Raw genomic sequence first — 57671 nt, 5'->3', positions numbered from 1 at the left:
GTGAAAATCCTATAATCGGGCTAGGATATTCCAAACATTGAGCAGTTACGGTCACTTATGATGAATCAGAAAATTCTTCTCGCTGAAGACGACAACGATATGCGCCGCTTTCTCGTGAAAGCGCTGGAAAAAGCCGGTTACAAGGTTTCTTCCTTCGACAATGGCGCCAGCGCCTATGACCGGCTTCGCGAAGAGCCTTTTTCGCTGCTGCTGACCGATATCGTCATGCCTGAAATGGACGGCATCGAGCTTGCGCGGCGCGCCACCGAACTCGACCCGGACCTGAAGGTGATGTTCATCACCGGCTTCGCAGCCGTTGCGCTCAACGCCGATTCGAAGGCTCCAAAGGATGCCAAGGTGCTTTCCAAGCCGTTCCATCTGCGCGATCTCGTGGATGAAGTGAACAAACTCCTTGTGGCATAAGGCCTCTCAAAAAACCTTCACAAAACCGAAAAAAAGCAGTTGACGCATGAACCGGTTTTGTGGTCTATCCGCCGCCACGGAGGGCGTGTAGCTCAGCGGGAGAGCACTACGTTGACATCGTAGGGGTCACAGGTTCAATCCCTGTCACGCCCACCATCCGAATTCAAGAAAAGGGTTTCTGAGCAATCGGAAACCCTTTCTTCGTTTCTGGTTCAGCCATAACCCAGACTTCATATCCCCTGAGCTATTCAGTCACCGATTGCGCATATCGTCATTTCCGTCGGCCAGTGTCTGTGGCGGGTAGCTGGTTGCGTTCCGTATCGTTCTGCAATAAATTTCATAAATCAAAATAAAATTCAAAGCTGTTGACGCGGTCGGTTTTTCAGGCTACCTCAAGCGACATGCAATAAATTGCAAACGTCAAAATTTATTGCGATTAAGTCTTTATCCTTGGGAGGGGATTATGTTGGCTTTTCTGAAATCGACTGCTGCTGCGGGAGTTCTGGCCGTGGCGATGAGCGCTGCTGCAACAGCGCCGGCCACCGCTGCAGGTAAATTCGCCTGCGAGCCGGGTGAAACCTATGTGATGAATGTCATGGTTTCCAGCCACCCCTATTGGGTGCCGGTCTTCGAGGGGTTCAAGCAGGCCGCCAAGGCGCTGGGCTGCGAGGCCGTCTTCACCGGTACGCCGGAATATGACATCACCAAGCAGATCGCGTCCTTCGAGCAGGAACTGGTGAAGAAACCGAAAGGCATTCTGCTGCACCCGATGCAGGCCGATCCCTTCATCGAGCCCATCAACAAGGCCATTGCATCAGGTGTTTCCGTGACGACTTTCGCGGCGGATTCTCCAAAGTCGAAGCGCACCGCCTATATCACTTCTGATAATGTTGCCGAGGCGAAATTTGCGGCCGATGAAATCGTCAAAAAGCTCGGCGAAAAGGGTGAATATGCCGTTCTGGAAAATCCGGGCCAGAGCAATCACGATCTGCGCGTCACCGCCCTCGTCGATTATATGGGGCGCACCTATCCTCAAATGAAGCTGGTCGGCCGGCAGGCGACGAACCAGGACGCCAATGTCGCCTATCAGGCGGTCGGCGCTCTCCTGCAGGCAAACCCTAATCTGGGCGCGCTCTGGATTCCCGAGGCCGGCTCCGCCGAAGGTGCGACGACTGCGGTTCTGGAAGCGAAAAAGAAGGTCCTGATCCTGCACGCGGATATTACGCCGGCAACGCTGGAACATATCAAGCAGGGCAATATCTATATGTCCATCAATCCCAATCAGGGGGTTCAGGGCTTCATGGGTTTCATGAACACGTTTCTGGGCGCCCATTCGGACCTGATCGATCCGTTCAACGACTATAAGGTCTCCGGCTTCAACCCGATGCAGGTACCGTCGATGGATAATGGTTTCGCCGTCATCACCAAGGCCAACGCCGCTTCCTTCGATCTCAATGAGTATATGAAAGGACGCTGAGGCGTCGCTCTTAAAAAACCGGCGAGGTTTTGGCCTCGCCGGTCACGAGGGAAGCAGGTTCGGGAGGGCGTTATGGGTGAGGTCATTCTCAGCATGACGAATATTCACAAGGCGTTCGGGCCTGTGCGGGCATTGCGGAGTGCCGCACTTGAACTGCAGCGCGGCGAAATCCACGCGCTCGCCGGTGAAAACGGTGCGGGCAAGTCGACGCTGATGCACATTATCGACGGCATTCTGCAGCCGGATGGCGGTGAAATCCTGCTGGATGGCAAACCGGTTCGCATATCTTCGCCGAATGCGGCGAACAGGCTGGGCATCGGTTTCGTGCATCAGGAGATCGCGCTCTGCCCGGAGATTTCGGTCGCTGAAAACATGTACATGTCGGAGACCGGCCAGAGCCGCTCCTGGTTCATGAATTATCGCGATCTGGAAAAACGGGCGGCAACGGTGCTGCGGGAGATCGGCGATATCGATCCCACCCACCGCGCCGGCGACCTGTCGATTTCGCAGCAGCAGATCGTCGAGATCGCCAAGGCGCTGACGCTCGATTGCCGTATCCTGATCCTCGATGAGCCGACGGCGGCGCTGACCGAGACCGAGGCCCAGACACTTTTCAAGATCATGCGTCGGCTGGCGGCGCGCGGCATCGCCATCATCTATATCTCCCACCGTATGGCGGAGATTTTCGAACATTGCGACCGCATCACAGTCATGCGCGACGGTTGCCATATCAGGACGGAAAATATTGCCGACATTTCCCCGGAAGAGGTCGTCAACAGCATGGTGGGCCGGGTGCTCGACAAGCTCTATCCACCGAAACTGGCGGATGACGAAAAATCCAATGAGGTCATTCTTTCGGTTCGGGGACTGAACGAAGGAAAGCGTGTTTTCGACGTGGATTTCGATCTGCGTCGCGGCGAAATCCTAGGGTTTGCCGGGCTGATCGGCGCGGGCCGCAGCGAGATTGCGCGGGCCGTCTGCCGGCTGGAAGGAAAACCGAAAGGCGAGGTTGTGCTGCGCGGCCGGTCGCTGAAGCTCAGGGATTATCGCGACAGCATCCGCGAGGGGATCGTTTATCTCTCCGAGGACCGCAAGGGCGACGGATTGTTCCTCAACATGTCCATCGCCACCAATGTCTCGGCGCTCGATATTGGCAGGATATCGAACGGCATGGGTTTCATCCAGCGGCGCAAGGAAATGAAGCGTGCCGATGAGTTGGGACGCCGGCTGAAACTGCGGGCGAACAGCGTCGGTGACGCGGTATCGACCTTGAGCGGCGGCAACCAGCAGAAGGTGGCGCTGGCCAAGATGCTGTCGGTGGAACCCGAGGTCATCTTTCTGGATGAGCCAACCCGCGGGGTGGATGTGGGCGCCAAGGCGGAAATCCACCGTCAGATCCGGGAGCTGGCGCGTCAAGGGGTTGGCGTGGTTGTCATCTCCTCGGAGCTGCCGGAACTCATCGGTGTCAGCGATCGTGTGCTTGTCGTGCGCGAGGGGCGCATCACCGGCGAGGTCGAGGGGGACGACATGACGGAGGAAAAGATCATGCAGCTCGCATCGATCACTATCATGCAGAATGCGGCGGAAGCCTGAGGGAGCGGGAAAATGGCAACATCGGAAACACCTTCAAGCCTTGCCGAGACGGCAGTTCGCCGCACGGCCTGGTGGGAGCCGGCGATCAAGGCGCGCGAAACCGGGCTGATCGTCATCATTCTCGCCCTTTTTACAGTGATGTCTTTCATATCGCCCTACTTCCTAACGGTGGACAATCTGCGGGCCATGGCCATGGTCTTCGCCATCGAAAGTATCGTCGTGGTGGGCATGACGATCCTGTTGATCTCGGGTGGTATCGATCTTTCCGTGGGGTCCGTTACAGCACTTGCGATGGTGGCGGCCGGCTGGCTGTTCCTCAACGGTGTCGATCCCTGGGTCGCGGCAGGTCTTGCAATCTGCCTCACGACATTGGTCGGCATGGCAATGGGATTTTTGACCACCGTCGTCGGCCTGCATCATTTCATCGTTTCACTTGGCGTCATGGTGATTGCGCGCGGTGTTTGCCTTCTGGCAACCGGCGGGCGGCCGCTGGGGCTCTATTCCCTGCCACCGGAATTCAAGTTCATCGGCCAGGGTGCGTTGGGCGGCATTCCGCTGGTGCTCATCATCTTCTTGGTTGTGGTCGTTGTCTTCGACCTGCTGCTGCGGCGCACGACCGCCTTCCGCAAGGTGTTCTATACCGGCAGCAATCCCAAGGCAGCGGCCTATTCCGGCATTCGCGTTGGCCGGGTGGTGTTTGCCACGACCACGCTTTGCTCGATGTTGTGCGGCGTTGCCGGCGTCATCTACATGGCCCGCTTCGGGTCCGCCCAGCCAAGCTTCGGCGTCGGTATGGAGCTGAATGTCATTGCAGCGGCGGTCATCGGCGGCGCGAGCCTTTCCGGCGGCTCGGGCACCATTCTGGGTGCCATCCTCGGCGCGATCCTTTTGTCCGTCGTTTCCAGCTCGCTTGCCTTGCTCAACGTGTCTGTCTACTGGCAGGACATCATCAGGGGAAGCATATTGCTGGCTGCGGTTCTGTTCGACCACTATCTGGTCAGGCGCCGCCGTTGAGCGCCCTTCGTGCACCCGAGGGTAACTGGAGAAAGACGATCATGCTGGATATCAAGGACGATTTCGACCAACAGCGGCAGATGTATTCCGTCCTGGTGCTGCATTTCATCGAGGGGGTGAAGCAGTCGGAGATCGCCGAGCGGATGAATCTTTCCCATACCAAGGTGAACCGCATGATCGCGGCGGGCCGCAAGGCGGGCATGGTGAAGATCACCATCGCCAGTCCCTATCAGCGGCTGGTGGACCTCGAAAACGAGATCAGCCGCCGTTTTGGCCTCACGCAGTCGGTGGTGACGCCAACGGTGTCCGACAATCCGGAAACCGTCTTGCAGATGGTTGGCCGGGTGGCGGCGAACCATTTACTGGAGACAATCCGGGATGGCGATGTGATCGCGATTACCGGCGGCAAGGCGGTCAGCGCTGTCGTTGATAATCTGGAGGCGGAGCGGCGCTTCGACGTGCGGGTGGTGCCGCTGACCGGCGGCGTGCAGGGCAAGCATTATACCGATGTCAATCATCTCGCCACGCAGCTTGCGGAAAAGCTCGGCGGCAGTGCCTCGCTCCTGCATGCGCCGCTCTTTGCAGAGGATGAGGAACAGCGCGATCTGCTGATGAATGTCGCGTCGATCCGCGAAGTGTTCGACTTAGCGCGGCAGGCGCAGGTGGCGCTGGTCGGCATTGGCTCGGTGGAGGCGCCGGGCTCCGGTTATTACGATCTTCTGCCGGATGCGGCCCGTGGCGGGCAGGCGCTGATGGATGTGGGCATTGCCGGTGAATTCCTCGCCCATCTCACCATGGCGGACGGGCAACTGGCGCGGATCGATCTCAACTCACGCGTGGTCGCGCTGGACCCCCGGCAGCTTGCCCGGTGCCCGAACATTATCGGCGTGGCGGCTGGCGCCATCAAGGCCGGACCGGTGGCGGCCACGCTGGCCGGCCGTTATCTGACCTCGCTCGTCGTGGATGAGGCGATTGCCAGTTATTTATTGAATCAAGGGGAAGGGGAAACGTCGTGACGGAGAACGCAATATTGACCCGGACGATCGGCGGCAGCGGCATCAGCGCATCCGCCGTGGGGTTGGGCACCTGGGCCATTGGCGGCTGGATGTGGGGCGGCACCGATGAGCGGCAATCCATCGCCGCCATCCAGGCCTCCATTGATGCCGGCATTTCCCTGATCGATACCGCCCCGGCCTATGGCATGGGGCTTGCGGAAACCATCGTCGGCAAGGCGATTGCCGGCCGGCGCGACAAGGTGGTGCTGGTCACTAAATGTGGTCTCGTCTGGCATGTGAACGAGGGCGCCTATTTCTTCCATCAGGATGGCAAGCCCGTTTACCGTTATCTCGGCGCTGCGTCGATCCGTTACGAGGTCGAAGAAAGCCTGAAGCGGCTCGGCACCGACTATATCGACCACTACGTCACCCATTGGCAGGACGCCACGACGCCCGTTGCCGAGACGGTCGAGGCTTTGGCGCGGCTGAAGGAAGAGGGGAAAATCCGCTCCGTCGGCGCAAGCAATGTCTCGCCTGATGATCTGGAGGCCTATATTGCCACCGGCGCGCTGGATGCCATTCAGGAAGAATATTCTATGGTGAAGCGCGATATCGGGAAGACGCTTCTCCCGCTTTGCCAGAAGAATTCTGTCTCCGTTCTTAGCTATTCGTCGCTGGCGCTCGGCCTCCTGTCGGGCAAGGTCGGGCCGGAACGGGTGTTTGCAGAGGATGATCAGCGCCATGGCAATCCCCGTTTCAGCCAGGTGAACCGTCAGAAGATCGCGCGGTTGATGGCGGTGCTGGAACCGCTGGCGGCGGCGCATGGAGCGTCGGTCGCGCAGGTGGTGATTGCCTGGACAATTGCCCAGCCGGGCATAACATTTTCGCTGTGCGGCGCGCGCGATCCGGCGCAGGCGGTGGAAAACGCCGCCGCCGCCCGCCTGCGGCTTACGGAAAGTGAACTGGCCCTCATCAGTGCTGGCGTCGCCGAGCATCTTGTCGGGCTCGATAGCTGAAACATCCCGGTAAGGCGGGGCTCCTGGCGAACATCACATAATTTTCGCCTCCCGTCTTTCCCGTCGCATTAAACGATCAACACCATTGGGACGCTGGTCATTAGCCGGCGAACGGTATTCCTATGCCCAGTTTTCGCGAGGACGCTCTTAGCCGTATTCGGCACGACGGTGATTTCGACGCCGTCGTCATCGGTGGCGGTATCAACGGCATCGCCGCCTATCGCGATCTCGCCCTGCAGGGGTTGCGGGTGCTGCTGGTCGAGCGCAATGATTTTTCCTCCGGCTGTAGCGCAGCGCCCTCGCGCATGATCCATGGAGGCCTGCGTTATCTCGAAAATGGTGAATTCGGCCTCGTGGCGGAATCCCTGCGCGAGCGCGATGCGCTTTTGACGCTTGCGCCGCATATGGTGCAGCCGCTGCCGACGACGATCCCGATTTTTTCGATGTTCAGCGGCCTGTTCAACGCGGCGGCGACGTTTTTCGGCTCCGGCGGCAAACCCGCTAGCCGGGGAGCGCTCGCCATCAAGGCGGGCCTTACCCTCTATGACTTCGTTACCCGGAAGAACCGCCTCCTGCCCCGCCACGAGTTTCGCGGCGCCGGCAAGACATTGAAGCGCTGGCCGGGCCTGACGCCTGACATCAGATATTCGGCCACCTATTACGATGCGTGGATAAGCCAGCCGGAGCGGCTTGCACTGGAATTGCTGATCGATACCTCGGCCGACGCGCCGCAAAGCATCGCGCTCAACTATGCGGAGCTTGTCCGCAACGGCGACGAATATCATATCCGGGCAGAGGAAACGGACGAAACACTGCCCATCCGGCCGCGCATCATCGTGAATGCCACGGGCGCATGGATCGACGAAACGATCGGCACGCTTTCCGCCGGCCCGGCCGCGGAAAAGCAGAAACCAACGGTCTCCGGCACCAAGGGGTCACATCTCATCATTGCCAATGATGGGCTCCTCAAAGCGCTGAACGGTCACATGATTTTCTTTGAGAACGCGGATAACCGCGTTTGTATTCTCTTTCCTTATCTCGGCCGTGTGCTCGCGGGGTCGACCGACATCAAGGTGGATCGCCCCGAGCGGGTGCGATGCGAGCCCGATGAGCGGGATTACATTCTGGACGCGATCAGACAGGTCTTTCCGGACATCACCGTCGATCATTCAGACATTGTCTTTAGTTTCAGCGGCATACGCCCGCTGCCGCGCAGTGATGCCGCTTTTACCGGGAGAATTTCCCGCAGCCATTTTATCCACCGTGTCGCCGGCGATCCGCCGCAGCTTTGCATGATCGGCGGCAAGTGGACGACCTTCAGGGCCTTCGGCGAACAGGTGAGCGATGAGGTTCTGGCCTTTCTTGGGCGCAAGCGATTGACCGGCACGATGAACCGTCCGATCGGCGGCGGCAGGAATTTTCCCACTGGTGCAGGACGCCTGCCCGCTTTGCTGTCGGAACAGTTTTCAATCGACCGGCGCCGGGCGCAGCATCTGGCCCTGGCTTATGGCTCCCGTGCCTTCGAATTGATGGGCTTTTGCCGGGGACGACCGGATGACGCGCCGCTTTCGCAAAAGTCGCCGATAACGGCCGCTGAAATCCTTTGGCTGATCCGCTGCGAACATGTGCGGCACCTGACGGACCTCATTCTGCGGCGCACGACACTCGCCATCGCCGGTCTCATCGATGCCGATCTTATAGACGCCATCCTCGGCGTCGCCGCGCGCGAATTGGGCTGGACACCCACCCGGGCCGCCGTGGAACGGCAGCAGCTCACCCAGGAGCTGGAAACTTTTTACGGGGTCACCCCGGCAATGCTTCAAAACAGATGCAAGGAGAATGCATGATGATGCGGATTTCGAAAAAGGCACGCATGAACCGGCTATTCCGCAATGGCGGCTGCCTTGATGTGGCGATCGATCACGGAGTTTGCAACGAGCCGAGCTTCCTTGTCGGGCTGGAGGATATGGCGCAGACGGTCGAGAAGCTGGTGAAGGCTGGTCCCGATGCGATCCAGATGACCTACGGGCAGGCAGATCTGCTGCAGCAGAAATCGGAGCGCGACAAGCCGGCTCTCGTCATGCGCATTGACATGGGAAATCCCTATAATTCCACCCGTCACAGAACCATGTGGTCGCAGCTCCAGAATTATCATGATCCGATCATCGGCGCGCTGGAAATGGATGCGGCCTGCGTCGTCGTTAATCTGTTCATGCTGCCCGACGAGCCGGAACTGTTTCGCCAATGCGTCGAAAATATCAGCCGGGTGCGGGCCGACTGCCATCGTTTCGGCATGCCGCTGATGATCGAACCGCTGGTGATGCTGCCCAACGATGTGCGCGGTGGTTACCAGGTGGATGGCGACGCAGAGAAGATCGTCACGCTGGTACGCCTTGCCTCGGAAATGGGAGCCGATATCATCAAGGCGGACCCGACCAGCAACCCGCAGGATTTCCACAGGGTGATCGAGGCGGCGCGCTGCCCGGTGCTGGTGCGGGGCGGGGGACGTGAGGACTTGCGCAATGTGCTGGCAAAATCGGCGGCCTTGATGGCGGAGGGCGCGAACGGGATGGTCTATGGCCGCAACATCTACCAGCATGACAATCCCAAGGCCGTGGTGGCGGCCTTGATGGCCATCATCCATCAGGGTGCGAGCGGCGAAGAGGCATGGGATATCTATAATCGTGGCTGAGAAAAATCTTATATTGGGTCTCGATGTCGGCAACACGGTCATCAAGGCCGTGTTGTTCGACACGGCGGGACGGCAGATCGCCCAGCACGCCATAGACGGGCATTCGACATACCCACAGCCCGGCTATGTGGAGCGCGATCTCGAGGAATTGTGGCGCAACGGCTGTGAGGCGATCCGCCAGCTTCTGGTCAAATCGGCGGTCGATCCTAACAGCATTGCGGGTGTGGGCTGTGCCGGCCATGGCAATGGTCTCTATCTTCTGGATAAAGAACAGCAGCCGCTGCTCGGCATCCAGTCGCTCGATAGCCGCGCCGCCGATATGGCGGCCGAGCTTGACCGGAAAAGCGGAGACCTGCTGCAGGCGCGTTGCCTGCAGCGCCCTTGGCCCGCGCAGACGCCCACGCTTCTCGCCTGGGTGAAACGGCACGCGCTCGATCTCTATGCGCAGACCAGCACCGTGCTGTTCTGCAAGGACTTCATCAATTTCCGCCTGACGGGCTGCCTTGCCAACGATATTTCCGACCTCAGCGGCGCGGGGCTGCTTGCCCTGCCAGAAGTGCTGCTCGACCGCGAGCTTCTGTCACTCTATGGCCTTGAGGATGCCTTCGCGTTCTTCCCCCGTTGCGTGGAATCGGCTGACATTGTCGGCCAGGTGACGCGGGAGGCTGCCGGCCTGACCGGGCTTTCGGAAGGCACGCCGGTCATTGGCGGCTTCTTCGATGTCGTTTCGAGTGCCATGGGTTCGGGAGTCATCAATCCGGGTGAAGCCTCCGTCATTGCCGGTACCTGGAGCATCAATCAGGTGTTTGCGGACAAACCGGTCGTCAGCCCCGATGTCTTCATGGTCACGACCTTCGGCCGCGACCGCTATGTCAATATCGAGTCCAGCGCCACCTCCGCCGCCAATCTGGAATGGTACGTGCATCGTGTCCGCGCCGACCATGGCGACCATGCCTTTGAGCGCTGCAACGAACTGGTCGGTTCCGTGACGCCGCGCGCAGACGATCCATTTTTTCACCCGTTCATCTTTGGCTCACGGCTCGGAGCGGAGTTTCGTGGCGGGTTTTATGGTCTCGCCGGCTGGCATGGTGAAGGCCACATGGTGCGCGCCCTGTTCGAGGGCGTGTGTTTCGAGCACCGCCGCCACATCGGCGTCCTGAGAGAGGCGGGGCTGCCGGTCGAAAGCGCGGTCATGTCCGGCGGCGGTTCCCGCAGTCAGCACTGGCCGCAGATCATGGCGGATGTTCTGGAGATTCCCCTTCGCGTCGCCGAGGCCCGAGAAACGGGCGCGCTCGGTGCGGCGCTCGGTGCAGCCGTGGCGACGGGGCTCTACCCGAACTACGAGGAGGCCGTTGCTGCGATGACGCGGGTTCAGAATTCCTATCAGCCGGATACGGCGCGGGTCTCGCACTACAGGCGGCGTTACGGACTCTATCAGGAATTGACCGGACAGTTGCGGAGCTTCTGGAGCGCGTTGCGGTTACCGCAATAACGAGATTCGGCATCATCGGGATGATCGGCGTGATAGCCTTCCAGAGGAATTTGCTGGCGCTCAATGCTAGGGTAGAAACGGCGCGGGCCGGCGAGGCGGGCAGCGGTTTTGCCGCCGTGGCGCAGGGGGCGTGATTGCGGATACATATCACCGCTTAAGGGAGAAATATCGCAAGAGTGCCTGATATGCTGTATGCCGCCCGGCCGCCTCCGAGCCAATGACTGGTCCATTCGGGCGGCTATCACCTCTGGAGGGTCATTCGGGGCGTGGCCGGATAAAGCGCTGTTCCAGAACCTCGCTTCCCCATTGGCTGCCCGGATATTCCTCGGTGCATGTGAAACCATGGGTTTCGTAAAGATGCCGTGCGGCCAAAAGGCCGTTGAATGTCCAGAGATGGGTTTCGGCAAAGCCCGCCTGGTCGGCGAAGGCGAGGGCGGTTGCGAGTAGCCTGCGTCCGACACCGCCGCCACGGATGCCGTCATCGACGATGAACCAGCGCAGATGGGCAATATCCGCTCCAAGATCTTCACCGTCGATGGCGACAGAACCGATGATTTCCTGTCCGCGCATGGCGACCCAGATCGCATTTCTCGGGTTTTCAAGCCGGTTGCAGAAAGCTGCGAGGCCTTCGGCCACGACGGATTCAAAACGCTGGCCGAAGCCGGATGTTCGCGCATAATAAAGCGCGTGCATCTGCGTGATACGGGCAATAATGCCAGGCCTGTATCCCTGTTTGATGTCGACGGTGGAAGCAGGCGTGCCGGTCCTCGCTCCCAGCGCACCGGCATAAAGGCGAAGCCCTTCGAGAATGGTGTGAGCATCCGTCGCCGTCAGTTGCGCCAGAGCGCCCGATACTTGACGGTTCGCAAAGCCATTGATGCCACTGACCTTCTCCCGGCCCTGTCCCGTGAGACGCAGCCGCTTGATGCGGCTATCCACATCGTCCGTTTGTTCGACAATATCGCCGGACAGGATGAGCTTGCGCAACATGCGGCTGACGCTCGATTTCTCAAGCCGCAACAGCTTTCCAAGATCCTTTGCCGTGATGCCGGGGCATGCCTCGATCTCGATCAGCGCATGCACCGACGAGGGCGGCAAATCGGTGCCGGCAAAATCACCCCCCATGAAACCAAGCTCGCGGACAAGCTGGCGTGAGTTGGAGCGAATGTCGTTTATGGGGGGAAATTGTTCGGTCAAGTTCGATCCATTGTGGTTGCATCTTGCAACTATAACCATATTGCATCTGGCTTGCCAAGATTGCGTCCGGCGTAAAAAGCTGGCCTTCTGCGCAAAAGCGGGCAATCTGCTGGCCGGGACACTGACAATGGCGGTGAAACCGCTCTTTTCAGTAAGGTGGATATTCTCCAAGGTCGCACCGTGGAGCTCTCCCGCGGTATTCGCGAGCGTTTATTATCCGGCTATGGAGAAGACATGCCCGATACGCCTCGATTTTTCCGCTACGCGGTTTTGGCCGCCATGTTTCCCATCGCGGTTCTGGGCTTGGTGGGAACACCGAATGAATATCGGGCGATGGGTATCGATGCCGTCGATTGCGACGGGCCGATATCCGTCCTGATTGCCGCCGCGCCGGCATTTGTCGCCTATGCGATCATCGGCTGGATGTTCATTTCCGGGGCCAAGCATCACCGCTCACGTGTCGCAGCCGTTTTCTGCGGACTTGTCTGCCTGGCACTCGCCTGGAATATCGGCATGGCGCTTCGGGAGAATCAAAGGAACGCGGCGGAGACGGTGTGCGGTTCCAGCAGTCGATTATGACCGAACGCCGCCCTTGCCGTTCGGTGTACTTAGTGGAAGCGCAGATTTCGCCGCGTGAGCTGATCGACTGTGGTGCAGCCCATGAGTTTCATCCCGCGCTCGATTTCGATCCGCATTGTTTCCAGCGCACGTTCCACACCCGGCTGCCCGGCGGCTGCAAGCGGAAAAAGGTAATAACGGCCAAGGCCCACGGCTTTTGCGCCGAGGGATAGCGCCTTCAGAACGTGGGTGCCACGCTGCACGCCGCCGTCCATCATCACGTCGATGCGGTCGCCGACCGCATCGACAATTTCGGCCAACTGGTCGAAGGCGCTGCGGGAGCCATCGAGCTGACGGCCACCGTGATTGGAAAGCACGATACCGCTGCAGCCAATCTCGACCGCGCGGCGGGCGTCGTCCACGGACATGATCCCCTTCAGGCAGAAAGGCCCACCCCATTCGCGCACCATCAGCGCCACATCGTCCCAATTCATCGAAGGGTCGAGCATCTCGGTGAAATAACGGCTGATGGAAAGGGCGCCGCCGTCCATTTTAATATGGTCGTCGAGTTGCGGCAGGCTGAAGCGCTCATGCGTGAGGTAATTGATACCCCAGGCGGGCTTCATGGCAAATTGCGCGATACCGGAAAGATTGAGCTTGAAGGGAATGGCAAAGCCGGTGCGCTTGTCACGTTCACGGTTCCCGCCGGTGATGCTATCCACCGTCAGCATCATGGTCTCGACGCCGGCGCTTTTCGCCCGGGCCATCATATCGCGGTTGAGGCCGCGATCTTTGTGGAAATAGAATTGGTAGACCTGTGGGCCACCGCTGATCCGGCGTGCTTCCTCGAGGCTGGTGGTGCCGAGTGAGGAGACGCCGAACATGGTGCCGAATTTCCCCGCGGCGGCCGCGACCGCCTTCTCACCCTGATGGTGAAAGAGGCGTTGTAGCGCTGTTGGGGAACAATAGACCGGCATCGCGAGCTTTTGCCCCATAACCGTGACCGACATATCCACATCGGCCACACCCTGCAGCACGTCGGGAACGAGATCGCAGTTTTCGAAGGCGGCCGTGTTTCGACGATAGGTCACCTCGTCATCGGCCGCCCCGTCTATGTAATTGAAGATCGGTCCGGGAAGGCGCTGTTTGGCCATGCGGCGGAAATCGTGGAAATTATAGCAGTCTTTGAGTTGCATCTGTCGCTCGGCCGGTCCGCTTTGAAAGCTCGAAAAAGATGGATTGAAACCTATACCGGGGATTGCGGCCGGGCAATTCTATCACCGGCGATTTTCTCCGTTCTCAGCTACGAAACTGCACCGGCAAGCTGCTCCGTGGAGACGGCGTGCAGGGCTTTGCCGGTATCGACAAAACTCTCGATATTGCCGATCGTCGTGTCCGCAATGTTCTTCAGCGCTTCCTGCGTGAAGAAACCCTGATGGCCGGTGACAAGAACATTGGGGAAAGTCAGCAGTCGCGCGAAGACATCGTCGCGCAGCACGTCATTGGAAAGATCTTCAAAAAAGAGATCGGCTTCCTCTTCATAGACATCGATGCCGAGAGAGCCGATCGTGCCGTCCTTCAGACCCGTGATCGCGGCCGGAGTGTCGATGATGGCGCCGCGGCTGGTATTGATGAGCATCACGCCCTTTTTCAAAAGCGGCAACGTCTCCCTGCGAATGAGGTGCCGGGTCTCGCGCGTGAGCGGACACATCAGTGCGACAATATCCGATGTACGGAACAGCTCTTCCCGCGTCCCATAGGTCATGCCCAGCGCCTCGCAATCGGGATTGGGATGAAGATCGTGACCGATGAGACGGCAGCCGAAGCCGGCCGCAATGCGTGCGAAAATCGCGCCGATCTTGCCCGTACCGACGATGCCCATCGTCTTGCCATGCAGATCGAAGCCGAGCAGGCCATCAAGGGCGAAGTTTCCTTCGCGGACGCGGTTATAGGCCCGGTGAATCTTGCGGTTGAGCGACAGGATGAGCGCCATTGTGTGTTCGGCGACCGCATAGGGTGAATAGGCCGGCACGCGGGCAATGGTGAGACCAAGCTTTTCGGCAGCAGCGAGATCGACCTGATTGAACCCGGCGCAGCGGAGAGCAACGAGCCGCACGCCCATCCCCGCCAGTTTCTCGAGTACCGGCCGCGACAGATCGTCATTAACGAAGGCGCAGATCGCCACCGCTCCATCCGCCAAAGCGACCGTTTCAGGTGACAGGCGGGCTTCGCAATATTGCAGGTCCGTGCCCGGCCTGGCGGCCTCGTCAAGAAACTGCCTGTCATAGGGTTTGGCGCTATAGACCACGATCCGCATCTGTCTCTCCAGTTTCGAAACGAAAGCTGCCGTTACAGGGCGATGTGTCCTGCATGCACCTTAGCTGCGAAGGCCCGGTGCTTCCTGTCCGGTGCTTTCGACATATTCGGTATATCCGCCACCAAACTGATGGATACCATCAGGCGTCAGTTCGAGCACTCGGTTCGAGAGCGCGGCCAGGAAATGGCGATCGTGCGAAACGAACAGCATCGTGCCTTCATAATCGGACAGGGCCTTGATCAGCATTTCCTTGGTGTCGAGATCAAGATGGTTCGTCGGTTCGTCCAGCACCAGGAAATTCGGCGGATCGAACAGCATGGCCGCCATGACGAGGCGGGCTTTTTCACCACCGGAAAGAACACGGCAGCGTTTTTCCACGTCATCGCCCGAGAAACCGAAACAGCCGGAAAGGGCGCGCAGCGGTGCCTGCCCCGCCTTCGGAAAACGCTCCTCCAGCCATTCCAGAATGGTGCTGTCACCGTCAAGAACATCCATGGCGTGCTGGGCGAAATAACCAAGCTTGACGCTGGCGCCGAGGGTGACATTTCCGGAATCCGGCGCGGTCGTGCCGGTCACCAGTTTCAGCAAGGTCGATTTTCCGGCGCCGTTGACGCCCATGATGCACCAGCGTTCCTTGCGGCGTACCATGAAGTCCAGTTCGCCATAAATCGTGCGGCTGCCATAGGCCTTGTTGACTTTCTTCAGCGCGACGACGTCTTCCCCCGATCGGGGTGCCGGGGCGAACTCGAAAGCCACCGTCTGGCGCCGTTTCGGCGGCTCGACACGGTCGATCTTTTCAAGTTTCTTGACGCGGCTCTGCACCTGCGAGGCATGCGAGGCGCGCGCCTTGAAACGTTCGATGAACTTGATTTCCTTGGCGAGCATGGCCTGCTGGCGCTCGAATTGCGCCTGCTGCTGCTTTTCGTTCTGTGCCCGCTGCTGTTCGTAAAAACCGTAGTCGCCGGAATAGGTGGTGAGGCTGCCGGCATCGATCTCGATGATCTTGGTAACGATGCGGTTCATGAATTCGCGGTCATGCGAGGTCATGAGCAATGCGCCGTCATAATTCTTCAGGAAGTCTTCGAGCCAGATCAGGCTTTCGAGATCGAGATGGTTCGACGGTTCGTCGAGCAGCATCACATCCGGGCGCATCAACAGGATGCGGGCGAGCGCCACGCGCATCTTCCAGCCGCCGGACAGTTTCGAAACATCGCCGTCCATCATTTCCTGGCTGAAGCTCAGCCCGTCCAGCACCTCACGGGCGCGGCCTTCCAGCGCGTAACCGTCCAGCTCTTCGTATCGCGCCTGCACTTCGCCGTAACGTTCGATGATGGCGTCCATCTCGTCCATCCGGTCGGGATCGGACATGGCGGCTTCCAACTCGCGAAGTTCCGCTGCCACTTCGCTGACCGGGCCTGCACCCTCCATGACTTCGGCCACGGCGGAGTGGCCGGACATTTCACCGACATCCTGATCGAAATAACCGACCGTCATGCCCTTTTCGACGACGACCTGTCCTTCATCGGGCTGGTCTTCCCCAGTTATCATCCGGAACAGCGTGGTCTTGCCGGCGCCGTTCGGGCCGACAAGGCCAATCTTTTCCCCACGATTGAGCGCGGCGGAGGCCTCGATATAGAGAATGCGGTGACTGTTCGACTTGCTGATATTTTCGATGCGGATCATGACAGGGCCTGTGAATGGAGCGGCCCTCCTATGCCACGGGCCGCTGCCGCTGTCACCTGCCGTGCTTGTCCTGCCAGCCATGCAGGGAGGACAAGCTTCGCTCCGAAGCCAGACAATCAGGGGAAAGGACGGTTCAGGCCTTTGCCGTCAGTTGGTGAGCGTGGCTATGCTGCCGGCGGCCTTGCGCGCGATTTCACCAAAGGCGGTGACGATCTGCTCCATATTCTCGGGCGCGTAATAATTATCGGCGCTGGAAGCGCAATATTGCAGCAGTGACTTGCCCTTGTCCGGGGCCATGAAGGCGACGCTGAAAATCTTGATGCCGTCTTTCTTGGCAGTCTCGCAGGTGGTGCGCACCGACTGGTCGATGCTGGAATTCCACGCGGCGCTATTTCCCGTCATTTCACCGTCGGTCATGAGGACGATATAGCGTTCGAAGGATTCACTCCCCTTCTCTTTGTGGTATCTCGCTTCGTCAGGATTGGCTTTTTTAAGGGCGTTGTAAGCGGCATTAAGGCTGCTGCGGGCATCGGTGCCACCGGAGGGAAATTCCGGGATCTGTTTGTCGACATAGCTGGTAACGCCGCTCGTACCCCAGCCGATTGACTGAGCCACATAGGTCTCGTGCGTATAGACCGAGGCGCCCGTGCGAACGAGTTCTGAACCGCCGTTTACGGTATAGGTCGGATCAGCCTTGTTCAACGTTGCGACGAGGAACCCGACGGCGGTCTTGAGCGATGCGGCCTTGTTGACATAGCAGGGCGATGTCTTGGCCAGGTTGGGATACTTGCTCCAATTATCCGACGTATAGTTCTGGCACGAGGTCTTGGTCGTATCGACCGTATCCGTCTTGAAGGACATCGAACCCGAGCGGTCGAGGGCGAGATACATGGAGATAGGTGCGCCCTTGTTGATGGTGCTTTTTGCGGTGCCGGTTACCGAAAGGTCGAGTGTTTTTGCCCCGATAAAACCGAGCATCGGATTCAGCTGTATCTGGTGTTTGATCGTGGTTTCAACGGCGTAGGTCTTGCCGCGTGCATTTTCCGTGGTCGTGACACGGGTTGGAGAATTCTTCTCCAGTTCGATTTTTTCTTCCGCGGTCAGATTCTTTTCCATCTGGGCCGCGATGAAGTTCTTGGCAATTTCCTTGATCTGTTCGTCGCTGAGCTTGCCCTCTCTCAGACGCGCTTCGGTGGCGGCCGCGAGTGCTGCAGAATCCGCAGTATTCTGCATATCCGCTTTTACCTGCATGACATTCGCAAGTTCCATGCCGGCACCGGCGACACCCAGCAACACCGGCAGCAATATGGCCGTCATCATGCCGAAATTACCGCTGGTATCGGCAAGGAAACGGCGCTTGGATTTGTGAGGTGCGGGCACGGTCATTGGAGGCTCACCGATTAGAATATTCTACTGAGCGCAGGAAACCCGCAAACGATGTAAAATCCGCTAACGCGATCGGTTCAATTTTACACAGCGTTCAAATTGACGCAGTTTTCGAAGTATTTTCAAGAATTGTTTGGCGCGGGGGTCGCAATAATACACATCGTGTCATTATTGGACGGGAATGACGTCGACGGCCTGTTTTATCTGCTGGTTGCCGTAACTCTTCAAGACGCCGATAACAGGCGCGACATCGGAATAGTCCCGCCCGTAACCAACGACGATGTGGTCGCTTCCGGCGACGATATCGTTTGTTGGGTCGAGTTCCAGATAACCGGTTGCCTCGCCGCACCAGATACGGACCCAGGCATGCATGGCATCGGCCCCTTCCAGCCGCTCCTTGCCTGGCGGGGGAATGGTGCGCAGGAAGCCGCTGACGTAACCGGCGGGAATGCCGAGGCTGCGCAGCGCCATGATCATGATATGTGAAAAATCCTGGCACACGCCGCTCTTCAGCTTGAAAGCTTCCGAGGGTGTCGTATCCACTGTCGTCGCCTCGCCATCATAGGTGAAATCCCCATGGATGCGTTTGCACGTCGCCAATGCGATTTCGCGAATGGTCATTCCCGGCTTCAGCAACTCCCGGGCATAGGCCGATATCGCCGCGTCCGAGCCTATTCTGGGACTGGTACCGACGAAATGGTGCGGCGACTGGAAATCGAGCGACCAGACCTCGGCAAGCTCGCGTGGCAGGCGGGAAAGCTCGGGCGAAAAATCGGCCGTCAGCGCCGGTGCCTCCACCATCACGCGTGCCTGCATGCGGATGTCGAGTTTCTCATGCGGCGCGCGCAGATGCACCGAGGTGGCCGACTGGTGAAAGAAATCCTCGAAACCGACCCGTTCTTCGGGCGTGGGTGAAACGTCGATGGAACCGGCAACAAGCCGCTGCCGGCCGGGAATGGAGAGCGGCAGAACGCGGATGATGTGGCGCGCGCCGTGGGCCGGCGTGTCGTAGGTGTAACCCATATGCAGGGAAAGATCGTAAAGCATAGGATTATCCAAGATAGGTGCGGGCCAGAACATCGGAAAGATGTTCCATGTCGGTTTCCAGCTGGCGATAGATTGCGCCGTTCATGTTTTCCGGCGTCATCACGGCGAGCCCGGAATGCAGACGCATCGCCTCGCGATAGAAGGGCGACATCTGGCCGTTGACGAAGGCATTCGGAAGCTGCTCCACTTCGGTGCGGATTTCGTTCAGCTGAAACAGGATCGAGCGGGGATTGAGCGGATCGAGTGCCAGGAGATCGGTTACGGTCAGACCCGCTGTATTGACGTTGTAGCGGCGGCGATGGGTCATGACGCTGTCGCCGATTTCAAGCAGCATGTCATAGGAACCATCGGGCGCATCCGGCCCGGTCATATGGCCGAGAAGCCGCGTCATATGCAGGCCGCGTTCGAGATAACGGCCGATCGACAGGAAACGCCAACCGGTGAAGCGATACATGTTTTCGTGCACAAGACCGGCAAAACCGGCAAGCTTGCGCAACAGGATCGTCATGGCATGGGTGGCGTCATCACCCGGCGCCACCTTGGCATGGAAACGGCGGGCGGTCTTGGCAAGATCGTTCAGCGCCAGCCATCCGTCCGGCGAAAAGCGGTCGCGAATGTTGCTGGCGGAATAGAGCGCGCTGTTGATGTTGTTGAGCAGGCTTTCCGGCACGGCATCGTTCATCTCCACATCGAGCGCTTCGAGATAACCCGTCACATGGGCGAGCAGCGGCTGGCGCGGATCGGCGGATTCCGCATAACGTCCGTGCCAGGCACGCAGGATGCGCAGCGCGCCTTCCGAACGTTCGATATAACGCCCGAGCCAGAAGAGATTGTCTGCAGCCCTGCTGGGCAGGCTGCCCGGCATGTTGCGGATAAAGCTTTCTTCCGCCGGCAGAAGCGTGGTGCGTTCCACGGGTTTGTCGCTGACGATCCAGACATCCGCCGCGCTGCCGCCAGATTGCATGGCGATGGCGGACACATCGTCACCGCTGCCGATGCGGGCAAAACCGCCCGGCATGATCTGCCAGCCATCCTGGGTACGGGCGGCAAATACACGAAGGCTCATCGGCCGTGGCACGAGCTTGTTGTCGATATAGGCCGGGGTGGTTGAAAGCTTCACCACTTCCTGGCCCACCAGCCTGTGGCCGTCGGAGGCAAGCCAGTCGCTGATCGATTCCTTTGCCGTTTCGCGCAACGAGGAGCCGAGCACGGATTGGCCGTTATCATCAAAGAAAGGCAGCCGCGAATAGGCCGGGCCGATGACCATGCCTTCAATATTGCCGGCAACGTGGCGGCGTTCGGATTCCTGTCCGCACCACCAGGTGGCGATGGAGGGCAGTTTCAGTTCCTCGCCCAAAATGTGGCGGCAGACGCGTGGCATGAAGGCGAGCAGCGCCCGCGTTTCGAGAATGCCGCTGCCAAGCGCGTTGACGACGGTGAGCGCCTCATTGCGCAGCGCCTGCACCATGCCGGGCGTGCCGATATGGGAGTGCTGGTTGAGTTCCAGCGGATCGGAATAGGAGGCGTCGAGACGTCGCCACAACACGCCGATCGGTTTCAGTCCGGCCACGGTTCTGACCATGACGCGACCGTTGACGACGGTCAGGTCCTCGCCTTCCAGCAACATGAAACCGAGATAACGGGCGATATAGGCGTGTTCGAAATAGGTCTCGTTGGCGGGTCCGGGCGTCAGAACGGCGATCCGTTCGTCGGGATGTTTCCTGTGCGCCTGCAGTGCATCGCGGAAAGCGCCGAAAAACGAGGCGAGACGATGGACATGGGTTTCCGCGTAGATATCGGACAGCGCACGGGTGGTGGCTACCCGGTTTTCAAGCGCAAAACCCGCGCCGGAAGGTGCCTGTGTGCGGTCGGCCAGCACCCACCAGTTGCCGTCGGGCCCGCGGCCGATTTCAAACGAACAGAAATGCAGATAATGCCCACTTGCCGGCTTCACGCCGACCATTGGTCGCAGATATTCCGGATTGGAGGCGATCAGCGCTGGCGGCACGTAACCTTCCTTCACCAGTCGGTTCTCGCCGTAAAAATCGGCAACCATGGCTTCGAGAAGATTGGCGCGCTGTTTCAGCCCTTCGGAAAGAACCGTCCATTCCCGGTCGTCGATCAGGACAGGAATATGTGAGATCGGCCAGTTTCTTTCGCTGCTGCCCTTGCCGTAGTCGCGGTAGAACACGCCGGCATCGCGCAGATAACGGTCGGTGCGGGCAAAACGCTCGTGCAGTTCCCGCTCCGACATGCGTGACAGGGCGGCTAGCAGGGTCTTCCAGACCGGCCTCACCTCACCGTTGGTATCGAGCATTTCGTCGGCAACGCCAGGCAAGGTAGAGTAATCCAGCCCGCGCGGTCGCGCGGTCGTTTCCGTCTTGCGTTCCGTTGCCGGGGCTTTGGACAATTTACACTCCGTATGGCCGGCGCAGATCGAGCGTCAGCGGAAATTCTGGCGACACGGTTTCCGCCATCAGCGGATATTGCCCGGCCGTATGTCCCCATGGTTCGAAACGGGCAAGGCGGCGAGCCTCGGCCTCGTTGCCGTTGACAGGAAACGTCTCGTAATTGCGCCCGCCCGGATGAGCAACATGATAGATGCATCCGCCGATCGATCGCCTCGACCATGTATCATAAATGTCAAAGGTCAAGGGTGAATTGACGGGCAGGACGGGATGCAGACCGGAAGAGGGCTGCCACGCCTTGAAGCGCACGCCGGCGACCGCGACACTGCGGTTTTCCGTTGGTGTCAGCGGCACGGCACGGCCGTTGCAGGCGACGGTGTAACGAGAAGGATTGGAGGTTTCCAGCCGCACCTGCAGGCGCTCCACGGAGGAATCGACAAAACGCACGGTGCCGCCGATTGCGCCCTGTTCGCCCATCACATGCCAAGGTTCCAGCGCCTGACGCAGCTCAAGCTTCGCACCCTCATATTCCACTTCGCCGAAGAAGGGGAAACGGAATTCCTGCTGGGCTGTGAACCATTCCGGTTTCACGTCGAAGCCGTTTTCCCTGAGGTCGGCGAGCACATCCTGGAAATCCGTCCAGATATAATGCGGCAGCATGAAACGGTCCGCGAGCGCGGTGCCCCAGCGCACGAATTTGCCGGCGGCCGGATTTTTCCAGAAGCGGGCGATCAGCGCGCGCACCAGCAATTGCTGGGCGAGCGACATGCGCGCATTCGGCGGCATTTCGAAACCACGGAACTCAACCAGGCCGAGACGACCGGTCGGCCCATCAGGCGAAAACAGCTTGTCGATGCAGATCTCGGCGCGGTGCGTATTGCCCGTCACATCCGTCAGCAGATTGCGGAACAGCCGGTCGACCAGCCATGGCAAAGGCGGAACGCCGTCGCCGGGGGCGGGCACCTGCGCCAGCGCAATCTCCAGCTCGTAGAGACTGTCGTGGCGGGCTTCGTCGATGCGCGGCGCCTGGCTTGTCGGGCCGATGAACAGACCGGAGAAGAGGTAGGAGAGCGACGGATGCCGCTGCCAGTGCAGCACGAGGCTTTTCAGAAGATCGGGCCGGCGCAGGAAGGGGCTGTCATTCGGGTTCGCGCCGCCCACCACCACATGGTTACCGCCGCCGGTGCCGGTGTGGCGGCCGTCGATCATGAATTTGTCGGCGCCGAGACGCGTCTGGCGCGCCTCCTCATAAACTGCCGTGGTGATATCGACGCAATCCTTCCAGCTTGCGGCGGGGTGGATGTTGACCTCGATCACACCGGGATCGGGCGCGACGCGGATAACATTGATACGTTCGTCATGCGGCGGCGCATAACCCTCGATATGGACTGGCAGTCCAAGTTGGGTGGCAGCCGCTTCCGCTGCCGCGATCAGTTCGAGATAATCCTCGATGCGCTCCACCGGCGGCATGAAAACGCAAAGCCTTCCGTCACGCGGTTCCACCGACAGGGCGGTGCGCACTGCGCCACCGATTTCACCGAGCGTCTGCTCGATGCGTTCCTGCCCGGTTCCTTCGTTCGCATGGAACGAGGCTTCGGGCATGGCGCGGCCGGAGGGCGTTAAGACATCGGGAAGCGGCCCTCTCGGGATCGAAGGGTCGGCCTCATGGATATAGGGGTAGGCCGATGGCGGCACATAGGGCAGGGTGCCGAGCGGCAGGCGGTAACCGACCGGGCTGTCGCCCGGAACGAGGAAAATCTTGCCGCGCCGCGTATTCCATTTTTCGCTGATCCAGCGTTCGCCGGCGGCGCGTGTATTCCACGCCTGCACTGGCAGGATGTAGCCGGTAGGCGTCGTCAAGCCGCGCTCGAAGACGCGGGCGATGCGGTTGCGCTCTTCCGGGTCTTTCAGTCTGGAATTGGACGGGTCGACATTATCGGGCAGGCTGCCTTCCTTGATGATCCATTCTGCCGGATCCTCATAGGCTGGCAGGACCAGATCAGGCTCAATGCCAAGCTGTGTGGCGATACCGCCCAACAACTTCTGCGCATCCTCGGTCTTGACGCCGGTATCTGCGCCTTCCTCGGCTATCAGCGCCGGGTTCTGCCAGATCGGCAGGCCGTCCTTTCGCCAATAGAGCGAAAAGGTCCAGCGCGGCAGGGTTTCACCTGGATACCATTTGCCCTGACCGTAATGCAGAAAGCCGCCGGGGGCGAAACGCTCGCGTAGACGGCGGATCAATTTGTCCGCCTTCTCTCGTTTCGTCGGCCCGACCGCGCCGGTGTTCCATTCATCGGCTTCGAAATCGTCGATGGAAACGAAAGTCGGCTCGCCGCCCATGGTCAGGCGGACGTCCTGCGCGTTCAGAACTCCGTCGACCTTTTCACCGAGTGCGTTGAGGTTCTCCCAGCTTTCATCCGAAAAGGGCTTGGTGATACGCGGTGTCTCGGCAACACGCCGGACCTGCATGTCGAAGGCGAATTCCGTATTGGCATGGCCGAAATAACCGCCCGAAATCGGTGCGGCATTGCGGTAATGCGGTGTCGCCGCCAGCGGAATATGGCTTTCACCCGTCAGAAGCCCGGAGGTCGGGTCAAGACCGATCCAGCCGGCGCCGGGCATGTAAAACTCGGCCCAGGCGTGCAGATCGGTAAAATCCACCTCGGTACCCGAGGGGCCGTCGAGCGCCTTGAGGTCGGGTGTCAGCTGGATGAGGTATCCCGACACGAAACGGGCAGCAAGGCCGAGATGCCGCAGCACTTGCACCAGCAGCCAGCTGGTGTCGCGGCACGATCCCTTGCCGGAAGCGAGTGTCTCCTCTGGCGTCTGGACGCCCGGCTCCATGCGGATGACGTAACCGATTTCCTGCTGCAGGCGGGCATTGAGACCAACGACCATGTCCACCGTCGGCTGCTCCGGGGTCCGGTCGACGGTGGCCATGAAGGCGGCGAGCAGAGGGCCGGTCGGCTCCGGCTTCGTGTAGATGGAGAGATCGTCGCGCAATTCCTGCGGATAATCGAAGGGCCATTTTGTCGCCTCTTCCTCCACGAAGAAGTCGAATGGATTGTAAACGGTCATATCGGCGACAAGATCAACCTCGATCTTGAACTCCGTTGCCGGCTCGGGAAAAACGAAGCGGGCGAGGTAATTGCCGTAGGGATCCTGCTGAAGGTTCACGAAGTGATTGGAGGGTGAAACCTTGAGCGAGTGGCTGATGACGTGGGTTCTGGAGTGCGAGGCGGGCTTTAATCTGATGATTTGTGGTCCAAGGCGGACCGGATTGTCATATTTATAATGCGTCAGATGATAGATGCTCGCTTTGATCGCCATTAATCTGCCTTGCCCGGTTTTCCGGTTTATGCGGTTGTCCGCCCCTCTGAAATTACCGGGATTTTGTGCAATGCAGGAAAAGAAAGCAAGGATCATTTCCGGGGGTAGAACATTGTTGGTTGAGGCCGCGCTGTCTGCCTCAGGAAGAATGGTCCGGGCTTATCAATCATCGCCGCTGAGATTTCGCCGCGATTGTGGACAAGGTCGAACAGCGTGTTATTGCTTGGCATCGCAAGGCGCAGAATCGCGACCCGCTTTCTTTGCCGATTGACGTTTCGGAATGGAATGAATGGCAACAACGGTGACCGACGACCAGCGCAAGAGCGCGGCGAACCTTTCGGGTTTCGATCTCGATTTTCCGGCGCAGCTGCGGATGATGGGGAGTGCCTTCTGGACATCGCCGGTGCGCAACCGGCTGATCTTGCTGTCGATTGCGCTGCTGACGGTGATATTGCTCACCGCCTACGGGCAGATCAGGCTCAATGAATGGAATGCGCCGTTTTACAACGCGCTCGAGCGGCGCGATCTCGATGCCTTCATTCATCAGCTCGAAGTTTTCGCGATCATCGCCGGGCTGCTGCTTCTCCTCAACGTCATCCAGACATGGCTCAACCAGATGACGGCGCTGAACATGCGCGAGGGTCTGGCCAAGGATATGGTCGATCAATGGCTGAAACCGGGTCGCGCCGCGCGTCTGGCCGGTTTCGGCACGATTTCGATCAATCCGGATCAGCGCCTGCATGACGATGTCCGCAATCTCGCGGAAAGCAGCACGGCGCTTTCGATCGGTCTCGTGAATGCGACTATTATTCTCGTCAGCTTTATCGGCGTCCTCTGGTCGCTCTCGGCCGGTTTTGCCATCACCATCAGCGGCAACACCTATGCGATCCCAGGCTATATGGTCTGGGCGGCGATCTTCTACGCCGGGTCCGCCTCGCTGCTCAGCAACCTCGTTGGCTACCGGCTGGTGGGGCTGAATGCCGAGCGTTATTCCAAAGAGGCGGAACTGCGCTTTTCGCTGATGCGGGCCAGCGAAAATCTTGCCGCCATTGCGCTTGCCCGCGGCGAAAAGAATGAACGGCGGCGGATCGGCATCGATATCGATGCGGTGCTCGGCGTCATTCGCGGGCTTGCCATGGCGCTGACGCATCTCACATGGGTATCGGCGGGTTACGGTTGGCTAGCGGTGGTGGCGCCGATCCTGATTGCCGCGCCCGTCTATTTTTCCGGCAACCTCACCTTCGGCGGGCTTATGATGGCCGTTGGCGCTTTCAACCAGGTCAATACGGCGCTGCGCTGGTATATTGACAATTTCGGCCCTATCGCCAGCTGGAAGGCGACCTTGCAGCGCGTTTCGGTGTTTCGCAATGCGCTTATCCAGATGGACAGCGTGGAGCAGCACGGCCTAGCGATCGACCTGCAGCGCAGCGTGGAGAATGAAAAAATCCGCCTGCAATCGGTGATCATCTGCCGTGATGCGGGCGGGCAGGATGTGGAACGCGGCTTCCGGCTGCGGGAGAACGAGGTCGGGATCGGGCCTGGCGAACGGCTGATGATCAACGGCGAACAGGGTGTGAACCGGCGGCTGCTGTTTGCCGCCATGGCGGGCCTGTGGCCCTGGGGGCAGGGCAGGATCGAGATGCCCGAACAATCCGACACGCTGTTCATTGCCCAGCACGGTTATCTGCCGGCGGGTTCGCTGCGCGAAATCCTGGCCTATCCGCGTGCGCCCCAGCGTTTCACCGATGCGGATTACCTCGCGGCACTGATCGCGTGCGGGCTCGGGGAAATGACTTCCCGTCTCGACGAAAACATCCGCTGGGACAAGAAACTCGATTCGGATGAGCAGGCCAGCATCCGCATTGCCAATGCCCTGCTTTTGAAGCCGAAATTCGTCGTGATCGACGATTTGCTGGAAGGTCTGGAAAAACAGACGCAGGATACGTTGGCGCAGGTTCTGAACGGGATGGAAGGCGCGGCGATCATCTATATCGGCCGGTCGGAGACTTTTCTTTCAGTCCTTGCTCCGGCTGTGGCCCATCTTGACCACGCCTCCCAGAAGGAAACCAGCCCGAAACCAGACGGCACGTCGCAATAAGTCGCGAGGCCACGGGTCTTGGCTTGGCACATGGCTGCTGATCAGAGCCGCAAATGCCATTTTTCAGAGTTAAGCCGCGGCTGTTTGGCGAGGCTTACCGTGGTTGTCGGCTCCGTCTGCGGTCGTAGCGCAAGGGTGCCTGTCGCCAGGCTGATGGCGACGATGCCGGCGACCACCATGACAATCCGATCGTAGCGCTGCTGTATCGCGTTATTTCCACTCCAGTCATAGGCCATTTGCACGCCCCCGCGTTTTTTGGAATCGTGCCCCATCATGGTTAACCGAAGCTTACGATGACTCTGTTATTCCTTGCTGTTTTGGAGGGGCTGCCGCGACAAATCGGCTATTGGCTGAAAGGACGGGGTTGTTTAAGTCCGGCAGCGGGAGGTTTGTGAAAGGAATTCGAGACATGGACCAGCAACCGCCCGCCGATATGGAACTCACGCTCAGAACGCTTGCCATGCCCGCCGATGCCAATCCGGCCGGCGATATTTTCGGCGGTTGGGTCATGTCGCAGATGGACCTTGCCGCTTTCGTCCGCGCCAATGATGTGGCCGGCGGCCGCACCGTGACCGTGGCAGTCCATGAAATAGTCTTCAAGAAGCCGGTCAAGATCGGCGATACGCTGTGTGTCTACACGCGGATCGAAAAGATCGGGCGCACGTCCGTCACGCTGAAGATCGAGGCATGGACCCGCAGGCACTATCAGGATTCACGCGACAAGGTCACCGAAGCCGTCTTCATCATGGTTGCCGTGGATGAGAATGGCGAGCCACGCCCGGTGCGCAAGGAGGCGTGAAGCCCCCGTTCTTTTCAAAGCAAATTCTCAAGCGCCGGCTAAAAGACCGAAGAGCATGGCGCTTTTGCCTTCTCGCGAACGGATAATCATTCACTCAATACTTTAGAAATATCCAATTTATTTATCAATTTTTGCGATCAAGATGTGGAATAGGACGGGGATCAGGCTTTGACCATTCCAGGTGTTGTTATTATCGGCGGCGCTCACGGCACGCTTGCCCTTGCCCGCAGTCTCGGCGTCCTGAATGTGCCTGTCTATTATCTCACCCATGATTCACCGCTGCCGGGCTGGTCGCGCTTCGTGCGGGAAACAATCCGCTGGGCCGGTCCGCATGATGACGGGGCGATGGCATTTCTGCGTGAAATGGCTGAAAAACCGGGCCTGAAGGGCTGTCTGCTGGTGCCATCGGGCGACGGTGAGGTTCAGCTTGTTTCGCAGCATCGCGAGGAGCTTTCGGCGCTTTACAAAATCATTCTGCCGGAGTGGACGAACCTGCAATGGCTGTGTGAAAAACCGCTGCTCTATAAACGTGCGGCGGAACTCGGCGTCAGCATCCCCCGAACCTATGCGCTGACATCGGCTGCCGATATCGACGGGCTGGATGTGATGTTTCCCGTCATTCTCAAGCCGCATATGGGGGGCGGCAACACTTCGATCGCCCGGGCGAAAGTTATCCGCGCCGATGACCGAGAGGAGTTGAAAGCCGCTTTCGTCGATGCGAGTGGAGAGATCGGTCCTGACAATGTCGTCGTTCAGGAACTCATTCCGGGTGGAGGCGAAAGCCAGTTTTCTTATGCGGCCCTTTGGCTGAACGGTGAACCTATCGCCGAATTTACCGCGCGGCGCGCAAGGCAATATCCCGTTGATTTCGGTTATACCAGCACCCGTGTCGAGGTCGTTGATAACCGCCAAGCGATCGAGGCGGCCCGGAAAATATTGAAATCGGCGGGCCACAGCGGGCTGGTCGAAGTGGAATTCAAACTTGACGGCAGGGATGGGGCGCTGAAACTCCTCGATGTCAATCCACGCCCTTGGTCGTGGTTCGGCCTCTGTTCGGCTGCCGGCATCAATCTTGGCGGGCTATTGTGGCGGGTGGCCAATGACATGCCCACCGGGCAGGCGGTCATCGCGCGGCAAGGTACGTCCTGGTCCTATCTTGTCCGCGATGCCGTTGCCGCTTTCACATTGGCACGAAGAGGGGAGGCGAGACTTGGCGATTATCTCGCCTCCCTTGGCAGGATCCGCAGCTGGGCCGCTTTTGCACCGAACGATCCCTTGCCGGGCATGATCGATCTGCCGCTGACGGCCTTGCGGGTGTTGAAAAAACGTATCCTTCCCGGTCTGGCGTCGGGACAATCGGCAAGGGCCATGTTGCCGCCGGTCAAACGCTTTGTGAAATATGGGGCCATAAGGGTGGGGCTGGAGGTGAGTTCTCTTCCTCCTGTCCGCTCCGCATTTCCATCCCTTGCCGGGCGTGGCGTGATCTTCACGCTTCACCATGTGCGCCCGGGGCAGGCGGTTTCGGCTTTTGCGCCGAATGTGCAATTGTCCGTCACGCCGCAATTTCTGGAAGAGGCCATAAAGGCCGCGCTCGAATCCGGTCTCGTGCCCGTTCATTTGCATGATCTGCCGGCTCTGCTTGCCGACACCAGCGAAGTCAGGTCGTTTTGCGCCTTCACGCTTGATGACGGCTATCGCAACAATGCCGAACATGCTGCGCCGATCTTCCGCAAATACGCCGTTCCCTACACAATTTTCATCACGCCGGGTTTTGTCGAGCGGAGCCGCAGTGTGTGGTGGGAAACGGCGGCGGCTCTGACGAAGAAGGTCACATCGTTCGAATTTGATTTTGGTGCAGGGCCGGAGCAGGTGGAATGTGCCACGCCGTCACAGAAGGTGGAGGCGTTCGCCCGGCTTGAAAACTTCGTCCAGGAATCCCCGGAAGATGAAGCGGTGGAAAGGATCGATCGCGTCGCGAGGCAGCACGGCATCGACCCCATCGCGATCGTGGATGACCTCGTCATGGATGCGGCCGAACTCAGGACGCTGTCGAACGATCCGCTCGTGCATTTTGGCGCGCATACCATGACGCATGTAAATATGCGCAAGATCGATGCAACACGCCTCGTCCATGAGATCGAGGAATCGACACGCCGGGTAGAGGCTTATGTCGGCCAACGGCCGCAATCCTTCTCTTATCCCTATGGCTGGGTCAGGGCCGTGGGTGAGCGCGAAGCGAAAGCGGTGTCGGAGGCGGGCTTTTCCGTGGCGGTCACCACGCAGGCCGGTGTTCTCGGTCCACATAGCCTCGAAAAGCCGGCGCAGCTGCCGCGCGTTTCGTTGAACGGGCGCTTTCAGAAAAAGCGTTTCGTCAAGGCGCTCATCTCGGGCCTGCCTTTCCGGTTCATCTAGCGGCTATATCTCCCTTTCTTCTATTGCCGGCCCTGAGGCGATGAGTGGCTTTGGCGGGATTTCGCCATGCGTATGGTATTTTTTATTCACATTCTTTTATCTATTGATTCCTGCGGCGCTTTAAGCGGCTGTGAACATGCCGCAAGAACGCGGCGTGCAACGTGTAATGCCAATGCGCGTCACCCGAAAAATACTCACTCAACAACCAGACTCCCAAGCCGCCTTCCTGACCTCGTGCATGACGAATAATTTGTGACACAAACACCAAATTCCGCTTGTCAGTCTGGCCATTGATGTTTATGAGGAGCGCGCAACGCAAGCGTTCGCGCATGCGGAGAGGTGGCAGAGTGGTCGAATGCACCGCACTCGAAATGCGGCATACCTGCAAGGGTATCGTGGGTTCGAATCCCACCCTCTCCGCCATAATACACTGAAATCATTATGAAATTTTAGGAATTTAGGGCGGCGCCCTAATGATTACCCTAACGCTTGTGCGCCGTCGCTCCAAGCAGACGGTTACAAAATGTGATCGCTGTACCATAGTGTAGCATCCAGTCTCATTTTGTCTCATGCTGTCAAAAGCTTGAGCTTGCTTGGCGTATTACATAACGTATTACATACGTAGTACATTGATTTTACAATGATTTTTATATTTGACGTTCAGTGGGGCAGCAATATCCTCCGCAGCATATTCGCTAGTGGAGATACCAATGGAAAGTTTTCCTGCTGCAATGTCCGTCGCTACCGCCGCAAAATACATCGGCGTGTCGAGATCACACTTGTATCGCTTGATAAGTGGCGGTGCCATCACCGTAGCCAGACTCGGACACCGGACCATAATCCGACGAGCCGATGCTGATCGCCTTCTAGAAAATGCGTTGAAGCCTACGCCGCTAAACCTCGCATTCGTTGGTTCAGTCGGTGTCAAGGACGGGCCTACCCCGAGTGGTAAGGGTGGTGGTGTATTCGGATGACTATCACTCCGCACCAACATAGCTTTTTGGCGATCGCTTGTTTGGCACAAGAGCATTTTGAGTTCATGGACCACCGCATGTCGGTCGATGGCTCGGTTTCTCTTCCTGACGAAGTGGCTGCAGCGCGCGTCCGACGCTACTACAACGACGCCGAGGCGGATTTACACGCTGGAGCAGTATGGCTCGTACAGAGCCAGCTTGGCACGTTCGTTTCGCAAGAGGCATTATCTGTCCCAGCAGCTCAGTCGTTTATTGCTCAGTGTGCAGACGACGTAAAAAAAGTGAACCGATACCAGCGACACCTAAGAAGCTCTCGTGAGTTTCACGATAAGGCGCCGGCAATCTCAATCGATAACACTGACCCAGATCGCCCAAGGGCGGCTTTCCGGCCAATTCGGGAAACGCAGGTGAGCATCATAATCGGTGCATACTTGTCGCTACCTGATGGTTTCAGGACATGGGCTCGGACCGCTGATCTTCTTAACAGAGGAATACCAACAGGCGATCGTGGCGGGCTGAATGACGGACATGTTCGGAATGCGCTGTACAGTGGCGTAAGGCATGCGCGAAGGCTTTTCGCCACAAATTCGGAGGCTCTGGCGTGGTCAAGGGCGCTGCTTGATTGGGCGGTGCTAGAGCACGTTTGGGTGAGGGCGCGATCCCATCAACAGCCTCGAAAAATCGACGTTGCAGGTCTGGATGCGTTGCGCGCTACCGGATTGCTAGAGGAATGGCGAGGCGAAATTGAGCGAACGGTGCAGTTGCGTGTTCCATCGAATTCCGGAAGCCTCGCCATGCTACAGATGCACATCAAAGATCTCAAAAGCCTCCAGCGAAAACTGTTGCGGAGACGCGCCAATTGATCCGCGTTTGCTTGCCTGTGACAGGCGCTTTTTTCGCGGTTCTTCAAGACGCAACATGGCAATCTGACAATACGGAAGTCTCACGGTCATGAAAACAATGCCAGAAAAACCGACATCGAACGCCTACCCAATTAAAGAAGCAGCGAAAATCGCCGGACGGTCCATAACCTGGCTGCGTCAGCAGCGGCGCTTCGGCTCGCTTGTTCCGACAGAGATCAACGGTCTGCAAGCCGTAACCGCCGAAAGCCTGCACGCCCTCGTCACGCGGGATAGAGCTGCGCGTGAGCTGCTGATCAGGCTCGTTATTGACAACACCAAATGAACGAGCCGGCGCACTCGTCACAGTGCTGCCGGCTGGAGATTTTCTTAAATGCTTCATCACAATATCAATCACAGCCCTTCCAGGCAACCCGCCAGAAGTTTCGCTGAGCTGCGTGCGGCGGACATCGAGCGACGAACAAGCTCAGCTTCTGAACGCCCTAATGTCGTGCTGGCCGAAAAGCCTTCTCATGATGCAATCGAGTTTCTGAAATCTCTCGATCCTGATGGCCGGCACAACCTCACCGCGTTGGACCCGAAGCGCGAGGCGCCGCCGGAAGCACGGACCTTTGCAGCCAATGACTGGCCCGCAATGGCGGATTGGATCGACAAGCGTGAGGGCCGACGAAACCTGTATTTCAGTGTGAATGAACCGGCAGCTATTGCGCCGAACAAGAAGCTCTCCAAATCCGATATGTCGGCTATCCGCGCGTTGTGCATCGATATCGATATTGAGAAACCTCCGTCAGGCGCGGATCTCGCGACGCACTTCGAAAAGGAACGCTCTCGCCTTCGCGAGATCGCGCGCCAGCTGCGGGCCGATGTGTGCCCACCCACAGCCGTTCTGGATAGCGGTGGCGGTATCCAGGCGTTCTGGATCCTATCTGAAAAACTCGATGCCAAAACGCACCAGGTGGCAGCAGAGGCGCAAGGCCGCGGCCTCATTCACCGGTTCGGCGGCGACAGCGTCGAAAACGTCGATCGCATCATGCGCCTCCCAGGAACAACCAATATCCCCACCGCTGAGAAGGTGGCCCGAGGTCAGCAAAGGCGCCGGGCATCCGTAATGTGGTGTGGCGCGCGGTACGCTTTTCAAGAGGTAGGCAACCATTACCCTCCTGCGTCGAAAGCCGACGCTCTCGATCGAAATCCGGAAATTGAGCAGCTGAAGCAGGCGATCGACGTCCACAAGGTTTCGGCCGCCGCCAGCTTTGACGAATTGCCACACGACCTTCGAGATAAATTCGAGCTAGCGTGTGCCGAGCGGCCAGCGCTGGCTAGGTTATGGGCATCCGGCCAGGCCAACGGCGCGGATAAGTCGGCATCCGCTGCACGCTTCAATCTCGCGCTTCGATTGAAGACAGCATCCTTCTCGATCGATGAGTTCGGTGCGCTGCTGTACGTCTGGGAGCACGCCACAAGCCCCCACAAGCCGCGTATAGAGGAATGGGACGATCAAGAGCTCCGAAGAGAGCTTGCACGCTGCTGGGCAAACGCCCGCACTGAGCCGGATCCACTCGATTTTTTCGAAGAAATCCCCGACGACATCATGGAGAGCCCGCCGAAACAGCACAAGCCGACGAAGCTGCTGGATCTCGTTTCGTTCAACGATGCGGCCGGCTCCGCTCTCGACCATTCGACGAAACCGCTCATCAAGGGCCTGTTGGACGAGGGAGCACTTTCGGTTCTTTATGGCGAGAGCAATGTCGGTAAAACCTTTGTTGCCATGGATCTGGCGTTCCATGTCGCAACGGGTATGTCATGGGCTGACCGAAGGACGGCGCAACTAGGCGTCGTTTATGTTGCCGCCGAGGGCGGGCAAGGCGCCCGGCGCCGTGCGAGGGCTTTGCAGCAGCGGTTTCAAGGGCAATACGCTGGCGACCCACGTTTTCAATTCCATCTGTCAGGGGTCAACCTCCGCAACGCCGAAGCGGATCTCGTCCCGTTGATCGAAACTGTCCGAGCATGCGAGGGCGTCGGCCTTATCGTGATCGACACGCTGTCTCGCGCGCTCGCTGGCGGCGACGAGAATGCGTCGACGGACATGGGGGCGCTGGTAAAGCATATCGATCATTTGCGCCTGCAGACGAAGGCCCATGTGATGCTGGTCCATCACTCGGGGAAAGAAAGAGCGCGCGGTGCGCGAGGTCATTCCCTCCTGCGTGCCGCTACTGACACGGAGATCGAGATCGCGGACAACGAGATTAACGTCACCAAACAGCGTGACCTCGATGGCAACTTCCGCCGGGCTTTCGTTCTCGATCGTGTCGAGCTTGGCCGAGACAAAGACGGCGACCCGATAACATCGTGTGTCGTCCGTCTTGTATCACATACAGAGAAACCGGCAGGCGAGCCGACGGATGCCGAATTGGAAATTCTGGCGATCCTGAACAGCCTTCAGGACAAAGAGGCGTCGGCCAATGGTTTCAAAGAAAGCGCGATCGTCGATGCGTACGCAGCGACCTACGCTCCGTTGAGCAAGGAAGCGTTGCGGTCACGACTTCGCACCATGCTTAAAAAGCGTCTCGTCGCGAGGCCTAAAGCTGGTCTTTGGTGTGTGCGGCGGGACAATCTGTCCGACAGAGAGAAGGTTGAGGCCTGGTTTGAGCAGATCAATGATGATGATTGACGCGGTGGGCAGCGGTGCGAAATCGGTGAAACATGAAACCCAATAATTTCAATATGATAGATAAAGCGGTGGTGTGCGGTGGAGAGCGGTTTTTTCGTTCCGGCCCAAAACGGTGGAGCGGTGGGGGTATATATATACCCACCACCCCACCGGTCCCCGAACCACCAGGACCGTAGAGGTTATTTTCGCCGTGGATGGCTACGCAGTCTAAGCGATACCTTAAGGGCGTTGAAATTGAAGTTGGGGTTTAATCTGTGAAATACCCTGGACATATCGAGCAGGCGCGCGCCGCTATCCTCCGTTGGCACCGAAACTTGCGGACGACCCGCAAGCAGTGCGGCGCAAAGCGGAAACATGATGGGAAACCCTGCCAGCAGATCGCTATGGCGAACGGGCGCTGCTGTTACCATGGCGGCCGGACGCCGAAGGGTGACGCGTGGCACAAACCGCGATGGCCTAACCGCGACGCGGTAGACGCCGAAAAGAAACTGGCGGGAAAGCTTCGAGATATGGAGAAAGCGCAGCGCGCGCGAGATAAGAGGCTCGCGAACATGACGCCCGCACAGCGAACACGTTACGATCGGTGGCTAGCTGCACACAGGGCCGTTTCCGCGACAGGTCGGGCAGAGGCACGTGAGCGACGGAAACAAGCGAAGGAAGCCCGCGCCTTGATCGAGCTACGGCCGCCGACGGTCAGTGCAGAAGTGGACAGAATTCAAACGCTGATTGACGAGTTAGAGCGCCGCGCTACGCCGCGTTTCGATGTATTCGATTAAGGAGGGAGCCATGGCTAAGCAGCCGAACGTAGACGATATACAAAGAGATTTGCTTACCCGGATCCGCACAGAGGGCGTACGGGCCGCATATGAAGCGAGCCTTGCAGTATGCAGCGATGTAAAAGCTCCCGCGCCGGCGCGCGCGACAGCTTCCGCGACGTTGTTCCGCGTCGCCGGCTATTTCGACAAGCAGGAGCGAGACAACGAAAAAGCGCCGCATGAAATGACGAGCGAAGAACTGAACGCCGAAATCGCGCGTCTCGCCCGCCGGTCAGCAACCACGGCTACCGACGACCCTGACGTGTTCGATTAGCGAGATCCTCGCCGAAGGAACACGACGTTGCCAGAGGGCTGACCCGCACACCTGTCTTCAGCTGGCCTTGGGATGACACCTGGTCGCAGCTCAGCGCGTAGAATTCTCGCGCTCTCACATATCAGTTCCGCAAGCTCTATGTTCCGAGCTGCGGCGCCGGCCGTCAGATCTGACGAGCGGAGCTGATCCACCAGGGTTTCCGCAGCGACGGCGAGATAATCCGCCTGACAGTCAGCAGGTAGCGGCATCGGTATATCCTTGTTGGATCGGGACCGCAGATTACGCTGCTGATCGGCCAGAGGCTAGGGCTTTACAGCTGCGCGCTTTCCTTTTCGCTTCAACAGGACAGCTTGCATAGCCCACTTGCGAGCGTCTTCAGTGCTCAAGCTCGTGTCGGACTTCTTTTCGCGCTTTCCCGTCGAGCTGGCGAGGCGTGAATTCTCCGCAATGAACGCATCGAGGTCCGTCTGCGCGATGAGAACCGGGCGGCCAGGAAGATACGCCAGCCGCCCGGAAAGGCGCAAACGTTGCACCTTCTGCCGAGAGCAACGCAGTATTTCGGCCACTTCCGGCTCCGTAAGAAAGCGATGCGTCATGCTTTGGCCAGCGCGTCTTCTTTGATACGCCGGGCAAGGCGGAAGAGCGTGGACCTTGAGCAGCCGGTCGCGGTGACGATGTCGTTCCAGCTCATTTTAGATTTCAGCATGCGTATCAGCGCTGCGTTGCGGTCCGTATCTTCTGGCCGCCCCTTATAGCGTCCCGAGCTTTTCGCCTTCTCGACGCCCTGCGCCTGCCGCCGGCGACGGTCTTCATAATCCTTGCGCGCGATTGCTGCCAGCATATCGAGCATCATCGCGTTGACGGCCTTGAACATGCGGCCGGTAAATGGGTCTTCGGCAGCGGCCAACATCATATGCGACGTGGGAAGATCAAGAGCCACGACGCGCACCTGTCGCGCGTCTATCTCGCTCTTGAGCGCCTCCCAATCGGCCTCATTAAGTCGCGACAGCCGGTCAACCTGCTCTGTCAGCAACACGTCGTTCGGGCTGCAGTCCGAGAGTAGCCGAAAAAGCTCCGGACGCTTCAGCGACGCGCCGCTTTCATTTTCGACATAGAATGCAGCGATCGAAAAACCTCTGTCTTTTGCGAAGCTTTCCAGCTGTGTTTTTGCGCGGCCTGCATCCTGTTCTTTGGTGCTGGCTCGCAGATAAGCGCGGACAAACATGTTTGAAACCTCCACGGTTCGATTTGAATAGTTCCTAAAGTAGTAGTCTGTTTTGAGTGGTTCCAATAATCGATCCCTGCGGCTTCTTGAGGCTGTGAAAGCGGTTCGATTGAGGTACACCCAAAAAAATCATCCTAAACTCTCGCGAAAGCGTCACCCTTCGGCCGCTTTGAGAGCTTCAAGGGCCCGATGCCGGATATCCGGAAACTCCGTATGGAGAACCATCACTTCCAAGTCGTCCCGCGCTTCATAAATCTCGTCGGGGTCATTCATGGCCTTTGCCCGTAGGAGCTCCGCAGTAATTCTCAGAAGCATAGCCAACTCCAACTCTCTGTCTGTTCGCCTAGGGGGTTCGAAGGCGACCACGTCAGCGACGGCGAAGCCAACCTGGGCCCGGCGTTCATTTCTGAGATTGGCGTAACTGGCGAAATTCACAACGTTGTTCATAGCAGCACCTTTCGAGACTGTTGTGCTGCTAGATTCTTTTACATGGTTCTTTAAGTCAACAGTAAATTTCCATATTCCTGCATTAATTTTGACGAACTGATAGTATAAATAAATATTGTCGGTCAATGTATTTTGATGCGTGCAACATTAAGATACGAATAATGCAGCATCTATATTCAAGAACGAATGCTTAATTGCTGTGTGGCGTACGCGAACACGCACCCCGCCCCCTGGGTATACTCTGAATTGCAGCCGGAGCGGCACGCCGGGATCCGGCACAAAATCGCGCGAGGCTGGAACTTTTCAAACTTGCAAAGCTGGTTACCGCGAAACGCGCGAGGATATCGCCCGCTATATTCGCGGTTACTCGCCAACTATCTTTCAAATCATGATGAACGATCAGGAACTCGACTATAACGGACTGCCGCCCCTTGGCTGCGAAGCTTCGCCCGAGCCGACTGAGCTTGAGCACAAGATTGGTTGGCTTTGCGATTGCCTCGCTCGCGTTGCGGCCGGCGCGGAACAAGCGTTCAATTTGTCCGAAGCCCTGTGTTCTCTTCAAACCGAAACGTCACGCCGGCATGCCCGGATTTCTCCGACCCAAAGGGACAGGCTGTTGCGATCGCTTGCGATGGCACACACGTCAATATTGCGCCTGTTTGATGCGTCACGGGAATGGCCCACTGCGGCGGAAGCTGTGGACGCCGTTGCCGGCTTGATTTGCTGGTGGGCCGAAACCGACGAAGCGCGCGATACCCGGCACAAACACCTCTTCGCGGATTTCCAAGCATATGCCCGTTGGTTGCGGAACACATGCCACAACCTTTGCCTGCTCGAAGATATTGTTCGAAGGGCCGGCCAGCGCCGTGCCGACGTGATCGCAGACATAATCAGGCGGACCGCAGCATGACCCCGAGACCGCCCAATAGACCTGACGGAAGAAGCGTAACCTCATCGCTTATGGCGCGGAACGTGTCTATGACCGATTTTCCATGGGGTGATCTTGAGCCCCACGATTTCGGGCGCGGCCTGCTGCAACTTCTGCGGCTTGCGCTTGCCGATGGCGACGAAGCTGGCGATGCGTTTGCCAGAGCTCTAGAAGGCCTTGAGATAATGGGGATGCAAGGCATATCGCTAACTCCCGATGTGATCGAAGACGCGACGCGGTTGATTGAAGAATTGCAGGGTGGTGTCTCCGCCTCCCCTCCCGACTTGAATAGCGAATGGGTCAGTTGGTGCCTTTCGGCGGCCTGCACCATACTTCAAGGCGGGGGGACGAGGCGTCGTGCCAACGAAGAGGAAATTTTATTCATTCGCGCTGGCCGCTACCTGTTTGAAGGGTTTTGCATTGGCCGCCGAATTCGCGAGCGGAGAATTGTGGGCGGAAACCCCGCCGTTGCCCCGAAAGAGCTCCACTGATCGACAAGAGGTAACGTAACATGTGCGATCCGTTGACCATTGCCGGCGTCGCTCTCACGGCCGGTTCCACCGTCGCCAACAGCATGGCCGCCAGCAAGGTTGCCCGCGCCCGTGACGACGCCATGGCGGCCGAGCGGATCCGGCAGAACGGCCTCGATCAGGAAGCACAGGCGCTTAACGCGCAGTCGCAGGATCGCTACCAGGACTTTTCCGGACAGGAAGAGAAGGCCGCCTCCAAGCTGGCCGACTATTTCACCGGTCAACAGGTTGCCGAGCCGAGCGCCGAAGCAGCTTTGCCGACGTCAGCGAACAACGTCGTTGTCAACGAAGAGCAGAAGCAGCGCGCCAAGGCCCGCGATTTCACGGACAAGACAGGGACCGCGCTCGGCAGGCTCCGGGCGTTCGGTGACGTGCTCGGCGAAAATAGCCGTCTGCAGGCACGCGATGCAGGTCAGATCGGCCAGATTGGCGGTTTCAAGCGCGGCTCTTCGAACGTGACTGCGTATGAGCTCGACGCAGCCAACCAGAAGGGCAACGGCCTGAAGCTGTTCGGCGACGTGCTCAGCGGTTTAGGTGGCATAGGTGTCAATGCGGGATTGTCCCGTCCAAAATATACGAAAACGACTTTGGGCGAGCATTTGGGCTATACCCTGCCCGCGTCTTACTTTCCAGAGGCCCCTAAGCGTAAGTCTACTGTTTGATTGGCCTGCTTCACCCAGAATGCATATACTGGTTGCGCGTGCGATCGCAAAAGACCTGGCGCGACTATCGTGTCAGCCAGAGAGCATTTCATTAGGAATGCCAATTTTGCGTTCGACAATAGGCGTCACAGCTTTATACGCAGTCTCGAATTGAACTTGGCTTCCGGCAATGTAAGGCAAATCTGCTTTTGACTTAGCGCGCGCGATCTCGGTTTTCATGCTAGCCAATGCGGTCTTAACTGCTGAAATTTTAGCTCTATCATCTGCACTCAAACCGACGCTGAATACGTCAACACTTTGATGGAGTTCCAATATTTTTTGGTTCATCTCCGAAACTAGAGCGTCGTCGGGTTTTCCACTAAGGTAAAGTTCCGCTGTGAACTTATCTAAGACGCTATAAAAATTCTTTTTGGACGTCGCGACAGCCTTGTATTCCGAGAGCATGTTTGTTTCAAAACGTTCGACACGGGCCTGCTCAATGGCGAAGACATACCCTAGCCCGGTTCCAACAACGCCAAAAAGGCTGGCGACAGATCCGAGGGCTAGAACGATATATTTGCGCGCAAGCTCTAAAAGTCGTTCCATTCATGATCTCCCTTCGAGACCAACATAATATGGGGCGTCTTATTCGGTTGCCTAAGGTTTGTCGATAACCTTTGATTTTGTCTTAAGCCCAACCTGCTCAGATGCTTCTTTCTGCATCTCGCACAATTCGTCCCACCAGAGATGGGAGTTTGTTACGATCTGCATGGTTGAACGAATGTCTTCCTGCAAAGTCATATCACAAACTGATTGGTGGCTGTTAGCGGAGTTCTCGACAACAAGCTGCGTTGCCATCACGGGATCGATTGCTAGAGTAGCCATTACGGTCATAGCTGCAACAAATCCAGCCATCGCAGGATCACGTAACGCTCTTCCAAAAAAACCAGGAGAGTGGACTTCAATTGAGATGTCGCCGAATAACTCTCTGTTATAATAAGCGTTCAATCCCTTATGCAGGCTTTTCTCGGACAGAGCGATGAAGTTTTCCAGTTCGCCAGCTTTTAGCGCGACGTACATCGCTCCAAAATAATTAGTCAGAAACAGAACGTCGGTCAGGTCTTTCTGGTCGACCACGGCCTTCGTAACTTCCATGTAGCTTCCGGAGCTTTCGCCACGAACGTAGTCACCGTAGGCGTGCTCGTAAAACTCGTGACGGTCTGCGTCATCGCTCACGCGAATAATAGCTTGGCGATTTTGCATCAGTTTGATAGCGCGCCTACCAAATTCATATTTCGCGTGCGATCCCTTCAGAAACTTCACGCGGCGTGCAGGTATTTTCTCAAAATTGTATCGCGCAACCTCTGCGAAGACATCAGACACGAATGGTTCTAGGATTTCAGCGAAAAGAACCTCTGAAGTATACCCAGGTCCTGGAATGATAACGAGATCCCCGGGCTTGGCATCTTCGTAAAGGTTTTTCACTTCTCGCATATAGCGAGGCGCATCCCTTCCCTCTGCAGAAACCTTGTAATCCTCAGCTTTGCGTGAAGGTACACGTGTGGCGGGTCTGCCGCCCTTGTACCAGCCGCCAACAGATCTGGACATACGCAACTGTTGTCTGGTCTTCTCGTCGTCGATATCAAACGAGGTAGGCAAAATAGCACCTGGGATATCCAGAAATACCATACTGGTTGCACGGAAGTCGTTATAGAACCGCTTGCCGTCGCCGGGGTGCAAAATGAATATCTGGTGGTTTTTGTCGATTACCCGCATAGCCGGGTCGAGGATCAAAGTCATGTTTACGCCCTATTCGTTGAAGGCAACATGCGTTGTCCGAAGTAAAGATGTCAATCTCCAGTAGAAATATGCACAACTGTATTTGACGGGTCACTAACAGAAGCGAGCATCCGCCACTGCAGCAGTCTCCGAAACAACACGATCCCCTCCTATTTCCCGTTTGCTACCCGCAGTTCCCGACAGTGCAATTACACTAGAATAGGCCTTAAGGCCGCGACGCGTCCAAACTATTCAATTCATTAATCAAAAACTCGAAATATCCATAACAGCCTTACATTTCTACGGACTTCGTTACCCAATCCAGTTAGGTGACAAACGACGCACTCTGTAGGGATTTCGCTGATGAACATTGATTGGTTCCGAAAGCTTTTGGCATATGATCTGGATACGTCTCCAGATAATGTTTCTGCTATCATTAGAGACCACAACGCCAACGTTGAGGGCTTCCCTTTCTACGGGCAGTACGTTGGTAAACGAAAGATTTGGGATACCAGAAAAAATCTGATCCCGGTCTATGACGACCCAAAAGATGATCGCGTTGCTACCGCGATGCGGCGCATAGAGAAGAGATTGAGCAGGACATTGTTCGACCGCTGCTCGATGTCTAGCCTGACGAATGGCTCTAATGGTATAGTCGTATCGTACGGGACCGCCATCGGAAATGGGAGTATGGCGGCAGAGCACGTAAAAGGTCATGTCAGCGGATCGCCAAAGTCCGTGGGATACCCCACTAATATTCTTGACGTTAACGGGAACTTTGACTGTCTCCTTTATCTAAACATCGATAGCGAAAAAGGCAGAGCATCGGTTTCAACCGTAATCCATGAATTCGGTCATGCAATGGGTATCGCAGGCCACTTCAATGGCTACGGTTGCAACAAGTACGAAATTAGCATCCTGTTTTGGCTCGTGCTCAAGGAACTGTATAAGTAGTGCGTAGCTTATTAACCGTAATGCAAGCGCGGGGTCGCTCTAAATCGGTAGCCGTTTCAAGGCCATGGCAGCGCAAGGCACGCGCAACAGGGCTTCGCTCGCCGAAGCGCGCATCGCAGCAGTTCGATGACGCGATGAAAGCAGGACAAATCGCAGGGCGTAAAGCATGGCTGCGAACACTTGAGCAGGCCCGCCAAGGTAGGGCAGGCGAGCCAACTGAAGACGACTTCCACAACGCGATATTTGCCCGGTGATGCGGCTTGCCCGTTTTTTTTACGGAAAAACGGTCTAAATAACTGAAATAAAATATCTTTGTTACTAGAATCCAAAGACGTAGAATTTGGCGACCGCTGGACGGTACGCGTTCGAAGGATTTTGCATCGGCGAACAACGTCGTTGTTGCCGAAGAGCAGAAGCAGCGCACCAAGGCCCGCGATTTCACGGACAAGACAGGCATGGCACTCGGCAGGCTCCGGGCCTTCGGCGACGTGCTCGGTGAGAACAGCCGTCTTCAGGCCCGAGACGCAAGCCAGATCGGCCAGATCGGCGGTTTCAAGCGCGGCTCGTCGAACGTGATGGCTTACGAGCTCGACGCAGCCAACCAGAAGGGCAACGGCCTGAAGCTGTTCGGCGATGCCTTGAGGATGGGCGTAACGCGGGTCTGTCGCGTCCGAATATACCCAAACCACCTTGGGCGGCTACCTCGGGTACAAGCCCGCGACGTCATATTCCCGGATGCGCCAAAGAGAAAGTACAGTGTTTGAAGGTAAAGCGTCGAAAGAAAATTCATCAACGCGCACCCGATATCAGATATGAAAGGCTGATGGCTTAAGCTTTTACAGCCACCGGGTTGAAATGAACGACCGTACTTTCGGATTTTGCCCCCTGAAAAGTGAAAGTGAATTCGGGTGCGTTAGGGTCTGGGGCTTTTCCCTTCTTCTGCTTGGCGCGTTTTTCCGGCTCAAAGAATTCGCGCGAGATATGACCAAGTGAGGGCAACAGTGGGCGCTTCCCCCGAAACCACTCGGATATCGACACAATCTGCAATCGGGGGAGGTGACCGTGTGCTGTTTGGACGAAGCCGAACGCTGCCGCCTCCGTGGCCATATCACGTGTTGGTTCATTCAGGCAAAGGAACAAGCCCATCTCGGCTCTCTCACGATCGATGACCGCTTTGAATTCCCGAACATCTTTGCTGCCCACATGTTGGCCGCCTTTGACCGATGTTAGAACTCTTCCCCATCCCCTTGGACCGTTCATGAAATACATTTGCCCATCTATGCCTCTGTCGGGTCCACGTTTAATTTCTTTCATCGTTTGGACTCCGACGAGATAGTTCGCCCACCACTGAAACTGATATTTGTCTTTTGCGGCTAGCCGCGCGGCGCTTTCAAAATCTCTCGGAATGCCTCCGAGAGAATAATCAATAACCCCAGGCATTGAGCTTAGCCGCCCCTCAATCACACGGATGGCGTGATAAGCGACATCTATTCCGATCCACCTTCTTCCGGTCTCCTGCGCCGCGGCGACAGTTGTCCCGCAACCACAAAATGGATCCAGAACGACATCATTTTCTTTGGAAGAGGCAGCAAGTATACGCTTAAGCAATGCGACAGGTTTCTGAGTTGGGTAACCCAATCGCTCCCGCGCCTGCGAATTAAGCGGTGGAATGTCTGTCCAAAGGTTCTGTAGCGGCTGCCCTTTTTGATCGTCTAGGTAAAGCTTCAACCGGATGCGACCATCCATATTTTTGGGAAAGTACAAACGGTTCTCCGCGTCATACTTTTCCATCAATTCCCGCGATATTGACCAGCCGTTTGGGTGCGGTTGATATCCTTTGTATTCGTAATGCAAGTTGGGCCGCCGGCTTGGGTTCCGCAGATCTCTTGTGGAATATCGGCGACCGTCTTCTTCAAGATAAGTGTATTTTGCAGCCACATGGCGCTCATCCAACGGCTGGAAGAGTTTGTTCCAAACTGGTGTCTGGCCCGCTGAATAGAAAAGAATGGTGTCTGTTACGTCACCATATCCAACCTTGGTGTTCGAGTGGGCGCTAGTGCGTTTCCACACAATTTCGCTGCGAAAATTGCGCGGACCAAAAAGTGCATCGAGCACGATCTTTAGGTAATGGCTAGCGGTTGGGTCGCAATGGAGATAGAGGCTGCCTGTCGATCGTAGGACCCTTCTCAGCTCAAATAGCCGTTGGGACATCATAACCAGATAAGCCATCATGTCGCTCTCGCCGAGTGCAGAATGCAGTGCGTGAATAATATTGGCTACGGGGACCGCCGGATAGAATTATTTCGTCAAGAGCCCACTGAGCTTCGTTCCCCCAAGTCCATGTATCGCGGAACGCTTCTACCTGCGCGCTCGCGGCTTCATCAGAGGGTGTACGAAACAGGACGTTGTAGTTCGCATTGCTGTTAAAAGGTGGATCTAGGTAAATCAGATCAACACTGTCAGATGCGATTTCTTCTCTCAGAATGGTAAGATTATCCCCGAACCAAAGCTCATTCATTTTTGGATCCCCAGTGCCGAGTACATAGGTTGATCCAATTTTCTTAAAATTTTTACCACGAAATTCGGAGGTTTATCCACCTATACTCACGCGGGTGTGATTTCCACACCTTCGCGGATCGAAGGACTTGAGCTCGGCGAATTAATTGCTGCAACGCTTGCTTCTTGCCTCGCTAATAAAAATTCTAGTTGAGTAGACTCGACTCCAATCTCTCTGCGTGTTTTGTATTAGCGGGGACTATATTGGGGGCTTTCTTGAGGATTGTTTATTTACGGGTGCTTGGCGCCCTATTCATTTCGTGTGCTTTAAGCGCATGCACCACTTCGCGCGAAGCATTCAATGCTAACCCGAAGTCGATCGATAAACCGACTCTCTGCCGTACGTACTTGCAGAGCCAAGATCCAGCATTCCAGCAAGATCTCGCGAAGGAACTCAGCCGGCGGGGCGTACAGTTCTATCAATGCCCAGAAATGGTGAGAAATCAGGATGCGGCGGCCGCGGCTTTGGTTGCTGTCGCGCTCGTCGGCACGGCCGTCGCTGTTTGCGCAAATAACAATTGCGGGGGCGGCTACCCAACAAGAAGCTATCCAGGGAACTGCTACTCCTATTACGACCGAGCGGCCGACGGCAGCCTCTGCGGCCATCGTAGCGCAATGTCTCGGCCTGGCGGCTGGTAAGCTAAAACAGATTTGAAGGATCGTTGCCTCTCGAACGAGCAAACGATGTCCCATTTAAGCGGAGTAGTTCGACATGAAATCATTTAAGGCGACAATTGCGATGCTGGCGTGCTTCGCCGGGCCGGCTTCGGCAAACGAATGTTCGGATGCTGCCGATGCGTACAACAGCGCAACGTCGGAGATTTCCGGGTATCTGCGCCGTTACGTGGGGTGCGTTGAAAATAGCCAAGGTGCGGATGACTGCTCATCCGAATTTCGCCGTCTCCGGAACGCACAATCCGATTTTGAAAGTGCCGTTTCCCAATATCAGAGCTACGACTGCCGTTGACCCCCGCGTCTTGCAGACTCTCTATCTCTCAACAAGGCGAGTTGATGAAAAAATCCCATTCTGAAGACTGGCAGAAGCCCGTCGGTCCCGAGTATGCCGTAGATGAGCCGGAATTCATGGCTGAGTTTGGACGTGCCATGGCCGCTTGGGGAAGCATCGAGCATGCACTCAGCGGCGTTTACGCTCTAGTATTGGAAGCTAGACAACCACATTACGCTCGGGCATCGTTTCACAGCGTTATCTCATTCAGGGACAGGCTGGGAATGGTCGATGTAGCGGTCCGACTGGCTACGACTTGTTTCCCGGGCTCGCTTTGGGAAAACCTCGAAGCAGAATGGGCGCGGCTGCGCGATACCGCCAGCAAAGCTTCTAAACGGCGAAACACTTTGGCTCATATGCATGTTTGGCTAAGCCCCAAGTTTGGGACATTTGGCTGGAAAGATATCACGCGCATCCCAGAGCTGCCCATCGACTACGAGGGGCGAAGAGCTAAAGCGGTGACCATTGATAAAATGCGAGACTACCGCAAATCATTCGACAACTGTGCACGACGGATTATTTCGTTCGAAAACGAACTATCGGTCGCGATGGATGATCCAATGCGCGATGTAGGCGCATCGTAATCCGGGTAAATCCTATTACTATTCCCTTCAAACAAACGACCAGCTGTGTTTCAGACATCCCTAAATCGGTGGCCCTTAACTTAGTCGTTTTTCGGCATAATTTTGTTGCTAGGAGTCCTCGTTTTTCACGGTTTATTAAAGGCTAAAGCTGACTTTGGCTAAAAGCGCATGCTTTACTATTTCTTAGGATTGAAATGAGTGCCATTTTGGTGTTTCTCATCGTACGACCAAGATCAGCCGCACAATCGGCTGATGATTCGCGACGCATACCTTGAAAGAAGGGACAGTGGGTGTTTAGGCCTCTAAACGATGATCATGCTATTGAAAGCGTGAAATTTGCTCTCCTTTTGACGCGCCCAATCACTCCGAAAGCCATATTTGAAATAGAGCGCCAGCATTCGTTATGGCAAGACGAAATGCCTGCGAAACGCATTATCGACATTGACGTAGATGTGAACGGTCGCGCCACCAAGGCTCCCGGGATAATGTTTGCTTTTCTTAGACCGGATGCGACCCCAATGTGGTCGATGCAAATCGGCTCATCGCAAATTGAGATCGAGTGTTATATTTATTCTCGGTGGGATCGGACTTGGGGAATTGCCCGAGAGCATTTCCAAAATGCAATTCGAATCCTCGCCTCTGCGCAAGAAAAGCTAATGGTTAGCGCAGTAAACTTAATGGTGAAGGACGCCTTTCTATCAGATGCAAAGAGCTATTCCATCACTAATTTGCTAAAGAGTAGCGACAAGCTGCCACAGTCGGTCCTTGATGCAATAGGCCCTTGGAATACCTATTTCAGTTGGATGATTGAAGAAAATAAGGACGTCCGCACGTTACACGCGTTTGATGTCGATGTTTCTTGGCAAAGCGACGAGGCCCGTGTCGAAATCACACACGTGCAAACGAGAAATACGGGCGTAGATCTAGCTTTAGCAGATATTCTCGACGACGATTTCCAAGCTCTTGGATCAATAATGGAAGCTTTGCATAGATCAAACAAGTTGCTGCTCAGCGAATTGATCGTAGGTGACATGAGCGAACGCATAGGTCTGGGAGAGAGCAATGGCAAACTATAATAGTACAGAAAAGAGATTCCCTAATGCTGTGGAAGGCATGCTGGCGGGAAGGGGTTTGGCGTTCGAAGCGGACGCGCCTCTTGAGGTAATCGATTTCTTTAGTTTGGACGACGAATACGATCTTGATTCCGAAGCAATTATTTCGTCGACTATCAGACGCGAGCCTTTTCACCGTCCTAGTGTTATTCGCAAACACCGCCGCACCTTCGCTCCCTTAGTGTGGCCGGACGTTTTCAAACACGCGTTGGACAACGTCAATGATAATGCCGCAATCTCTAACCACGTTTTGGACACCAATAAGCAGAAAACGGCGCCTTACGCCGGTGTGGGCGAAGAGATTATCCGCGAGCTTGGGCGCCTGACGCCAGGTTGGGCAGGTGAGAACTCCGTTCCTCCACCGGACTCTGTCTTACGTGACGTATTGACAGTGACAACCTTATTACCTGCGGAAGTGATTGAACCTGAGACAGAAGTTGACCCAGACGACGGGAGCGTTATTTTGAGATGGATGAACGAAGACTCTACTTCATCATTCAGTCTCACGTTTCTTGGTCGAGGGGAAGTGGGTGGGTTTCTTTCATCGCATCCAACCGTTCCCGCGTGGAAAATTCGTATCTCTGAAACCGCTCATATAACCAGTAAGATTATGAGCGAAGGCGTGCTTGAGCTTATAACGCGGTAAGCCATCGAATAAATGACGTGCACCTCTCTTTGTCCTAACGAAAAAATCCAGCAAGATGAGGCGTCACCTGGTCCCGTCCAGAACGACGAAAAAATTTGTCGTGCGGCGTATGGGAAAACAATGCACTACAACAACTCAGGCAAGGTGCGGCCATCGTTCGTTAAAAATAACGACTTACTGGCAGGTTCCCTTTCCGTGTGGCGTCGATTCAGTAATACTGAGAGCGAATTGGGAGATATCACAAAGACGCTCTCTGAAACAGGCCCTTCTGACGCCACGCTCTACGATTTATTTAGCGCTGAAACGGGCAGAGTCCGGGAAATAAGGGTCACCACTTTGCCCGCCATACAAGCGCTGCATGTTTTCGACGATTGTAGAACTGACGAGAGCGGCGGGAAACATCCGAACCACGCTGTTGTTGCGATCTGTCGGGAGCTTAAACCAGAATCTCTAAGCAAAGACAGCCCGGAATATCTAGAAATCCGAGACGAGCTAGTGAAGCTCTTCAAACAGAATATCGAGTGGGCTTTGCCACAAGCGAACAGGGCTTAAAGGGACGGTGGTCAGCTCAAAGATTCATACTAGCTTCTTCAGATACTTTGGGCGGCGTCGTGTTGCGCGTAAAGCGCGGGCGGCAAAGGATAGGTAAAACGGGCTTGCGGGAAGCTAATTCGCGTCTTGACGCAAAAGGCCACTCACCGCGCTCCAAACTCGATTAGAACTTTTCTAGCTTTCCAATGTTATTTTCAATAACTCTGACTGCGGGCCGAAGCCACGCACCTTCGGGAGTTTTCGATATCTCCGCGGCGTACAATGCCGCTTGGTGAAGCACGATAACCGTTACCGCCGTACCGGTGACTTTCAGGACAGTCTGTGCGGGCGCTCTAACGAAGTCATTGAAACAAACTGTGATTATGTTCAAAACTGTCCTACCCAGGCTTAAACGTGACCGCGGAGAATCTGTCGTAGAGTTCCAATCAGCAACTTGGCGTAAGGCTTCTGGAACCCGTGAGTCGACCTCGTGTCGACGCTCAAGTTCGGTTGCGAGTACCCTGGCGATCTTTGCGTAATTCTCGGCGTCTTTAGACGCAAAACTCGCTTCGGCCGCATTGTCAGAAAAATCCTGCCACTCCTTGAATTGAGATGCGTAGTCCATCACGCCTTTACCAAAGCCGACCAGTAGAGCTGATAGGCTATCGGACAACTCATCAAGCGCGGCGCCAACCTGTCCCTCAAACGAGGCGCAGAGCATACCGATTTCCACGATGTTAGAGCCAGCCCTAAGCCCTTCACGAAGTCGGCCGAAAGCGCGAAATAAGCGTGGATGGTTTGAGTTTTCCAAGTCTTCGGTGATGTCTTCGGCTTGAAGGATCAGAGCTCGCAATGCTGCCATAGCAAGGAGCTCGGATTGGTCTTTTGGGTGAGCAATTTGTGGTTGGAGCGTTAGCCGATCGCCCGAAATAGCGAATTGAAAGGGTGCTACCGCTTGTTGCGATGGAACACTTGAAAGTCCACTTTTAGCAGGAGTGTCTGAAATCTGCTCGAACATTTCCCCCGCGACATCCATCGCTTTTCGGATCGCGTTCTGGATGCGTAGATTCGGTTTGTGATCTAACACCGAGCTAAAATCGTCTCCAATTGTTTCTAACGCGGTGAACAGGCGCGCTATCGCGCTTCGCTGTGCTTTGGGAATAGCTGCGGCTAGTTGATTTGCGAGATCGAAGGTTCGCCGCAATTGAAATACTAAATCCTCTAGTACCCCTAGGCTTAGGAGATCCGTTATTGGCATCCGCGATATATCCATCGCTTCAGAAATATATTTTCGAATGTTGTGAATATTATTTCGAATGGATTCATCATTTTCTGTGGCGCCAATAAGATTGGAATTAATTTGATTGCCATGTTCAGAAATAAAAATATCGTATTCAATACGTTCAGAAATTGTCCTAAGCCCGACTACAACATCATTTATTCGAGAAATTATATTAATGCCGTGAATATCAATTTTGTTCAAGAATTCAAATTCAGTATGTGTCGTGAGTTGCTCAACACTGTCGGAAATCCTCCTTACAGCGCTGGGTGACGCCAAGCTTAATTTGCTCATAGTTGCATTTAATCTAGCCTTGGCCTTGTCGATAACGCTAACGACTTTAAAAAACTCGGGGCTGTTCTGTGGTCGCAGGCGGCCGCCAATTTCGTCCAACGCCGCGCGGCAATCCTCGAAAACGTCCAAGGCCTCGTTCTGCAATTTTATCATCCAAAGTATGTCCCCAGCGGTGAACGGAGAGATAAATCAAAACGCGCTTTTTTCAAAGCCAGATTGTGCTAAGCGCCAAATGCACTTCGGGCAAAATTAAGGCTGACTTGCCGTTCTTGGGTGTGCCATCTCTACTCAGGATAATGAGGCATACGTCCAAAACGGTTTCGATCCGAGGTCTGGAGATTGTGTAGCGGAAGCTTCATGCTACGAATTCGGGTTCTTCTTAATTTCCGCAATGCAAAATTTTTCCCAGGCAGCCATAAGCTTCCGACGCTTCTCAAGAGCATCGCCTCTGCGGTAAGCGCGTTCCGTTTTGTCGCCGACGACATGAGCCAGTGCAGCCTCCGCCACGTCGCGCGGGAAGTTTGATACTTCGCCACACCAATCTCGGAAAGATGAGCGAAAGCCGTGCACAGTCACGTCCACTTCCATTCGGCGCAATACCATGTCCATTGCCATCACAGACAACGGCTTCCCAGGTTTCTGCCCTGGAAAAACGAATGAGTTTTCGTCGGAGCCGAATTCCGCAAGTTTTTTAAGGATCGTAATAGTGCGAGAAGACAAGGGAACACGATGCTCCCGAGCCGCCTTCATCCGTTCGGCCGGCACCGTCCAGATTTTGTCTTTCCAATCAATTTCATGCCATTTCGCGCCCAGTGTTTCACCGGATCGGGCAGCGGTCAGGATCGTGAACTCCAACGCGGTAGCCGCGACGGCCTCACGTTTACGCAACTCGATAATGAACGCTGCGACGTCGGCATAGGGCATCGCTTTGTGATGCCCGCGCGCCAGCTTCCTGCGCTTGGGCAGTAGTTTGTCGAGATGACCGCGCCATAGGGCCGGGTTCTCGCCAGTCCGGAGCCCCTTCGCCTTTGCTGCGTCAAGCACGCGTTCTATTCTACCTCGAACGCGTGATGCTGTCTCCGATTTCGTGAGCCAAATCGGCTTCAATACCCCGAGGACATCTGCAGTCGTCACCTCAGTGATCAGCTTCTGACGGAGGGGTGCGGCATACTCGCGCAACGTCATTTCCCACTGCGCGACGTGTTTCGCATTTCTGAACTGAGGCTTCATGGCTGCGATAAAATCGTCTGCCTCATCGCCGAACGTTGGAACGAGTGGCGGTGCGGTGTGCTTTGCTTGGATTGGATCGACGCCGGCTTGTAACTTCGTTCGCGCATCTTGGGCCAGTTCGCGGGCCTTTGCTAGCGTGACGGAATGTACTCCGCCCAAACCCATTTCCCGGAGTCGGTCGCTGCGACGGTAGAGGAACACCCATCTCTTCGCTCCGCTCTTGTCTACCACCAAGTAAAGGCCACCGCCGTCTCCATGGCGGCCTGGCTTGCTGATTGTTTCTACCGCCCTCGCAGAAAGCTTGTTCATGATGATAGCCATGGCACCCCAACATTTACCCTAACAAGAGGCTCGCATTGTATGAGACGAGATGCGACAAGCCAATAAGGGCGCCAATCTAAATACCTTTGATATAAAGGCTATCGGAGACGATATGAGACGACATGACACAGAGGTTTGGCGGACACCCTCTCCGCCATTCAGCCGAAACTCCTTTAGTGCCACTAGCGTCGAAATTAGCTAAGGTCCCATGATCGGCCCGGCAGTAACAAGACCGACGCCACCTGTGATAGAGGGAATGCTGCGGACGCTGGCCTGAATACGGTCGCGTTCCTCGGCGCCTGGATTTCAAGATCCTATCTCACGGCGAACCGGTTTGAGCTTTCGGCAGGCGTGGGGACGAGATGGCGAGCGGTATCGCGGTCGCAACTACCGGCACGATAAGTGCTGACCAGGCTGCCCCATAACCAAAACTATCGACCAGAAGCCCGAACAGGTAGGGCCCAATAGCCATGACAGCCAGACAGATCGTGGATGCGAAGGCGATTGTCGATGCTATCGAGCCTTTCGGCGCGCTCTCGGCGATCTGCAGAAGGTAAAGCGGAAACCAGCCGATCCCGAATATCCCCAATATGATAAGCACGAGCAGGATAACCGGTGATGGCGTGCCGATGGGAAGAAGCGCGAGCAGTGCTGCGGCGCTGGCAGCAATGATGGATACCTGCCCAAACGATTGGCCGCGAAGACCCGGCCGGAAGCGATCGCTGAGCCAGGGCAGGAGAATGCGGCCGGGAATGCCCGCGAGCTGTGCTGCGGCAAACATCGAGGAGGCGACAAAAAGACCAAGCCCCAGGCCGTCCGCCATGAAGCCGATGACGTGTGCGGTCAGGGTGAATTGAAACGCCGACATGGCAATACCAAGTCGCAAAACGGGCCAGAAGCTGCGATCCTGCCCGACGATGCGGGCGAGTTTTGCCAAGGGGAGCGGACGCTCTGTTTTGGCCGCAACGTCGCCTGCCTCGCGGTATAGCCCCCAGAAAAGTGCTGCGCCGACGATGGAAACACCGGCGCACAGCCATGCAGCCGCATGCCACCCGTAACGAACTGCCATGAACGGCAGGAGGGCCGCTGCGATCATCGTTCCGAAGGGAACCGCGGCCTGCCGAAACCCTGTGGCTATTCCACGTTTGGCGGGCGGGAACCAGCGCATGATTGCTCGTGTGCCGCCCGGTTGGACAGCTGCATAGGTGCCGCCCAGAAATGCGATGCAAACAAGCAGCGCGGGCAGACTGTTTGCGAATGTTGCCGCGCAGGCCATGGCGATCGCCATACCGAGCATGGCAATGCCGACGATACGGCGCTCGCCGTGAATGTCGATGGCACGGCCGAGCGTGAACATCGTTGCGATCTGGACACCGTTCATGACGGTGACGGCAAGTGACGCGGATGCGAGCGACACGCCGAATGCTTCCCGCCAGAAGGGCACGAGAATGTAAATTCCCTGCGATACGAACGAGCCTGCGGTCTGCGTTCCGACCGCCACGGCAAGCACTGCCCATATGTGAGGGTCGGCGGCGGGGGCAGGGCCAGGCGACGATGAAGAAATCTGTGACGACACGAAAAACTCCTATCAAGATTTTCGTGCAATAGCCGTCTTGAAGGATCGATAGAATTAGGGGCTTGCAAGTTTCAGCGATAACAGTTTGTTATGAGTGCCATGCGCTCATTGGATCCCGAGGCCGTCGAGGCTTTTCTTCTCGTTGCCGAACTGCAGTCGTTCACGCAGGTTGCAGGCGTGATGAATACATCGCAGGCGGCAATATCCCTCCGTTTGCGCCGGCTTGAGGACATGCTGGGACATCGCCTGGTCGAACGGACTCCGCGCCGCGTGCGTTTGACGGCAGCAGGCGAACGCTTTTTGGAACCCGCGCGCGCCTATGTCGCTGCCGGCCGCCGTGCGCTTGATGTCTTTGGTCAGGAGCCGACGCGGCTGGCGATCGGTGTCACGCATCATCTGATTGGTGCCGACCTGCCGCGGATACTTCGAGTGGTCAGCGAGCGCGTGACGAGCGTTACGCTTCATCTTCGCACCGCCGGCACCAGAACGCTGCTTGAACTCTATGATGCCGGAGAACTCGATGCGATCGTCGTGTTGCGGCACGATGATATCCGCCGGGATGGAGAGCCGTTGTTTCAGGAAAGCTTTGGTTGGTACGGCAGTGCGGATTTCGATCTGCGTTCAGACGTTCCCGTGCCTCTTGTGCTTCAGCCGGAACCTTGCAATTTGCGAGCCATGGCCCTTCGGGCGCTGGAGAGCGCTGATATCGCCTGGCGCGAGGTGTTCGTCGGCACCGGGGCAACGGCGGTGGGAGCTGCAGTCGAAGCCGGAATTGGTGTCGGGCTTCTGGCACAAAGTGCTGCTCCCGCCAGCGTGCGACAAGTCAGGAGCCGCTCGCTCCCCGAACTTCCGAAACTGGATGTCGTGATGATTTCCACGGTCACCGGCGACCACGCGAATGCCGTGCTTCGACGGATCACAGGGGCATTTCGTCCCTCGTGAAGCGGTGGGTGTTTTGCGGCCCGAGGCGAAAAGTCTTCGATTGAAACACAAGGACATCCTTGTCGTTCATTCAGCATCCTCTTGGAGAGACTTTTCGAAGTCCACGCTGCTATCCGTTCCTCTTGGTGACGGATAGGAGAACCGGCCGAACTCGCTGTATCCCTGGCTTCTCCAGAAGCGAAGGGTGTCAGGTGTTTCTGCATCGGCATGAAGATAAGACGTGATGTAGCCCAGTTCGCGTGCTCTAGTCTCAAGAGCTGCCACGACCGACGACCCCATTCCTTTCCGCCGAGCGCCTGGCTCCAGATAGACCCGGGCGATCTGACACACCCCGTCCGCGTCGCGGTAGCGATCTCGAAAGCGCTCTCTCGTTGATGGCTTTTTCTCAAGAGCGTAGAGACCTCCAGCGGCGACGATGCGTCCTCCGTCGTCCCGGACGAGAAGAAAACCTCCTCGCTCCCCGTTCGAAAACCAGTTTTCGGGAGCTGCTTTCAACAGTGAGTCCAGATCGGAGTGCCAGGCCGGCGTGTAACCGATCCCGTAGAATTCATTGATGATCCGTAGACAGAAAGCTCGCGCTTCTGCTTTTACCTCACTTGCGGCGTCATCTGCCAGCCATGCCGGCGATGAGTTCCAAACATGCATATAGACGCTTCCTCCTGCCAGGGCTGGCGAACTGATCGAAAATCGGCGCGTCAGGCTAATATTTGACGCGACGTCTCGAGAAACCCGGCGATGAAATCGACAGTATCGTCACCATCTCTTAAACCGAGATGGATGCTTTTCTGGATACCGCTCTGACCGATGCGGACGGCGCGGACACCGAGTGCTGCCGCTTCCCGTCGCACCAGCCAATCGGGAATGGCGCTAACCCCGCGGCCTGCCGCCACGAGCTGGAGCATCATTTCCGTCGTTTCGATATTGCGGTGATGACGCGGGCGGCAATTGGCAGGTACCAGGAATTGCGAGAACACATCCAGCCGCTCCGGCGGTACCGGATAGGTGAATAGCGTCTCATCCAGCAGATCCGCAGGTTCGGCATGGCGTTTCAACGCCAGCGGATGATCGACTGGCACCGCGAGCACCAGTTCGTAGTCGAACACCGGCAAATAGTGGACCCCGGCCATCTCAATCGGATCCGGTGTGATCAGGATATCGATTTCATATCCAGCCAGTGCCGCCACGCCGCCGAAAGCGAACGAGGTCGTCAATTCCAAGCCCACATCCGGCCATTCCATGAGGTAGGGTTTTGTGACACTCATTAGCCACTGGTGGCACGGATGGCACTCCATGCCGATCTTGAGCGAGCCTCGCTGCCCGTGGCGATAATCCGACAGAACATTCTCAGCCCTCTCGATCTGGGGCAGAACGCGCTGTGCCAGCGTCAGGATGTAGCGGCCTGCGTCGGTGAGACGAAGGTTGCGGCCATCCTTTTCCCACATCGCCACGCCGTACCGATCTTCCAGCTTGCGGATGGTGTGGCTGAGAGCCGACTGGGATACATTCAGCCGCTCCGCCGCGGCCGTGAGGCTGCCCATGCGATCGACTTCACGCAGGATCGAAAGATGTTGCCTGTCCAGCATGGTTATGCTCCTCCCTTTTCCAGGGAAAAGGCTTCGGCCGGGTCGCGAATGGTAGCCGGCCGGTGGTCCTTGTCGACCGCCACCATGGTGAAGTGTCCGGTGGCCGTGATGTGTCTCTCGCCTGTCAGAAGATTTTCGGACCAGAGTTTTGTCTGGATCGACATGGAGCTGCGGCCCACGCGTTCGACGTGTGCCTGCGCCTCGACAATTTCGCCGATCTCGATTGCCCTTGCAAAATCGATGCGCTCGGATGAGGCCAGCACCACCAGCTTGCCGCAGTAGCGCGACGCTGCAACAAAAGCGGCTTTGGTCATATAGGCAATAGCTTCGCCCCCGAACATCCGGCCGGCGCTGTTTGCCTGATCCGGAAAGACGATCTCGACCATGGTGACGGCATCGCTTGGATCAGGTGTCTCTTCAGTGAGGAGTTCGGGCAGGACATAGCTCGCGGCGTCCTCACCTTCCGGTATGGCCACCATATGGAAGATGCCCCGCGTACAGGTGTGTTGCTGGCGGCCGATAATGGTTTCCGCCACCATTTCCACCTCGACCGTGAGGGAACGGCGTCCAGCCTTCACGGGTCTCGCCGTGAATTCGACGATATGCCCGATGCGCGCGGGTTGTCTGAAGTCGATACGTTCGCAGGAGGCAGTCACGAAGGGTGTCCGTCCGAAGCGGGTCGCCGCAATGAAGGCGACCCGATCCATAAGGGCAAGGCCGGTCCCCCCGAAGAGAGTGCCGTGATGGTTGGTATCTCCGGGAAAGACGATATCGATGAGACGGGTTGTCGCGCCGTGCTGAGCAGGCTTTTCTATCGTTGCGATCTCTGTCATCGGCTCTGCCTCAGGTTGCGGCAGGGCGGGACATGACGCAGAGGCAAAGGCACGGGAATACCTATCGCGAAAGCGGCACTCCGGGACACCCCGCCCGTGGACGTTATCTATCGCGGCAGGTCTCCTGGCTTGCGGGTCATAGCTTTGGTCCGTCTTCCCGAGGCCGGCCTCAGTGACATGATGGACTTTCGCTCGTCGCTTACAGTTGCGGGGGCAGCTTCGGATTCAGGCTGTGATTAAAGCCCTCACCGAATTCCCTCTTAGCTCCGGACCTTCGTCCGCAGAACCACGATGGCTAACCAATGTCGCATGTCGTTGAACTGGTCAAGGCATCTATCACCGGAATGTCATGGAAGCGTTGAGGGGTTCGCAGCAGAGGATCTTTAGTCCGGCGCTACGCCAAATCATGAACGTGGCTCATGCTTCAATGAGATAAAACCATTTTTACTCGATCAATGTCTCAGGCATATATCACGCACAGTCTCAAGTATGGGCAGCAGGAATGTTGCAGGCTGGAGATAATTGAAAATAATGTTTCGTATATCCTGAAGCATAAGTCAAAAATTTCAGGTTTATATCGGGAGACAAGGACGTCGAATCGCGATGAGTAGAGATTTTAATTTTGATATTAAGAGAGTTACTTTTAATGAAGATTATCATCCTTCAGAAAACACGCGTGTTACGACCAACTTCGCCAATCTGGCTAGGGGAGAGAACCGTCAGGAGAACCTGCGCAATGCCCTGAGGATGATCGACAATCGTTTCAACACACTGGCGCATTGGGATAACCCTGAAGGCGACCGCTATTCTGTCGAGCTCGAAATCATATCCGTCGAAATGAATATTGGTGCTGAAGGCAGGAATGATGCTTTTCCGCTGATTGAAATCCTGAAAACGAACATCGTTGATCGAAAAACCAACGAGCGCATTGATGGCATTGTCGGCAATAATTTTTCTTCCTATGTCCGCGATTACGACTTCAGCGTCTTGCTGCCGGAGCACAACAGGGACCGGCCCCAATTCAGCACGCCAGACAAATTTGGCGATCTGCACGGAAACCTGTTCAAGTGTTTCCTGAACTCGGCTGCTTACAAAGAGAATTTCAACAAGCCGCCAGTCATATGCCTGAGTGCATCAAGCAGC

General features: G+C 56.8%; 52 protein-coding genes, 2 tRNA genes, 1 pseudogene and 1 riboswitch (1 of these 56 only partly in view). Of the genes and pseudogenes, 33 read left to right on the top strand and 22 right to left on the bottom strand.

What is annotated here, in order from left to right; translation table 11 throughout:
• The first annotated feature begins 60 nt into the window (after nucleotides 1-60).
• The 11 genes and pseudogenes from cpdR to ATU_RS26685 all read left to right on the top strand — a co-directional run.
• Nucleotides 61-423: a cell cycle two-component system response regulator CpdR gene (cpdR, locus tag ATU_RS18080; RefSeq protein WP_003497910.1), complete on the top strand. Its 363-nt coding sequence runs from the start codon at nucleotides 61-63 to the stop codon at nucleotides 421-423.
• Between the two features lie 81 nt (nucleotides 424-504).
• Nucleotides 505-579: transfer RNA gene (locus ATU_RS18075), tRNA-Val, on the top strand.
• Nucleotides 580-886: 307 nt separating this feature from the next.
• A complete protein-coding gene (locus ATU_RS18070; RefSeq protein ID WP_006312895.1) occupies nucleotides 887-1900 on the top strand; it encodes a substrate-binding domain-containing protein in 1014 nt (337 codons plus the stop codon).
• A 72-nt stretch (nucleotides 1901-1972) separates the two neighbouring features.
• Nucleotides 1973-3493 (top strand): sugar ABC transporter ATP-binding protein, encoded by a 1521-nt coding sequence (locus ATU_RS18065; protein ID WP_010973400.1) that lies wholly within the window; start codon nucleotides 1973-1975, stop codon nucleotides 3491-3493.
• 12 nt (nucleotides 3494-3505) lie between these two features.
• Nucleotides 3506-4507: an ABC transporter permease gene (locus ATU_RS18060; protein WP_010973399.1), complete on the top strand. Its 1002-nt coding sequence runs from the start codon at nucleotides 3506-3508 to the stop codon at nucleotides 4505-4507.
• 41 nt (nucleotides 4508-4548) lie between these two features.
• Nucleotides 4549-5523 (top strand): sugar-binding transcriptional regulator, encoded by a 975-nt coding sequence (locus tag ATU_RS18055; protein WP_006312892.1) that lies wholly within the window; start codon nucleotides 4549-4551, stop codon nucleotides 5521-5523.
• Nucleotides 5520-6518 (top strand): aldo/keto reductase, encoded by a 999-nt coding sequence (locus tag ATU_RS18050; protein WP_010973397.1) that lies wholly within the window; start codon nucleotides 5520-5522, stop codon nucleotides 6516-6518. Before ATU_RS18055 ends, ATU_RS18050 begins: the two co-directional genes overlap by 4 nt.
• Nucleotides 6519-6640: 122 nt before the next feature.
• On the top strand, nucleotides 6641-8365 hold the full coding sequence (locus ATU_RS18045) for a glycerol-3-phosphate dehydrogenase/oxidase (protein WP_010973396.1): 1725 nt from the start codon (nucleotides 6641-6643) through the stop codon (nucleotides 8363-8365).
• 2 nt (nucleotides 8366-8367) lie between these two features.
• Entirely contained in the window at nucleotides 8368-9210 is an 843-nt protein-coding gene (locus ATU_RS18040) for a class I fructose-bisphosphate aldolase (RefSeq protein WP_010973395.1), read from the top strand.
• Nucleotides 9203-10702, top strand: coding sequence for an FGGY-family carbohydrate kinase (locus ATU_RS26690; protein WP_035256905.1), 1500 nt, complete (start codon nucleotides 9203-9205; stop codon nucleotides 10700-10702). The genes ATU_RS18040 and ATU_RS26690 overlap by 8 nt, the downstream gene beginning before the upstream one ends.
• 8 nt (nucleotides 10703-10710) lie before the next feature.
• Nucleotides 10711-10827: pseudogene (locus tag ATU_RS26685) on the top strand (methyl-accepting chemotaxis protein); the annotation flags it as partial.
• 130 nt (nucleotides 10828-10957) lie between these two features.
• Here the strand turns inward: ATU_RS26685 and ATU_RS18025 are convergent.
• The gene (locus tag ATU_RS18025) at nucleotides 10958-11938 is read right to left on the bottom strand and encodes a bifunctional helix-turn-helix transcriptional regulator/GNAT family N-acetyltransferase (protein ID WP_010973393.1); all 981 of its coding nucleotides are present in this window, start codon (nucleotides 11936-11938) and stop codon (nucleotides 10958-10960) included.
• 141 nt (nucleotides 11939-12079) lie between these two features.
• On the opposite strand from ATU_RS18025, the gene ATU_RS18020 reads away from it, so the two are divergent.
• The gene (locus ATU_RS18020; protein WP_236762307.1) at nucleotides 12080-12478 is read left to right on the top strand and encodes a hypothetical protein; all 399 of its coding nucleotides are present in this window, start codon (nucleotides 12080-12082) and stop codon (nucleotides 12476-12478) included.
• A 29-nt stretch (nucleotides 12479-12507) separates the two neighbouring features.
• Here ATU_RS18020 and ATU_RS18015 read toward each other — a convergent pair whose 3' ends face one another.
• The 7 genes from ATU_RS18015 to ATU_RS17985 all read right to left on the bottom strand — a co-directional run bounded on the left by ATU_RS18015 (nucleotide 12508) and on the right by ATU_RS17985 (nucleotide 24628).
• Nucleotides 12508-13653 (bottom strand): alpha-hydroxy acid oxidase, encoded by a 1146-nt coding sequence (locus tag ATU_RS18015; protein ID WP_010973391.1) that lies wholly within the window; start codon nucleotides 13651-13653, stop codon nucleotides 12508-12510.
• 107 nt (nucleotides 13654-13760) lie between these two features.
• Entirely contained in the window at nucleotides 13761-14774 is a 1014-nt protein-coding gene (locus ATU_RS18010; RefSeq protein WP_010973390.1) for a 2-hydroxyacid dehydrogenase, read from the bottom strand.
• A gap of 60 nt (nucleotides 14775-14834) precedes the next feature.
• A complete protein-coding gene (locus tag ATU_RS18005; protein ID WP_010973389.1) occupies nucleotides 14835-16457 on the bottom strand; it encodes an ABC-F family ATP-binding cassette domain-containing protein in 1623 nt (540 codons plus the stop codon).
• A 147-nt stretch (nucleotides 16458-16604) separates the two neighbouring features.
• Nucleotides 16605-17843: a vWA domain-containing protein gene (locus ATU_RS18000; RefSeq protein ID WP_010973388.1), complete on the bottom strand. Its 1239-nt coding sequence runs from the start codon at nucleotides 17841-17843 to the stop codon at nucleotides 16605-16607.
• Nucleotides 17844-18011: 168 nt separating this feature from the next.
• On the bottom strand, nucleotides 18012-18890 hold the full coding sequence (locus ATU_RS17995; protein WP_010973387.1) for a transglutaminase family protein: 879 nt from the start codon (nucleotides 18888-18890) through the stop codon (nucleotides 18012-18014).
• Between the two features lie 4 nt (nucleotides 18891-18894).
• Nucleotides 18895-21300 carry a circularly permuted type 2 ATP-grasp protein gene (locus ATU_RS17990; RefSeq protein WP_006313465.1) on the bottom strand — a complete coding sequence of 802 codons (2406 nt, stop codon included), beginning with the start codon at nucleotides 21298-21300 and terminating at the stop codon, nucleotides 18895-18897.
• A gap of 1 nt (nucleotide 21301) precedes the next feature.
• Nucleotides 21302-24628, bottom strand: coding sequence for a transglutaminase family protein (locus tag ATU_RS17985; RefSeq protein WP_010973386.1), 3327 nt, complete (start codon nucleotides 24626-24628; stop codon nucleotides 21302-21304).
• Nucleotides 24629-24917: 289 nt separating this feature from the next.
• Here ATU_RS17985 and ATU_RS17980 point away from each other — a divergent pair, with 289 nt between their 5' ends.
• Nucleotides 24918-26726: an ABC transporter ATP-binding protein/permease gene (locus ATU_RS17980; RefSeq protein ID WP_035256911.1), complete on the top strand. Its 1809-nt coding sequence runs from the start codon at nucleotides 24918-24920 to the stop codon at nucleotides 26724-26726.
• Nucleotides 26727-26767: 41 nt separating this feature from the next.
• On the opposite strand, the gene ATU_RS17975 is transcribed toward ATU_RS17980, so the two are convergent.
• A complete protein-coding gene (locus tag ATU_RS17975; RefSeq protein WP_035256959.1) occupies nucleotides 26768-26962 on the bottom strand; it encodes a hypothetical protein in 195 nt (64 codons plus the stop codon).
• A gap of 173 nt (nucleotides 26963-27135) precedes the next feature.
• Between ATU_RS17975 and ATU_RS17970 the strand changes: the two genes are divergently transcribed.
• The 3 genes from ATU_RS17970 to ATU_RS17960 all read left to right on the top strand — a co-directional run bounded on the left by ATU_RS17970 (nucleotide 27136) and on the right by ATU_RS17960 (nucleotide 30360).
• On the top strand, nucleotides 27136-27525 hold the full coding sequence (locus ATU_RS17970) for an acyl-CoA thioesterase (protein WP_006313469.1): 390 nt from the start codon (nucleotides 27136-27138) through the stop codon (nucleotides 27523-27525).
• 168 nt (nucleotides 27526-27693) lie between these two features.
• A complete protein-coding gene (locus ATU_RS17965; protein WP_010973382.1) occupies nucleotides 27694-29937 on the top strand; it encodes a polysaccharide deacetylase family protein in 2244 nt (747 codons plus the stop codon).
• 333 nt (nucleotides 29938-30270) lie between these two features.
• A tRNA-Ser gene (locus tag ATU_RS17960) sits at nucleotides 30271-30360 on the top strand.
• Nucleotides 30361-30550: 190 nt separating this feature from the next.
• On the opposite strand, the gene ATU_RS26680 is transcribed toward ATU_RS17960, so the two are convergent.
• Complete coding sequence (locus tag ATU_RS26680; RefSeq protein ID WP_236762306.1) at nucleotides 30551-30745, bottom strand: hypothetical protein; 195 nt, start codon at nucleotides 30743-30745, stop codon at nucleotides 30551-30553.
• Here ATU_RS26680 and ATU_RS26995 point away from each other — a divergent pair.
• The 5 genes from ATU_RS26995 to ATU_RS17935 all read left to right on the top strand — a co-directional run bounded on the left by ATU_RS26995 (nucleotide 30669) and on the right by ATU_RS17935 (nucleotide 35531).
• Nucleotides 30669-30911, top strand: a complete 243-nt coding sequence (locus ATU_RS26995) for a helix-turn-helix domain-containing protein (RefSeq protein ID WP_352230364.1) — start codon at nucleotides 30669-30671, stop codon at nucleotides 30909-30911. The two genes, ATU_RS26680 and ATU_RS26995, sit on opposite strands and share 77 nt — an antisense overlap.
• Nucleotides 30908-31774, top strand: coding sequence for a hypothetical protein (locus ATU_RS17950; RefSeq protein WP_162180309.1), 867 nt, complete (start codon nucleotides 30908-30910; stop codon nucleotides 31772-31774). The genes ATU_RS26995 and ATU_RS17950 overlap by 4 nt, the downstream gene beginning before the upstream one ends.
• Nucleotides 31775-31862: 88 nt before the next feature.
• Entirely contained in the window at nucleotides 31863-32096 is a 234-nt protein-coding gene (locus ATU_RS17945; RefSeq protein WP_162180310.1) for a hypothetical protein, read from the top strand.
• 48 nt (nucleotides 32097-32144) lie between these two features.
• Nucleotides 32145-34442 (top strand): AAA family ATPase, encoded by a 2298-nt coding sequence (locus tag ATU_RS17940; RefSeq protein ID WP_051883813.1) that lies wholly within the window; start codon nucleotides 32145-32147, stop codon nucleotides 34440-34442.
• Between the two features lie 786 nt (nucleotides 34443-35228).
• Nucleotides 35229-35531 carry a hypothetical protein gene (locus ATU_RS17935; RefSeq protein ID WP_010973375.1) on the top strand — a complete coding sequence of 101 codons (303 nt, stop codon included), beginning with the start codon at nucleotides 35229-35231 and terminating at the stop codon, nucleotides 35529-35531.
• Between the two features lie 302 nt (nucleotides 35532-35833).
• Here the strand turns inward: ATU_RS17935 and ATU_RS26990 are convergent, their stop codons facing one another.
• The 3 genes from ATU_RS26990 to ATU_RS17920 form a co-directional block, all read right to left on the bottom strand.
• Complete coding sequence (locus ATU_RS26990) at nucleotides 35834-36127, bottom strand: helix-turn-helix domain-containing protein (RefSeq protein WP_010973374.1); 294 nt, start codon at nucleotides 36125-36127, stop codon at nucleotides 35834-35836.
• A complete protein-coding gene (locus ATU_RS17925; RefSeq protein WP_010973373.1) occupies nucleotides 36124-36756 on the bottom strand; it encodes a recombinase family protein in 633 nt (210 codons plus the stop codon). Before ATU_RS17925 ends, ATU_RS26990 begins: the two co-directional genes overlap by 4 nt.
• A gap of 153 nt (nucleotides 36757-36909) precedes the next feature.
• On the bottom strand, nucleotides 36910-37329 hold the full coding sequence (locus tag ATU_RS17920; RefSeq protein WP_035256924.1) for a hypothetical protein: 420 nt from the start codon (nucleotides 37327-37329) through the stop codon (nucleotides 36910-36912).
• 262 nt (nucleotides 37330-37591) lie between these two features.
• On the opposite strand from ATU_RS17920, the gene ATU_RS17915 reads away from it, so the two are divergent.
• From ATU_RS17915 to ATU_RS17905, 3 genes are all read left to right on the top strand, one after another.
• Nucleotides 37592-38113, top strand: a complete 522-nt coding sequence (locus ATU_RS17915) for a hypothetical protein (RefSeq protein ID WP_010973371.1) — start codon at nucleotides 37592-37594, stop codon at nucleotides 38111-38113.
• A 68-nt stretch (nucleotides 38114-38181) separates the two neighbouring features.
• The gene (locus tag ATU_RS17910) at nucleotides 38182-38622 is read left to right on the top strand and encodes a hypothetical protein (protein ID WP_010973370.1); all 441 of its coding nucleotides are present in this window, start codon (nucleotides 38182-38184) and stop codon (nucleotides 38620-38622) included.
• Between the two features lie 20 nt (nucleotides 38623-38642).
• Entirely contained in the window at nucleotides 38643-39323 is a 681-nt protein-coding gene (locus tag ATU_RS17905; RefSeq protein WP_010973369.1) for a hypothetical protein, read from the top strand.
• Nucleotides 39324-39395: 72 nt separating this feature from the next.
• Here the strand turns inward: ATU_RS17905 and ATU_RS17900 are convergent, their stop codons facing one another.
• A complete protein-coding gene (locus ATU_RS17900; RefSeq protein ID WP_010973368.1) occupies nucleotides 39396-39908 on the bottom strand; it encodes a hypothetical protein in 513 nt (170 codons plus the stop codon).
• Nucleotides 39909-39959: 51 nt separating this feature from the next.
• Nucleotides 39960-41102 (bottom strand): hypothetical protein, encoded by a 1143-nt coding sequence (locus tag ATU_RS17895; protein WP_010973367.1) that lies wholly within the window; start codon nucleotides 41100-41102, stop codon nucleotides 39960-39962.
• A 342-nt stretch (nucleotides 41103-41444) separates the two neighbouring features.
• Between ATU_RS17895 and ATU_RS17890 the strand changes: the two genes are divergently transcribed.
• Nucleotides 41445-42035 carry a hypothetical protein gene (locus tag ATU_RS17890; protein WP_010973366.1) on the top strand — a complete coding sequence of 197 codons (591 nt, stop codon included), beginning with the start codon at nucleotides 41445-41447 and terminating at the stop codon, nucleotides 42033-42035.
• Nucleotides 42036-42490: 455 nt separating this feature from the next.
• On the top strand, nucleotides 42491-42799 hold the full coding sequence (locus ATU_RS17885) for a hypothetical protein (RefSeq protein WP_010973364.1): 309 nt from the start codon (nucleotides 42491-42493) through the stop codon (nucleotides 42797-42799).
• A gap of 64 nt (nucleotides 42800-42863) precedes the next feature.
• Here the strand turns inward: ATU_RS17885 and ATU_RS17880 are convergent, their stop codons facing one another.
• The gene (locus ATU_RS17880) at nucleotides 42864-44267 is read right to left on the bottom strand and encodes a site-specific DNA-methyltransferase (protein ID WP_035256938.1); all 1404 of its coding nucleotides are present in this window, start codon (nucleotides 44265-44267) and stop codon (nucleotides 42864-42866) included.
• A 1036-nt stretch (nucleotides 44268-45303) separates the two neighbouring features.
• Between ATU_RS17880 and ATU_RS17875 the strand changes: the two genes are divergently transcribed.
• From ATU_RS17875 to ATU_RS17855, 5 genes are all read left to right on the top strand, one after another.
• The gene (locus tag ATU_RS17875) at nucleotides 45304-45558 is read left to right on the top strand and encodes a hypothetical protein (RefSeq protein WP_010973362.1); all 255 of its coding nucleotides are present in this window, start codon (nucleotides 45304-45306) and stop codon (nucleotides 45556-45558) included.
• Nucleotides 45559-45602: 44 nt separating this feature from the next.
• Nucleotides 45603-46181: a hypothetical protein gene (locus tag ATU_RS17870; protein WP_010973361.1), complete on the top strand. Its 579-nt coding sequence runs from the start codon at nucleotides 45603-45605 to the stop codon at nucleotides 46179-46181.
• Between the two features lie 290 nt (nucleotides 46182-46471).
• Nucleotides 46472-47257 carry a TIGR04255 family protein gene (locus tag ATU_RS17865; protein ID WP_010973360.1) on the top strand — a complete coding sequence of 262 codons (786 nt, stop codon included), beginning with the start codon at nucleotides 46472-46474 and terminating at the stop codon, nucleotides 47255-47257.
• A complete protein-coding gene (locus ATU_RS17860) occupies nucleotides 47244-47939 on the top strand; it encodes a hypothetical protein (protein ID WP_010973359.1) in 696 nt (231 codons plus the stop codon). The genes ATU_RS17865 and ATU_RS17860 overlap by 14 nt, the downstream gene beginning before the upstream one ends.
• 120 nt (nucleotides 47940-48059) lie before the next feature.
• A complete protein-coding gene (locus tag ATU_RS17855; protein WP_035256942.1) occupies nucleotides 48060-48491 on the top strand; it encodes a hypothetical protein in 432 nt (143 codons plus the stop codon).
• 163 nt (nucleotides 48492-48654) lie between these two features.
• Here ATU_RS17855 and ATU_RS17850 read toward each other — a convergent pair whose 3' ends face one another.
• The 3 genes from ATU_RS17850 to ATU_RS17840 all read right to left on the bottom strand — a co-directional run bounded on the left by ATU_RS17850 (nucleotide 48655) and on the right by ATU_RS17840 (nucleotide 53170).
• Complete coding sequence (locus tag ATU_RS17850) at nucleotides 48655-50187, bottom strand: hypothetical protein (RefSeq protein WP_164927882.1); 1533 nt, start codon at nucleotides 50185-50187, stop codon at nucleotides 48655-48657.
• A 216-nt stretch (nucleotides 50188-50403) separates the two neighbouring features.
• On the bottom strand, nucleotides 50404-51594 hold the full coding sequence (locus ATU_RS17845; protein ID WP_010973356.1) for a tyrosine-type recombinase/integrase: 1191 nt from the start codon (nucleotides 51592-51594) through the stop codon (nucleotides 50404-50406).
• Nucleotides 51595-51913: 319 nt separating this feature from the next.
• Nucleotides 51914-53170, bottom strand: a complete 1257-nt coding sequence (locus tag ATU_RS17840; protein WP_010973355.1) for an MFS transporter — start codon at nucleotides 53168-53170, stop codon at nucleotides 51914-51916.
• A gap of 90 nt (nucleotides 53171-53260) precedes the next feature.
• On the opposite strand from ATU_RS17840, the gene ATU_RS17835 reads away from it, so the two are divergent.
• Nucleotides 53261-54112, top strand: a complete 852-nt coding sequence (locus ATU_RS17835; protein WP_010973354.1) for a LysR family transcriptional regulator — start codon at nucleotides 53261-53263, stop codon at nucleotides 54110-54112.
• Between the two features lie 66 nt (nucleotides 54113-54178).
• Here the strand turns inward: ATU_RS17835 and ATU_RS17830 are convergent, their stop codons facing one another.
• The 3 genes from ATU_RS17830 to ATU_RS17820 are packed head-to-tail and all read right to left on the bottom strand — an operon-like array spanning nucleotide 54179 to nucleotide 56528.
• Nucleotides 54179-54757 carry a GNAT family N-acetyltransferase gene (locus ATU_RS17830; protein ID WP_010973353.1) on the bottom strand — a complete coding sequence of 193 codons (579 nt, stop codon included), beginning with the start codon at nucleotides 54755-54757 and terminating at the stop codon, nucleotides 54179-54181.
• 50 nt (nucleotides 54758-54807) lie between these two features.
• Nucleotides 54808-55695, bottom strand: a complete 888-nt coding sequence (locus ATU_RS17825; RefSeq protein ID WP_010973352.1) for a LysR family transcriptional regulator — start codon at nucleotides 55693-55695, stop codon at nucleotides 54808-54810.
• 2 nt (nucleotides 55696-55697) lie between these two features.
• Complete coding sequence (locus ATU_RS17820) at nucleotides 55698-56528, bottom strand: acyl-CoA thioesterase (RefSeq protein WP_010973351.1); 831 nt, start codon at nucleotides 56526-56528, stop codon at nucleotides 55698-55700.
• A gap of 97 nt (nucleotides 56529-56625) precedes the next feature.
• Nucleotides 56626-56834, bottom strand: a riboswitch (cobalamin riboswitch).
• 297 nt (nucleotides 56835-57131) lie between these two features.
• On the opposite strand from ATU_RS17820, the gene ATU_RS17815 reads away from it, so the two are divergent.
• Nucleotides 57132-57671: the 5' portion of a DUF1852 domain-containing protein gene (locus ATU_RS17815; protein ID WP_010973350.1), read on the top strand. It continues 444 nt past the right edge of the window; the window shows 540 of its 984 coding nt (coding positions 1-540); its start codon is at nucleotides 57132-57134; its stop codon lies off the right edge, out of view.

Source organism: Agrobacterium fabrum str. C58 (genome assembly GCF_000092025.1).
GTDB classification, from domain to species: Bacteria; Pseudomonadota; Alphaproteobacteria; order Rhizobiales; family Rhizobiaceae; genus Agrobacterium; species Agrobacterium fabrum.
Note: the sequence above shows the minus strand (reverse complement) of the source record. Positions and strands in the feature narration are given on the sequence as shown.

Coding starts and splice junctions, on each gene's coding strand:
- ATU_RS26680 (WP_236762306.1), bottom strand. CDS start 30,745: ATGGCACCGCCACTTATCAAGCGATACAAGTGTGATCTCGACACGCCG.
- ATU_RS17830 (WP_010973353.1), bottom strand. CDS start 54,757: ATGCATGTTTGGAACTCATCGCCGGCATGGCTGGCAGATGACGCCGCA.
- ATU_RS17895 (WP_010973367.1), bottom strand. CDS start 41,102: ATGACTTTGATCCTCGACCCGGCTATGCGGGTAATCGACAAAAACCAC.
- ATU_RS17855 (WP_035256942.1), top strand. CDS start 48,060: ATGCACTACAACAACTCAGGCAAGGTGCGGCCATCGTTCGTTAAAAAT.
- ATU_RS18045 (WP_010973396.1), top strand. CDS start 6,641: ATGCCCAGTTTTCGCGAGGACGCTCTTAGCCGTATTCGGCACGACGGT.
- ATU_RS17985 (WP_010973386.1), bottom strand. CDS start 24,628: ATGGCGATCAAAGCGAGCATCTATCATCTGACGCATTATAAATATGAC.
- ATU_RS17835 (WP_010973354.1), top strand. CDS start 53,261: ATGAGTGCCATGCGCTCATTGGATCCCGAGGCCGTCGAGGCTTTTCTT.
- ATU_RS17825 (WP_010973352.1), bottom strand. CDS start 55,695: ATGCTGGACAGGCAACATCTTTCGATCCTGCGTGAAGTCGATCGCATG.
- ATU_RS26995 (WP_352230364.1), top strand. CDS start 30,669: ATGTCCGTCGCTACCGCCGCAAAATACATCGGCGTGTCGAGATCACAC.
- ATU_RS17845 (WP_010973356.1), bottom strand. CDS start 51,594: ATGGCTATCATCATGAACAAGCTTTCTGCGAGGGCGGTAGAAACAATC.
- ATU_RS17900 (WP_010973368.1), bottom strand. CDS start 39,908: ATGGAACGACTTTTAGAGCTTGCGCGCAAATATATCGTTCTAGCCCTC.
- ATU_RS17860 (WP_010973359.1), top strand. CDS start 47,244: ATGGCAAACTATAATAGTACAGAAAAGAGATTCCCTAATGCTGTGGAA.
- ATU_RS17890 (WP_010973366.1), top strand. CDS start 41,445: ATGAACATTGATTGGTTCCGAAAGCTTTTGGCATATGATCTGGATACG.
- ATU_RS17935 (WP_010973375.1), top strand. CDS start 35,229: ATGGCTAAGCAGCCGAACGTAGACGATATACAAAGAGATTTGCTTACC.
- ATU_RS18010 (WP_010973390.1), bottom strand. CDS start 14,774: ATGCGGATCGTGGTCTATAGCGCCAAACCCTATGACAGGCAGTTTCTT.
- ATU_RS26990 (WP_010973374.1), bottom strand. CDS start 36,127: ATGACGCATCGCTTTCTTACGGAGCCGGAAGTGGCCGAAATACTGCGT.
- ATU_RS17995 (WP_010973387.1), bottom strand. CDS start 18,890: ATGCTTTACGATCTTTCCCTGCATATGGGTTACACCTACGACACGCCG.
- ATU_RS17875 (WP_010973362.1), top strand. CDS start 45,304: ATGAAATCATTTAAGGCGACAATTGCGATGCTGGCGTGCTTCGCCGGG.
- ATU_RS17975 (WP_035256959.1), bottom strand. CDS start 26,962: ATGGCCTATGACTGGAGTGGAAATAACGCGATACAGCAGCGCTACGAT.
- ATU_RS18060 (WP_010973399.1), top strand. CDS start 3,506: ATGGCAACATCGGAAACACCTTCAAGCCTTGCCGAGACGGCAGTTCGC.
- ATU_RS18055 (WP_006312892.1), top strand. CDS start 4,549: ATGCTGGATATCAAGGACGATTTCGACCAACAGCGGCAGATGTATTCC.
- ATU_RS17925 (WP_010973373.1), bottom strand. CDS start 36,756: ATGTTTGTCCGCGCTTATCTGCGAGCCAGCACCAAAGAACAGGATGCA.
- ATU_RS18040 (WP_010973395.1), top strand. CDS start 8,368: ATGCGGATTTCGAAAAAGGCACGCATGAACCGGCTATTCCGCAATGGC.
- ATU_RS17905 (WP_010973369.1), top strand. CDS start 38,643: ATGTGCGATCCGTTGACCATTGCCGGCGTCGCTCTCACGGCCGGTTCC.
- ATU_RS17915 (WP_010973371.1), top strand. CDS start 37,592: ATGATGAACGATCAGGAACTCGACTATAACGGACTGCCGCCCCTTGGC.
- ATU_RS18070 (WP_006312895.1), top strand. CDS start 887: ATGTTGGCTTTTCTGAAATCGACTGCTGCTGCGGGAGTTCTGGCCGTG.
- ATU_RS17945 (WP_162180310.1), top strand. CDS start 31,863: ATGAAAACAATGCCAGAAAAACCGACATCGAACGCCTACCCAATTAAA.
- cpdR (WP_003497910.1), top strand. CDS start 61: ATGAATCAGAAAATTCTTCTCGCTGAAGACGACAACGATATGCGCCGC.
- ATU_RS17885 (WP_010973364.1), top strand. CDS start 42,491: ATGGCACTCGGCAGGCTCCGGGCCTTCGGCGACGTGCTCGGTGAGAAC.
- ATU_RS17950 (WP_162180309.1), top strand. CDS start 30,908: ATGACTATCACTCCGCACCAACATAGCTTTTTGGCGATCGCTTGTTTG.
- ATU_RS18065 (WP_010973400.1), top strand. CDS start 1,973: ATGGGTGAGGTCATTCTCAGCATGACGAATATTCACAAGGCGTTCGGG.
- ATU_RS17820 (WP_010973351.1), bottom strand. CDS start 56,528: ATGACAGAGATCGCAACGATAGAAAAGCCTGCTCAGCACGGCGCGACA.
- ATU_RS18015 (WP_010973391.1), bottom strand. CDS start 13,653: ATGCAACTCAAAGACTGCTATAATTTCCACGATTTCCGCCGCATGGCC.
- ATU_RS17940 (WP_051883813.1), top strand. CDS start 32,145: ATGCTTCATCACAATATCAATCACAGCCCTTCCAGGCAACCCGCCAGA.
- ATU_RS17910 (WP_010973370.1), top strand. CDS start 38,182: ATGACCGATTTTCCATGGGGTGATCTTGAGCCCCACGATTTCGGGCGC.
- ATU_RS18025 (WP_010973393.1), bottom strand. CDS start 11,938: ATGGTTATAGTTGCAAGATGCAACCACAATGGATCGAACTTGACCGAA.
- ATU_RS17870 (WP_010973361.1), top strand. CDS start 45,603: ATGAAAAAATCCCATTCTGAAGACTGGCAGAAGCCCGTCGGTCCCGAG.
- ATU_RS17970 (WP_006313469.1), top strand. CDS start 27,136: ATGGACCAGCAACCGCCCGCCGATATGGAACTCACGCTCAGAACGCTT.
- ATU_RS18000 (WP_010973388.1), bottom strand. CDS start 17,843: ATGACCGTGCCCGCACCTCACAAATCCAAGCGCCGTTTCCTTGCCGAT.
- ATU_RS17980 (WP_035256911.1), top strand. CDS start 24,918: ATGGCAACAACGGTGACCGACGACCAGCGCAAGAGCGCGGCGAACCTT.
- ATU_RS17880 (WP_035256938.1), bottom strand. CDS start 44,267: ATGATGGCTTATCTGGTTATGATGTCCCAACGGCTATTTGAGCTGAGA.
- ATU_RS18005 (WP_010973389.1), bottom strand. CDS start 16,457: ATGATCCGCATCGAAAATATCAGCAAGTCGAACAGTCACCGCATTCTC.